This window comes from Glycomyces sp. MUSA5-2 (genome assembly GCF_037034145.1).
Classification (GTDB): domain Bacteria; phylum Actinomycetota; class Actinomycetes; order Mycobacteriales; family Micromonosporaceae; genus Glycomyces; species Glycomyces artemisiae.
Genome location: NZ_JBAGKG010000001.1, coordinates 1,026,759 through 1,083,713, shown reverse-complemented (window position 1 = coordinate 1,083,713; position 56,955 = coordinate 1,026,759). Strand labels below are relative to the sequence as shown.

The following is a 56,955-nucleotide window of genomic DNA, read 5'->3' as shown; positions in this document are numbered from 1 at the left end:
GAGTTGTTCACGGGCGCGAGCGACGGGATGGCGGATGCGATGCAGGAGCTACTTGACTCAGGTGTTGTGTCGCGGAAGACAGAATATGTGTATTTCATTGGCAATCAAGACTAGAACCCACTCTCACTAAGGAAACTCGAAATGGGCGCAGTGCCGAACGGGCGAAGCAAGGGACGTCGAACCCAGTCCGAACGTCGGGAATTGGCCCTCAGAGCCCTTGAGATGCGTCGCGACGGACAGCCCTATGACGTGATCGCCAAGGAGCTTGGCTGTACGGTGAAGTACGCGAGTCGCCACGTGAACAACTTGCTCAATGAACGCGCGGTTGAGGGTGTGGACCAGTACCGGGCGACAGTCGAGGAGCGATACGACGATCTTGTCCGCAAGCTCCGCGAGATCCTAAAGCAACCGGACGCTTCGATTAGCCAGAGGCTCGAAGCTATTGGCAAGTTGGCCGCGATCGAGGAGAAGCGCGTCAGGCTCCTCGGCCTCGCGATCCCGGTCAAGCAGGTCATCGAACTTCAGAATCCCCGTGATGATGGTGAGGACTACGATGCCGTTTAGCGTTGAGGCGACGCTCCGCGAGGCCAAGCGCAAAGCCGCGCAACAGAACCGGAGGTGTGTGGTCCACCTCGAGGAGGGCCGCATGATCCCGCTCATTGCCGATGCGATGGCCGCGCTTGGACTTACCCCATCGCTCAGGCCGTACCCGCACGCCCGGACTGCCGCGTGCCGCGTTGAGACCATCGCCCAGCAAAAGGCCCGACGCTCGCGGGTCAGTGCCGCCCTCGACCACGCGCGCCAGATCATGACCGCGCACGAGGCCACTCTAGGGGTGACCCCAACCGACGACACCGACCGCGCACCCCACTCCCTCTAGATCAATCTCAGCGGCTCCCAGGCAGACCCCCATCACGGGGTTGGACGATGACGACGATGACCCGGACGCATGGATGGACCTCTAGCCAGGGCCGAATCATCGTTCAGGGGAAGGGTTGTTCCCACAACTAGGGGATGTCCCGCCGTCCTCATCGGTGGGAGACTCGGGCGATGACCGTACCCTTCCTGAGCGCCAAAGACGCCGCCCTTAATGATCAGGCCATCCGAGCCGCAGCGGTTCAAGCCGCCGCGAGCTTCGCCTCGGGTTCAAGCCAGAGGATGAGCAAGTTCTTCGACAATGTTGAAGTCTTCGAGGCGTACATCCGAAACGGCACCAAACCCGAGGATAAGAAGTACGAGTCAGTCTCTGGCTAACTCGTCGGTAACCTTCCGGTTCCCCAGCGCGGGAACGCCTTCGGGCGGATCATGAGGGGATGAGCAATGGTTTTCAGAGTCCGGGCGAAGCCCTTGACACCGACATCCGTATTCGGGCCGCAGCAGTCCAGGCCGCCGCGAACATCATCGAACAACGTCCGGATGAGCTTTACGCATTCTTTAATTGCGTTGAAGTTCTGGAAAAGTACATTCGATCAGGCACTAAACCGGATGATGAAAGAATGACAAAGGGTTTTTAATCTCAGTATCCGAATCGCTCGTTTCGCGCTCAGTTGCGGTCTTTTGAACGGGCCGCGTATGTTGTCGACACGACTACTTGCAGTCGTGAGCGATAGGCCGTGATGGCTTTAGAGCGATCGTGTCGGGTGTGGATGTCCGGACGCGGACAGAAGCACCCAGCCGGGTATGCAGAACGTTGGCTCGCGTTCCGCATCGAGCCTCCGGCAACAGCGACGAATAGCTCCGCGTCTCACCCGTTCTGGTGGTCGTATTGGCGGAGGTGTGGAGAACTAACGCACTAGGGACCACACCCCGCCGCCTCCATCGACACGACTCTGAGAGCGGCTACGCATGACTACCAACGACTATCCCCATATCCGCAAGCACTTCGACCTGGAATGGCGGCTCAAGTCCCGCCGCCTCCTCCCCGAGCGAGACGACATCGCGGCAGCCAAGCGCGAGCATGACGCACGCCTCGAAGCCGCGCTCACCAAGGCGCGCAACGAAGACGCAGCCCTCCGTGAACGCACCGGGGGAAGTGTGGTCGACCGGCTCACGCGCGCATCCGCCGAGCGAGACGCGCGCCGTGATCGTCGGCAAGGCTTCGCAGGCGAGGACGCGATCACGCATGACCTCCTCGACCGTGTAGATGCAGACCTCGCCGATGTCGGACAGGTCAAGTCCGAGACTGTTGCCGAACTCGCACGCAGGCTAAACGCGCAATTCCCGTCAGGCGAAGGGCCCTACAACGCGCAGACCGGATCGCTCCGCGCCGTGCTCATGCTCCAAGCGAAGCGGCGAGGCAAGGCAGGTGCGCGATGACTCGGCTTCAGAATGCCTCCGAGGTCGAGACGACGCTCGATAAGCTCGTGCCGCGCCGTTCGGCCGGAACCTCGTTGTGCCGCAACGAACTCGACCGGTACAACTACACGTGCAGTCGTGGCGACCTCAAGACTGCTGTTCAGCATCGCAGAATGCAGGCCGGCTTCTCTGACTCGGCAGAACTCACTGACCTCTCTACCTGGGCTCGATGAGCGAATCGGCCGGAGCGATGCGGATCTACTCAAGGACGTATCCGAGATCCAGTCGGTCATGTCGAATCTCGGCTTCCATGCCGACACGGACGAACTCAAGACCGCCGTCTACGAGCGCCGCGCCCGGTACGTCGATGGCGAGTAGTTAGACCTCCACGGCTCCGGGGCTTCCTCTTTCTTCCCGGGGGTGTGGACTCCCCGAGGGGCCTCACTTCTGTTTCAGCCAATGGCCGGTGAGGTCCCTCGCTCCCTACTCAGCGCCCCCGCCTCGTCATTCCCCCGGGCGGGGGTGCTGTTCAGTTCTCAGGAATCGCCCGATTGCCGCTCACCGCGAAGAATCACGCCTCGGATGGTGGACGAGCGCCACATCTTCCCGCCGTGAGCAGTGGGAACACCCTCATGGTTGAGCGCATCGGCAATGGCCCGGTAGGTGCTCCCAGATCGACGCAGGCCGAGTATCCGGGCCGTGGTGTGGTCGCTTATGGAGCGGGGCCTACCAAGCGTCTTACCGGCCTCTCGGGCCGCTTCCAGCCCATCCTTCGTCCGTTCGGCGATGATGTCGCGTTCCCACTCGGCTATCTGCACGATGATCCCGGCTACCAGCTTGCCGTTGGGTGTGGACGTGTCGACACCGAGGTCGAGGAGCGCGATGGACCAGCCCTCATCGCGGGAGCGCTTGACGATCGTGCCGAAGTCCGCCACCGACCGAGACAGCCGGTCGAGCTTGGCGACCACCAGACCGTCAGCGCGACCCGCCTTCAGTTCGGCGAGCGCCCATGCGATCCCGGGGCGGTTGACGTTGGCACCGGTCCGGCCGTCGTCTACGGGAGCCCAGATCAATCTCCAGCCCCGATATCGCGCCTCCCGGAGGATTGCCGCACGTTGGGCCTCGATGCCGTGTGCGGTGATCTCAGGGTGCTTCTTGTTGACCTTGCTCCGGCGCAGGTATCCGATCATGGTCACGGTCTTCATATGAACCTCTCAAAGATGTTGGGGGACATGGAAAGACCCCCCGTCGCCAGCCAGGACGGGGGGTCTTCGCGCCACTCCACCATGCGGCGCGGGAGGAAGTCAGCTAATCGCGGACCACGCGGTAGAGGCCATTTCCGTGAGCCGTGACCACAGGGCCGCGAGCCGATCGGGCATGACGAGGAGCATGAGCGCCGCGCACCCGAAGTACGCGAGGCAGACGATCACCACCAGCGCCCGGGGCGAGTTGGCGGCCTTGCGCACCAGGTGTGCGGAGGTCACGGCGACGATCGCGGCGAGGACGGCGGTTGCGGTGAGGGCGCGGTTGAGCATGGGCGTTTCCTTCACGAGCGAGGTTGACGATGACGACGAGGCCGAAGAGGATCGGGATCAGGAGCGCGAGAGCGGGGTTCACTTGGCCTTCACCGCCTCGCGGATCGTCGTGAGCTGCGTCGTGGTCAGGTCCGACAGGTCGTACTTCTTGCCTCGGCCGACGTTCAGCCCGAGCGACCGGAGCGCCTGACGGATTTGGAACGCGGAGACACCGAAGATCACGGCGAGTTGGGCGGGGGTCGACACGGCGCCGGGGAGCGCCGGGGCCTCAGCGGTCAGCTCGGAGGCGTCGTCGGGCACGGTCATGTCTTCGTCCATGTCTCCACGGTCGGGGTTCCCGTCCTCGGACTCAACGTCCGCGTTGAGGACGTCTTCCGTGAAGAACGCGGCCACCTCGGACTCGTAGTCGCGCTCGGTCCGGGTGTCCTCGACTTCTTCGCCGTTGTCGGCCGCTTCGCTCAGGACGTGGATGTCGGCAACGCGGGACCACACGCGGGAAGTCTCGTTCGTCTTGCCCTCGGGCACGATCCGCACGCCCTTCGCGTTCGCGCCCTTGAAGGTGCCGGTCACGGTGTCACCCGTGGTCAGCACGATACGGACCGTCTCGCCCTTGAGGTTCGCGATCGTGTCGGGGTTGTTGAAGTCCATCGGGGTTCTCCTTCGGTGTCATGCTCCCTTGTGGAGCGATAGACAACCGTAAAAGGGCCGATGACCTCGTCTAATAGCTTGATAGGCCGGTCCTTAGCGCCGTTCGGTTGAATAGGGCCTATGCACCGAGCCGTCATGCGGGGATGTCGACCAGGGCGAGCAAGCCGGAATCGCCCGTCGCCTCCGCAGCACCCGCGAACATGGTCCGAAGCAGGTCCACAGCCTCCCCTAGATCCATCGTGGTCGCCTCGATCGTGTTGCCGCGCATGAGAATCCGGCCCGTAATAGAACGCTCCGCGATACGTGCGATATCCACAGCCCGCCGGGGTCTGTTGCCTTCTTCCATTTGGGCCGCAAGGTCATCGGGCCATGCCCACCGAGTCGACCCGTCCGCCGACACGTCGATCTTGAGGCCGGTTGTTCGCAAGAGGTCACCACGTGTTCGCTCATCCGCGCTCGTGGCCCAGGCGTCGCCGTAGGTCCGGCCGGTCGACACGTACTCATACCGAGCCGTCTCGGTGGGCAGCGATTCTAGGTGCGAGAGCCGGGCCTCCAGGCTCGCAATCTGCTCATCCCAGATGGCACGAGCGCGACCCGTCTTTCCGGCCGACCGTTCGATGGTGTCTCGAAGGGCTTCCTCAGCCTCCTCTATGTCGGCGGTGTGGTCCACGCCCGGGATGAACACGCGCTCCGTCTCGGGGATTCTCCAGAGCGCGAGCATGGCTCCGTAGCTCCCCAATGCGTTGAGGTGGTCAGCGCGGAATGAGACCGACGTGCATTCGGGAGACATGCAGCGGTAGTAGCCAGGGTGCTCAGGCCGGTCGCTCCGGCGCTTGATGTACAGCTTCTTCCCGCATTTCGCGCAGTGGGCGATGTCGGTCAAGAGGCCGGGCTTGCCTCGCCGTGACCAGGACTTGGACTTAGCGCGCTTGTCCAAGGCGACTTGAAGCCGCTTCCAATCGTCCTTCTCTACGAGTGCAGGGCCGTATTGAAGGGGGAGCCCATCCGCACCCCGCTTGACTTCGGGCGTGCGGTTCTCTCCTTTCTTCCCCCGCGTGGTGCCTTGGCCCAGGAGACGGCGGGATCGCAGGAACTCGTGGAGCGTCTGCGTTTGCCACAGCCGCCCGCGCGGCGACTTGATACCTCTCTTATTGAGGTCGACGCAGATCGAGTTCATCGACTCGCCATCGATCGCACGCTTGATGATCTCCCGAGCTACCGGAGCCGTGTCCGGGTGGAGTTCGAGTACGTGCCCCTCGCCATCAGGATTCTTGACCGGACGGTAGCCGAACGGCGGGGTGCCTCCGGTCCATCGCCCGAGTTTCCGGAGCTTGGCGTGTGAATCGGTGGTCCGCTCCTTGATCGCCTCCAACTCACCCTCAGCAATGACGCTCAAGATCGTGACCATCATCCGGCCCATCGCGGAGTTGAGGTCGAAGCCGTTTTCCACGCACAGGATGTCTTTGCCGTGGTCAAGGGCCCACTTCATCAGATCCGTGGTGTGGAACAGGCGACGTGAGAGGCGGTCCAACTTGTAGGCAGCCAGCCCGTCATAGGTGGTCATCTTCAGGGGGTCAGTCAGCCAGGGGCCGAGCTTCTCGCGTTTGAAAGGCGAGACCGATGCCGACACGCCGACGTCTTCGGCCCAGCCAACGATCGTGTGCCCGTACGCGGCGGCCCATCGTTCGATGTGCTCGCGCTGGCGCTCGGGGGACGTGGACTCATCAGAATCCCTGCTCAGGCGTATCACGCCAAGAACTCGCTTGCTCATAAGCGATTGTATGTCATCTTTATATCGTGGCCGACGTCGCCGAGCTCTAGAGCAGGGTTCACGAGGGGCGCCCGCGGTTCGCGGGCGCCCCTCGTGTCGTTCCGCGTCCTCGAACGGGGCGTTCGGATACCGGGCCGGGCCCTGATCGGGCGTCGCTAGGCTTACGCCCGTGACGGGCATCAGGCAGCGCATCGGTCGTATCGCCCCAGGCGACTGGGAGCCGTTCGTCGTGCGGCGACCGGCCTCGTGGTGGCCCGAGGTCCTCCTGGCGATCGCGTTCACGGCGTGCACGGTGCTGGCGTCGTTCCACAGCCCGCTGATCGACCTCGACATCTGGATCCGCGACTTCTCCGACGCGCACCGGCCCCCGTGGTTCGACTGGTTCCTGGTGCAGACGAACAAGCTCGGCCAGGGCGGGTTCCTCTCCGGGCTCGCGCTCGGCATCGCCGCGATCATCGGCTACTTCAAGCAGACCGTGCGGCCCGTGGTCGCGTTCTTCGGCGCGTACGTGCTCACCGCGCTGGTGCTGGTCCTCAAGCTCGCGTTCCCGCGGATCTACCCGCACTGGCCGCGCCCCGAGCCGGGCCCGTTCGCGAACGCGGCGCAGTCGCTCCTGTACTGGCCCGACCGGTCCGAGCTCGGCGAGATCGGCGACACCGCGGTCGGCGCGTACCCGTCGGGGCACGTGGTGAACACGCTCATCTGGTACGGGCTGCTCGTCATGCTCACCGGCGCGGTCCTCAAGACCTGGCAGCGGCGGCTCCTGCTCTCCGCGCCCGTCGCCATCGTGTTCTTCTCCACGACCTACCTCGGGTTCCACTGGCTCACCGACTCGATCGCGGGGCTGTTCATGGGGATGGTGCTCATCCGGGTCATGCAGCGCGTCCACTGGACGACGATCCCGCTGCCGCTCTGGCTCGAACCCGAACGGCGATATCGCCGCCCCTGACCGGTAACCGGTGCGCGGTATCGTCTCGGCATGCCCACTCCGCCGCGAGCGCAGCCGCCCCTCCAGCGCCGTCTCGGCCTCCCTTCAGCGATCGCGATCGGCCTCGCCTCGATGCTCGGCGCCGGCGTCTTCACCGTCTGGGCGCCTGCCGCCCGGGCCGCCGGGTCCGGCCCCGGACTCCTTGCGGCCCTGGCCATCGCCGCGTTCATCGCCTACTGCAACGCCCGCTCCTCGGCCCGCCTCGCCGCTTTGCACCCGCAGTCCGGCGGGGCGTACGTGTACGGGACGGTGCGCCTCCACCCGGCCGCCGGGTTCGCCGCGGGCTGGGGGTTCCTGGTCGGCAAGACCGCCTCCGGCGCCGCGATGGCGCTGACGCTCGGCGCGTACCTGCTCCCCGGCCATCCGCGGGCGCTCGCGGCGGCCGCGGTCGTCGCGTTCTGCGCCGTGAACCTGCTGGGCGTCAAGCGGACCGCGCTCGCGTCGGCGGTGTTCGCGGGCATCACCGTCGCGGTCCTCGCGATCGTCGTGGCCGCCGGGCTCACCGGGCCCGTCGCGGCCCGGCCGCTGGGGGACACGCACCCGTGGGGCGTGCTCACCGCCGCGGGGTTCGTGTTCTTCGCGTTCGCCGGGTACGCGCGCATCGCGACCCTCGGCGAGGAGGTGTCGAGGCCCGAGAAGACCATCCCGCGGGCCGTCGCGATCACCTTGGGCGCCACCGTGCTCGTGTACGCGGCCGTCGCCGTCACCGCGCTGAGCGTGCTCGGCGCCGGGACGCTCGCCGAGTCGACCGCGCCGCTCGCCGATCTGGCGGCCGCCGCCGCGCCCGCCGTGAAGCCGCTCGTGGCCGTCGGCGCGGGGATCGCGACCGCGGGCGTGCTCCTGAGCCTCCTGGCGGGGATCGGGCGGACGGCGCTGGCGATGGCCCGCGACGGGCGCCTGCCGGGGCCGCTGACGGCGGTCTCGGAGCGGTTCGGGGTGCCGTGGGCGGCCGAGGTCGCCGCGAGCGCGGTCGTCCTCGTCATGGTGTCCACGATGGACCTTGCGGGGGCGATCGGGTTCTCGGGGTTCTGCGTGCTGATCTACTACGCGGTCGCGAACGCTGCTGCGGTCACGCTGGACGCCCGGGCCCCGCTGCCGTGGCTGGGGCTCGCCGGGTGCCTGCTCGTGGCCGCGAGCCTGCCCATGGCCGCGGTGCTCGGGGGCCTCGCGGTGTTCGCTGCGGGGGCCGTCTGGTTCTGGATCACGGAGAAACGAAGCGCTGCTTAGCGGGCCGCGCGCCTCGCGTCCCGGGCCGCCCGCAGCCGCCTGACGACCGCTGGCTGCTCGGCGGCGGCCTCCGGGTGGTCGATGAGGCGCGCGAGCTGCTGGTAGTACCGCTCGGGGGTGAGCTCCAGCTCGTCGGCGATGGCCTGCGTCTTCGCGCCCGAGGCGCGCCACCAGCGCGCCTCGAACTCCAGGATGCGGGTCTCGGTGCCGGAGAGCTTCGACTCGGCCTCGAAGCGCTGCGGGGCCGCCTGCCGCGGCGGCTCCTGGGCCCTCGCCTCCCGGGCCGGGGCGTCGCGCAGGGTCCGCTGGGGCGCGGGCCCCCCGTCGTCCTCCTGGCGGGCGCGGGTGCTTCTGGCGGTGGGGCGTTGACCGGGAGGCATGGGGCGGCTCCTTGCTCGGTTTACTCGATCCAGTCGATGAGGTCGGCGACCGAATCCTTGACGTGGTTGGGCCGGAACGGGTAGCGCTCGACCTCTTCCATAGTGTCAGTGACCCCCGACAGAACGAGGACCGTTTCGAGGCCCGCTTCGAGGCCCGACAGCACGTCGGTGTCCATGCGGTCGCCGATCATCACGGTCGACTCCGAGTGGGCCCCGATGCGGCGCAAGGCGTTGCGCATCATCAGAGGGTTCGGCTTCCCCACGAAGTACGGCTCCGAACCCGTCGCCGCAGTGATCATCGCCGCAACCGCGCCGCACGCCGGGAGGATGCCCTCCAGCGACGGGCCCGTCGTGTCCGGGTTGGTGCAGATGAACCGCGACCCGCCCTTGATGAGCCGCGCGGCCGTCGTGATCGCCCCGAAGTCGTACCGGCGGGTCTCGCCCAGGACCACGTAGTCCGGGCGGTAGTCGGTGAGCACGAACCCGATCTCGTGCAGCGCCGTCGTCAGGCCCGCCTCGCCGATGACGTACGCCGAGCCCTTCGGGCGCTGCGAGTGCAGGAAGTCCGCCGTCGCCATCGCCGAGGTGTAGATGTTCTCCGCCGGGACCGACAGCCCCGAGTTCTTCAGGCGCGCATGGAGGTCGCGCGGCGTGTAGATCGAGTTGTTGGTGAGGACGAGGAACGCCTTCCCCGCCTCCTGAAGCTTCTCGATGAGCTTGTTCGCTCCGGGAACGGGCACCCCCTCGTGGACGAGCACGCCGTCCATGTCCGAGAGCCAGCTGTCGAAGGGTCCAGGTGTAGTCATGGTCAACATCTTGCCATCGCATCGGCCGAACGGCGAGGTGCGGACGTAAAGTGGTGGCCGTGGAGACGGCATTGACAGCCGCGCTCGTCATCGCCGCAGGCGCCATGGCGGGTGCACTCGGCTACTGGACCATCCGAACCGCGAGGAACAAATGAGCGAGCGCGAAGTACCGGCGGAGTTCGCCTCGACCTTCGAGAAGGTCGAGCCCTACCCGTTCGAGGAGACCGACGACCTCCGGCAGGGACCGAGCCTGCACGACGACCTGCTGCCGCTCCTCCCGCTCGTCGGCCGCTGGCGCGGCCGCGGCCAGGGCGGCTACCCCGGGACCGAGGACTTCCTGTACGCCCAGGAGGTCGCGTTCCTCCACGACGGCCGCCCGTTCCTGCGCTACCACTCCCGCTCCTGGATCGTCGACCCCGACGGCAAGCCCGTCCGGCCCGCCGCCCAGGAGACCGGCTGGTGGCGCGTCGTCAAGGGCGAGGACCCGAAGAAGCCCGAGGTCGAAGTGCTCCTCGCGCACCCGACCGGCGTCCTCGACCTCTACTACGGGCACGTCGACGGCACCCGCATCGAGATCGCCACCGACGCCGTCGTCCGCAGCCCGCAGGCCAAGGAGGTCACCGCGGGCAAGCGCCTCTACGGCATCGTCGAAGGCGCCCTCATGTACGCCCAGGAGATGGCCGCCGAAGGCCACCCCATGAGCCCCCACCTGAGCGCCAGCCTCAACCGCGTCGCCGGGTAGGACGGCTAGAAGTCGCCGGGCCAGAGGTCGTCCTCCGGTTCGGCCGGCTTGCCGGCGAAGGACTTCGCGGTGACCGGGCCGTCGGCGGCCTTGAGGACCCTGCCGAGGAGCGTGAGTGCCCCGGGCTTGCTCAGGGGCTCGTTGCCGTTGCCGCACTTGGGGGACTGGATGCAGGAGGGGCAGCCGGAGGTGCACTCGCACCCGGCGATGGCCTCGCGGGTGGCGCCGAGCCAGTCGGTCCACTTGCGGAACGCCTGCTCGGCGAAGCCCGCGCCGCCCGGGTGGCCGTCGTAGACGAACACCGTGGGCAGCTCGGTGTCCATGTGCGCGGGCGTCGACAGGCCCCCGATGTCCCACCGGTCGCACGTCGCGATCAAGGGCAGCAGCCCGATCGACGCGTGCTCGGCGGCGTGGAGCGAGCCCGCGAGGTCCTTCAGACCGTCGAGGGACTCCGGGTCCACCGTCCACCACACCGCGACCGTGCGCAGCGTCTGCGGCGGCAGGTCGAGCTGCTGCGTGTCGATCACTTCGCCGGAAGGGAGGCGGCGGCGCTGGTAGGAGATGACGCACGACGTCACCTCCACCTCGCCGAGGCTCAGCGTCACGTCGCCCATCTCCAGGCGCTCGCGCTCCGCGAGGATCTCCAGGTGCGTGATCTCCTGCGCGCTCGTCGTCCATGGCGGCTTCGCCGCGTGCACCAGCGCCAGGCCCTCCTCCAGGTCGAGGTCGTCCACGAGGTACGACTCGCCCTGGTGGAGATAGAGGGCCCCGCGGTGCACGAGCCGGTGCGAGGCGGCCGCGTCGATCGTGCCGATGAGCCGGCCCGTGCTCGTCTCCGCGATGTCGACGCCCATCGGCCCCGACCCGCGCAGCGTCACCTCCGGGCGCTCCGAGCCGATCCAGTAGTACCGGCCCCCGGCGCGCCTGCGCAGCAGCTTCCGCTCGCACAGCTCCTCGGCCACGGCCTTGCTCCCGGGGATCGACGCGAGGTCGGACTCCTTGAGCGGCAGCTCCTCCGCGGCCAGGCACAGGTGCCCGGCGAGCACGTACGGGTTCGACGGGTCGCACACCGACGCCTCCACCGGCCGGTCGAAGATCGCCTCCGGATGGTGCACCAGGAACGTGTCGAGCGGGTCGTCCTTCGCGAGCATCACCGCGAGCGCCTCCGTGTCGCCGCGGCCCGCGCGTCCGATCTGCTGCCAGAACGACGCGAGCCGCCCGGGGTACCCGCACAGGAGCACCGCGTCGAGGCCCGTCACGTCGATGCCCAGCTCCAGGGCGTTCGTCGTCGCCACCCCGAGCAGGCGCCCTTCCCGCAGGTCCGCCTCCAGGTCCCGGCGGTGCTCGCGCAGGTACCCGGCCCGGTACGCCGCGATGCGGCCCGCCGCCGGGTCGGCGCCGAGCCGCGACTTCGCTTCGGCCGCAACGATCTCCGCGCCCCGTCGGGACGGCACGAACGCGAGCGTGCGCACCCCGCGCCGCACCAGCTGCGCGAGCATCCGCGCGGTCTCCGACAGCGTCGACGCCTGCTGCGGCTCGCCCTCGACCTCGTACGTCACCGGCTCCCACAGGGCCACCGTCGCCCCCGGCGACGGCGAGGAGTCGACGGTGACGGCCGTGGCGGGCCGTCCGGTGAGGACCGACAGCGACGCCGCCGGGTCGGCGGCGGTCGCGCTGGCGGCGATGACGACCGGGCTCGCGCCGTAGTGCTCGGCGAGGCGCAGGAGCCGCCGCAGCGTCAGCGCCACGTGCGCGCCGAAGACGCCGCGGTAGACGTGGCACTCGTCGACGACGACGTACTTGAGGTCCTTGAGGAGCGAGCGCCACATGCGGTGGCGGGGGAGCAGCGAGTGGTGGAGCAGGTCGGGGTTGGACAGGACCAGGTTCGCGAACCGCTGCGCCCACTGGCGGTGCTCGAACGGCGTGTCGCCGTCGACGACCGCGGGGATGAGCCCGGGGACGTCGAACTCGGCGACGGCCCGCGCCTGGTCGGCCGCGAGGGCCTTCGTCGGGGCGAGGTAGAGGGTGCGGCCGGGCCCGTCGGCGGCGGCCTCGGTGAGCAGCGGCAGCAGGTACGCGAGGGACTTCCCGGAGGCCGTGCCCGTGGCGATGACGGTGTCGCGGCCCTCGAACGCGTGCGTGGCGGCCTCGGCCTGGTGCGGCCACGGCAGCGTGATCCCGGTGTCCTCCAACGCTTTGCGGACGGTGTCGGGCACCCACTCGGGCCACTGGGCGCGCACCGACGCCCGAGCGGGGAGCTTCCGGAGGTGCACGACGCCGCCGTCCTCGGAGTCGAGGGCGGCGATGAGCTGGTCGGCGGACATCCTGCAATGATGCCGCAACCGGCCGACACCGCACCCCGGGCGACAGTGCCCGCCCGCATATCGGTCATACGCTCCCGGCTCATGTCCACTCGGAACGCAGTACGCTTATGGGCCAAGACACACTCCAGCCAGCTAGGAGAGACGGCGTGAGGGGAACTTCAGGCGACGGGGCGCCCGAGCCCGAACTGGGGCTGAGCCTTTCGACCGTCGGCGACTACGCGGTCATCAGCGTCACCGGCGAGATCGACATGTACACCGCGCCGCAGCTGCGCGAGGCCGTCCGCCAGCTCTCCTCCGAGGGGCGCATGCGGGTCGCCATCGACCTGACCCCCACCGAGTTCTGCGACTCCACCGGCCTGGGCGTCCTCATCGGCGCCCGCCGCCGCCTCTCCGACGCCGGGGGCAGCCTCGTCGTCGTGTGCGCCAACCCCCGCATCCGCAAGCTCCTCGACCTCACCGGCCTGGACAAGGTCCTCGACGTGAGGGAAGCGGTGCCCGGCGAGTGAACGGCTCCAGGCACGACCGCACCGGTGGAAGGCGGCCGGAGCCCGCGACGGTCAGGTTCGCCTTCACCCCCGCCGCCGCCTACGTGCGCGCCGCGAGGCTCGTCGCGGCCGACGTCGCCGCCCGCTCCGGTGTCGCCACCGGGCTCCTCGACGAGGTCCGCCAGGCCGTCGGCGAGGCGTGCACGCGCGCGGTCCTGCGGCACCGCGACCGCGGACTGCGCGACCTCGTGCGCGTAGAGTTTTCGATCGGTGATCGTTTTGTAGCGAAAATCACCGACAACGCGCAGGATCTGCGCGCACGCTCCGGGGACCGGGTCGGTGCGGGCACCGTCGGCGGCGATGCGCGAGCGAACGATCACGACGCGCTCGAAGAGGACACCCTCTCCGAGGAGATCACCCTCATCGTCCTCGGCGGACTGGTCGAAGACCTGGTGGTGACCGGTCCCGACGCCGACGGGGGCACCACCGTCAGCATGTCCTGGCCCCTCCCCGGGTCCGCTTCGGCGACCGACCACTGAGGCCCCGCACACCCTCCCGGGGCGGCGTGACCGAACCCACTCCGAAAGCCCTCATCTCGTTACACTCCGCACGTTAAGTCAGCCGCGTCACGCGGCGCCGGCCGCCCGCTTCCCCGGAGCGGCCCCCTACGTGTCTGCGAAGGGGCGCGCCTCGCCTGCGCCGCTCCTTTGTTCTATGGAGGAACTACATGCATACGTTGCTCGCCAACGGCGACGAGAGCGTAGGCGCGCTGGAAGGCGCGAACCTGAGCCTCGTCGTGCTCGCGGCCGTGCTGGCGCTCATCGCGCTCGGCGGCGCCGCGGCGCTCGTCAAGAGCATCCTGAGCGCCGGGACCGGCACCGACAAGATGCGCGAGATCTCCGGGGCCGTCCAGGAGGGCGCCTCCGCCTACCTCAACCGCCAGTTCAAGGCGCTGGGCATCTTCGTCGTCATCGCCGTGGTCCTGCTGTTCCTGCTCCCGGCCGAAGGCGGCACGGACGTCCGCATCGGACGGAGCGTGTTCTTCATCGTCGGCGCCGTGTTCAGCTCGTTCATCGGCTGGGCGGGCATGAGCATGGCGACCCGCGCGAACGTGCGCGTCGCCGCCGCCGCCCGCGACGGCAAGCCCACCACCGCGATGCACCTGGCCTTCCGCACCGGCGGCGTGGTCGGGTTCATGACCGTGGGCCTGGGCCTGCTCGGCGCCTCGGTCGTGGTCTTCATCTACAACTCCGACGCGCCCGTGGTCCTGGAGGGCTTCGGCTTCGGCGCCGCGCTCCTGGCCATGTTCATGCGCGTCGGCGGCGGCATCTTCACCAAGGCCGCCGACGTCGGCGCCGACCTCGTCGGCAAGGTCGAGCAGGGCATCCCCGAGGACGACCCGCGCAACCCGGCGACCATCGCCGACAACGTGGGCGACAACGTCGGCGACTGCGCCGGCATGGCCGCGGACCTCTTCGAGTCCTACGCCGTCGTGCTCGTCGCCAGCCTCATCCTCGGCCGCGCCGCGTTCGGCGAGACCGGCCTGGTGCTGCCGCTGCTGGTGGCCTCCGTCGGCATCGTCTGCGCGATCCTCGGCGTCATCATCACCCGCATGCGGGCCTCCGACGCCTCGGGCCTGACCGCGATCAACCGCGCGTTCTACATCTCCGCGGTCGTGGCCGCGGCGCTCACCGCGGCGGCCGTGTTCTGGTACGTCCCCTCGGACTGGTCCGAGCTCGGCACCAGCGCCGACTTCGTCGACGTCCCGGTCAGCCCGCAGATCCTCGCCGCCGGCTCGGTCGTCATCGGCATCGCCCTGGCCGCGGCCATCATGGCGCTGACCGGCTACTACACCGACACCCGCTACAAGCCCACGAAGACCGTCTCGGCCTCGACCCGCACCGGCGCGGCCACGAACATCCTCTCCGGGTTCTCGCTCGGCCTGGAGTCCGCGGTCTACACGGCGCTCACCATCGCCGCGGCCGTCCTCGGCGCGTACCTCCTCGGCGGCGGCGAGATCCTCATCAGCCTGTTCGCGGTGGCGCTCGCGGGCTGCGGCCTGCTCACCACCGTCGGCGTCATCGTCGCCATGGACACCTTCGGGCCCATCAGCGACAACGCGCAGGGCGTCGCGGAGATGTCCGGCGACGTCGAAGGCGACGCCGCGCAGACCCTCACCGACCTGGACGCGGTGGGCAACACCACCAAGGCCATCACCAAGGGCATCGCGATCGCGACCGCGGTCCTGGCCGCGACCGCCCTGTTCGGCTCCTACACCGACGCGGTGGCCTCCGAGGGCCTCGCGGGCGGCGCGCTGTTCGAGGTGCTGAACATCGCCGACCCGGTCAACATCGTCGGCTTCATCATCGGCGCGAGCGTCGTGTTCCTGTTCTCCGGCCTCGCCGTCAACGCCGTCGCCCGCTCCGCGGGCGCGGTCGTCAACGAGGTCCGCGACCAGTTCGCGCGCTTCCCCGGGATCATGGAGGGCACCCAGCGGCCCGAGTACGGCCGCGTCGTCGACATCTGCACCCGCGACGCCCAGCGCGAGCTGGTCACCCCGGGCCTGCTCGCGATCACCGCGCCCATCGCCGTCGGCTTCGGCCTCGGCGTCGGCCCGCTCGCCGCGTACCTCGCGGGCGCGATCGCGTGCGGCGTCCTCATGGCCGTCATGCTCGCGAACTCGGGCGGCGCCTGGGACAACGCGAAGAAGGACGTCGAGGACGGCAACCACGGCGGCAAGGGCTCCGAGGCCCACGCCGCCGCCGTCATCGGCGACACCGTCGGCGACCCGTTCAAGGACACCGCCGGCCCCGCCATCAACCCGCTCCTGAAGGTCATGAACCTCGTGAGCCTCATCATCGCCCCGGCCGTCGTGGTCTACACGGTCGACGGCGTCGGCGGCGAGGCCTCCAGCCCCGTCCGCTGGATCATCGCCGGCCTCGCGGTCGCCGCGCTCGTCACGGCGATCGTCGTCTCCAAGCGCCGCTCCTCGGTGGTGGAGGCGGGGGAAGCCCGCACCCCGGAGCAGCGTGAGTCGGTCGAGGTCGGCTAGCTTTCCGGGTCGTTGATTCGGCGTGTGCCCCGTTCCCTCGGAACGGGGCACACCCATACTCAGGGGACGCAATGCGGAAGCGTGAGCTACCGTAACGATTCGAGTGCATTTTCCGAGTGGAACGGTGGGAGCAGTGCCGGACATCAAACGCCTGGTCATCGTCGAGTCCCCGGCGAAGGCCAAGACGATCGCCTCGTACCTCGGGGCCGGCTACATCGTCGACTCCTCCCTCGGGCACATCCGCGACCTCCCGCGCAGCGCGAAGGAGATCCCGGCGAAGTACAAGGACAAGGCCTGGTCGCGGCTCGGCGTGGACGTCGACAACGACTTCGCGCCGCTGTACATCGTGAACCCGGACCGGTCCGCGCACGTCAAGAAGCTGAAGGGCTACCTCGCCGAGGTCGACGAGCTCTTCCTCGCCACCGATGAGGACCGCGAGGGGGAGGCCATCGCGTGGCACCTCCTGGAGACGCTGAAGCCGAAGATCCCGGTGAAGCGCATGGTGTTCCACGAGATCACGCCGCAGGCGATCGCCGAGGCGGCCGCGAACCCGCGGGAGCTGAACCAGGACCTGGTGGACGCGCAGGAGGCGCGGCGCATCCTCGACCGGCTGTACGGGTACGAGGTGAGCCCGGTCCTGTGGAAGAAGGTCATGCCGCGGCTGTCGGCCGGGCGCGTCCAGTCCGTGGCGACGCGGCTCATCGTCGAGCGCGAGCGGGCCCGCATGGCGTTCCGCTCCGCGGACTACTGGGACGTCACCGCGAACCTGTCGACCGCGGACGACCAGCGGTTCAAGGCCACCTTGATCGCCGTGGACGGCGACCGGGTCGCCACCGGCAAGGACTTCGACGCGGCCACCGGCACCGCCCGCGGCAACGTGGTGCACCTCGACGAGGCGGGCGCCCGCGGCCTCGCCGGGCGCCTCGAAGGACGCGACTTCACCGTCCTCAAGGTCGACAAGAAGCCGTACCGGCGCCGCCCGTACCCGCCGTTCATCACCTCGACGCTCCAGCAGGAGGCCGGGCGCAAGCTGCGGCTCTCCAGCGCGCAGGTCATGCGGGTCGCCCAGCGGCTCTACGAGAACGGCCACATCACCTATATGCGGACCGACTCGACGAACCTGTCGGCGACGGCGATCAACGCCGCCCGCGCGCAGGCCGCCGAGCTGTACGGCGCGCAGTACGTGCCCGCCGAGCCGCGCCACTACGCGCGGAAGGTGAAGAACGCGCAGGAGGCGCACGAGGCGATCCGGCCCGCCGGAGACGTCTTCAAGACCCCGAACCAGTTGAAGAACCAGCTCTCGGCCGAGGAGTACCGGGTCTACGAGCTCATCTGGCGGCGCACGCTCGCGTCGCAGATGGTCGACGCCACCGGGAACTCCACGTCGGTGCGCGCCCGCGCCGTCACCACCTCGGGGGAGGAGGCCGACTTCGGGGCCTCCGGCAAGACGATCACCAACCCGGGCTTCCTGCTCGCGTACGTCGAGTCCATCGAGGAGGGCGACGCGGACGACGCGGAGAAGCGCCTCCCCGAGCTCGCCGAGCGCCAGCAGCTCGCCGAGAAGGGCCTCGAAGCGGCCGGGCACACCACCCAGCCGCCCGCCCGGTACACCGAGGCGAGCCTCGTGAAGGCCCTGGAGGAGCGCGGGATCGGGCGGCCCTCGACGTACGCGTCGATCATGCAGACCATCCAGGACCGCGAGTACGTCTTCAAGAAGGGCCAGGCGCTCGTGCCCGCGTTCCGGGCGTTCGCGGTCGTCGGCCTCCTGGAGCGCCACTTCCCGCGCCTGGTCGACTACGACTTCACCGCCGGGATGGAGGACGAGCTCGACGGCGTCGCCGCCGGGCAGGAGTCCCGCGAGGAGTTCCTGCGGAAGTTCTACTTCGGCGGCAAGGACAAGGAGGGGACCGTCGCCGCCTCCGGGGGCCTCCGGCACATGGTCGAGGAGGAGCTGGCGAAGATCGATGCGCGCCAGGTCAACTCGATCCCCCTGTACACCGACGACCAGCAGCGGCAGGTCGTCGCCCGGGTCGGCCGGTACGGGCCGTACCTGGAGCGGACCACGCCCGCGCAGGCCGAGGCCGGGGAGCCCGGCGAGCGCGTCTCCGTCCCCGAGTCCGTCGCGCCCGACGAGCTGACCGAGGCGAAAGTGGAGGAGCTGTACGAGCTCGGGTCCGCCGAAGGCGAACTGGGCACGCACCCCGAGACCGGGGAGCCCGTGTTCGCCAAGAGCGGCCGGTACGGGCCGTACGTCACCTCCGGCGAGAAGTCCTCGTCGCTGCTGACGGGCCAGAAGCTCTCGGAACTGACCCTCGACGACGCCGTGCAGCTGCTGACGCTGCCGCGCCTGGTCGGCAAGGACGCGGAGGGCGAGGAGATCCGCACGGGCCTGGGCCCGCACGGGCCGTACGTGAAGAAGGGCCGCGACTACCGGTCGCTCGACCGGGAGGAGCAGCTGTTCTCCCTCACGCTCGAAGAGGCCGAGAAGCTCCTCGCGCAGCCGAAGACCCGCGGGCGCCAGCAGCGCGCGCAGACGCTCCTCAAGGAGCTGGGGCCCGACCCGGTCACCGGCAAGGAGGTCTCGCTCAAGGACGGGCGCTTCGGCCCGTACGTGACCGACGGCGAGACGAACGCGTCGATCCGCAAGACCGACTCCGTCGAGGACCTGACGATCGACCGCGCGGCCGAACTGCTCGCCGAGCGGCGCGAGAAGGTCGCCTCCGGCGCGGTCCCGGCGAAGAAGACCGCGAAGAAGGCGGCCAAGAAGACCGCCGCGAAGAAGACCACCGCCAAGAAGACGGCGGCGAAGAAGACGACGGCCGCGAAGGCGGTCAAGAAGGCCGCGAAGAAGCCCGCGCCGGGCGAGTAGCGGCCGGAGCTCACGGCCCGGTCCTTTCACCACGGGACCGGGCCGTCGCATTTCCCGGGGTTGTGGCATGTCTGACATCCGGATGTCATCGGACACGCCTAGCCTCGGTGCGTCCTCCTGCGGTTCAACCGGCCGTAAACTAATTTCCGCTCGGATGCAACCTCGGGCGGTCACCGGCGCGTCAAGGGTCTGTGGGCATCGGCTCGACGGCGAGTGCGATGTGTCCTATGTGGCTGACGGCACCATTGTTTCGAAAGCGGGTTTCGAGTACATGAGAATCACTTTTCTGGTCCGCAACCTCTGGGGCATCGGAGGGACGATCAAGACAACCATCAACACGGCGGACGCCCTGGTGGCGCTGGGTCACGACGTCACCATCTGCTCCTTTGTGCGCTCCAGGAAGAAGCCCGCCTTCGCGCTCGACCCGCGGATCAAAGTGGTGCATCTGTGGGACGTCCGCAAACCCGCCAACGGTGGGGACAAGCTGTCCTTTCTCGACCGCTGGCGCGCCAAGCGGCCTTCATTCCTCGACGCCGACCAGGTGAACAACCAGGGCGAGTCCTCGGAACTGCTGGACCTGAAGGTCAAGAAGTACCTCAATCGGCTCGACACCGACGTCGCCGTCGGCACGCAGGTGTCGGTGAACCTGTACATGACGAAGTACGGGCGCCCCGAGAAGTACGCGATGGTCGGCCAGGAGCACATGTTCTTGGACAACTACCGGGCGAACATCCGCAAGCACATGGACGCCGAATACGGCAAGCTCGACGCGATCGTCACCATCACCAAGGCCGACACCGAGGCGTACAGGGCGGCCTACCCCGAGCTGGTGGAGAAGATCGATTACGTCCCCAACTCGATCCCGGCCAACCCCGAGCCGCCCTCGGATCTCACCGAGCCGCTTATCATGACCGCGGGCCGCGTCACCGGGATGAAGGGCTTCGACATCCTCATCAGGGCCTTCGCGGAGCTCGCCGACGAGTTCCCCGAGTGGAAGGTGCGGATCTTCGGCCGCGGCCGCGACCGCGACCGCCTCATCGGCATGGTGACCGAGCTCGGCCTCGACGGCCGGATCGAGCTGCCCGGGCCCAAGACTCCGCTCGACGCCGAGTGGGGGAAGGCCTCGATCGCCGCGATCCCCTCCCGCTTCGAGCCGTTCGGCCTCGTCATCGTCGAGGCCATGGCCGCCGGGCTCCCGGTGGTGTGCAGCGCGGTCAAGCACGGCCCGATCGAACTCATCCGGTCAGGCGAGAACGGCCTCCTCGTCGAGCCGCAGAAGCCGGAGGAGCTGGCGAAGGCGCTGCGCAGCCTCATGTCCGATCCGTCGCTGCGCCGCAAGCTCGCCGATGCGGGCCTGGAGACGGCCAGGCGCTTCGAGCCCGCGAACGTCGTCAGCGGCCACGTCGCCGTCTTCGAGAAGGTGCTCGCCGCGCGCGCGGGCGAATAGCGCCCGACTCGGCGGGTCCGGCGTCGGCGCGGTGCGCCGGGCCGTAGATTGGTCCGGCAGACCGCCGCCGAGACCGGGAGAACCGACGTGCCGACCGACCAGCCGACGATCGCGGCCGTGCTCGCCGGAGGGACCGGCGCCCGCATGGGCGCCGGCGTTCCCAAGCAGCTGCTCGAGGTCGCCGGGAAGCCGGTGCTGCGGCACACCTTGGAGGCCTTCGAGGCGAGCGGGGCGGTCGACCGGATCGTCCTCGTGATGGCCGAGGGGCACCATGAGGCGGCGTGGACCATAGCCAAAACCGCAAATGTGACAAAACTCTCGGCGGTGATCGCCGGCGGGGCGACGCGGGTCGATTCGTCGGTCGCCGCCATCCGGTGGGCGCAGGCCCAGCCGTGGTCCACTCCGGAGACGCGGCTGCTGATCCACGATGCCGCCCGGATGCTCGTCAGCGCCCGCATCATCGCCGCCGTCGTAGATGAACTCGAAGTAAACCCCGTCGTTACAGCCGCGATACCTTCCTCCGATACCGTCGTCGAAGTCGAGGGCGGGCGCATCACCGCAGTGCCCGACCGCTCGCGGCTCGCCCGCGTGCAGACGCCGCAGGGCTTCCGGCTGGGACTCATCGCGGCCGCCCACGAGGCTGCCGCGGCGGACCCTGACTTCGCCCCGACCGACGACTGCTCGATCGTCCTCCGGTACCGGCCCGACGTCCCCGTCCGCATCGTCGCGGGCAGCGAGCGCAACCTCAAAGTGACCGAACCCTCCGACCTCGCGGTGGCGGAAGCCCTGCTCAGGCGGTGATCGTGACGTCCCCGACGGGCCAGGCCGGCGGCGGATCCGCCTGTGATCCGGTCCCGGACCCGGTGTCGGGCACGGCTTCATCGTCTGTTCAGCTAGGTAAACTGCACCGATCCAGCACCTAAACCGAACGAGGTGGCACTCGACATGTCCACGAACATCGTGATCCTGGCGGCCGGCGTCGGCTCCCGGCTCGGCAAGCCGCACCCGAAGTCCCTCACTCCGCTGAACACCGGGGAGACCATCCTCGGGCGGTCGCTGCGGCTGCTCACCTCGCGGTTCAACCGCCACTCCATCCACCTCGTCGTCGGGTACAAGAAGGAGATGATCATGGAGGAGGTGCCCGACGTCGGCTTCATCTACAACCAGGCGTACGGCGACACCAACACCTCCAAGAGCCTCCTCAAGGCGCTCAACATCCTCGGACCCGGCGGCGTGCTCTGGCTCAACGGCGACGTCGTGTTCGACCCGCAGGTCCTCGACGTGCTCCTGCCCCACATCGCGATGGACCACTCCTTCATCGCCGTCAACACCGCGAAGGTCTCCGAGGAGGAGGTCAAGTACACCCTCGGGGCGGACGGCTACATCAACAAGCTCTCCAAGCGCGTCTCCGAAGGCGCCCTCGGCGAGGCCGTGGGCATCAACTACGTGTCCGCCGACGACCGCGCGCTCGTGGCCAAGCGCCTCGCCGAGGTCGACGACCAGGACTACTTCGAGGGCGGCATCGAGCTCGCCATCGAGAAGGACGGCCTGAAGTTCGAGGCCGTCGACATCTCCCAGCACAACGTCATCGAGGTCGACTTCGCCGAAGACCTCAACAGCGTCAACCAGCACTTCAAGTAGGACCGGTCCCGCAGGAGTGACCGACTCGTCAGCCACCGCGCGGCACCGGGCCCGGCCCGGCGCCGCGCGCACGACCCAAGCCGAAGGCGCGGAGCGTTGAAGACACTGATCAAGTCCCTGCAGATCCAGCTGAACCTGATCGCGGTCGCGGCGGTCGCCGCCGCGGTCGTCCTGGGGTCCCGGCCCTGGATCGCACTCCTCCTGTCCCTCGCCGTCTTCGGCATGGTCGCCTGGCGGTCGCCGAGCACCCTGACGGCCAACCGCATCTCGCGCACGCTGGGCGGGCTCGCGGTGCTCATCACGGTCTGGGGCACCGCCGGCTTCGACCGCTGGCCGCTGCTGGTCGCCGGGGGCGCGTTCACCGTCTTCGTCGCGTACGCCGACCTCGCCGCCAAGGCGCTCAACGTCGGCTACCTGGAGACCGCGAACCTCGACATCGAGCGCTCCGTGCGCGAGCAGTGGATCACGCCGCCGAAGGTCGCGGTGCTGGTGAGCGTCCTCGGCGTCGCCTTCGGGGCGGCCGCGTTGGCCACCGGCGCGGCCGCGGTCGCGGTGGACGCGGTCTTCGCCGTCGCCACCCTGGCGGTGTTCGCCTGGACCGCCGCCGGTGTCGCCGAGGGCTACTTCCACCGCAAGCGCGAGTCCCACCCCGTCGACGGCCGGGTCATGACCGCCGTGACGCGCCTCCAGCCGAAGTTCGTGGTCCACTTCGCCGGCGCGCGCCAGTCGGACTACCAGCTCGCGATGTGGCTGCCGTACTTCGAGGAGGTCGGCGAGCCCTACCTGATCCTCGTGCGCGACCGGTACCTCTACGACGGGGTCGTCGCCCGCACCAGTGCGCCCGTGGTCCTCGTGCCGGCGCAGAGCGTCCTCGACACGATCCTTCCGACGAGCGTCCGCGCGTGCTACTACGTCAACCACGCCGTCAAGAACGCACAGCTCGTCAAGCTCGACCAGTACCTCCACGTGCAGCTCATGCACGGGGACTCCGACAAGGCGATCAGCCGCAGCCCCGTCTCGCTCATGTACGACCGGGTCTTCGTCGCCGGGCAGGCCGGCGTCGACCGCTACCACCGCCACGGCGTCGACATCCCCAACTACAAGTTCCGGCGCATCGGCCGCCCGCAGCTGCACGACATCCGCGTCGGCGAGCGTGAGAAGGTCGAGGACGCCCGGCCGGTGGTCCTCTACACGCCCACCTGGACCGGCCTGACCGCCGACGTCAACTACTCGTCCCTGCGGGAGGCCCGCCGGATCGTCGAGGCGATCCTCGACCGCGATGTGACACTGCTGTTCCGCACCCACCCCTACACGCGCACCAACGCCGCCTACCAGGCGCTCGCCGACGAGGTCAAGGCCCTCATCGCCGCCGACGCCGCCCGCACCGGCCGACCGCACCTGTGGGGGGCCCAGGCCGAGTCCGAAGTGTCGCTCACCGAGTGCGTCAACGCCGCCGACGTGGCGATCTCAGACATCTCCGGCACCGCCTCGGACTGGCTCTACAGCGGCCGCCCGTTCGCGATGACCGACCCCAAGGGGTACCGGGACCGGTACCTGGAGGAGTTCCCGCTCGCGAAGGCCGCCTACCTCCTCGAACCCGACGCCGGGAACATCGAGAAAGTCCTCGACGAGCTGCTGGACACCGACTCCAAGGCCGTCCTGCGCCGCGAGGTCCGCGAGTACTACCTCGGCGACCACGCCCCGGAGGAGCTCGTTCCGCTGTTCGTCGACGAGGTCCGCGTGACCTGCAACGAGGCGCCGAGCAAGGTCGCGACCGGCGAGTCCGCGCTCGTCAGAGCCTGACCGATCTGCAAGGGCCCCTTGCCGAAAGGGGTGGAAACGGTTTGCGGGGAACCTGCAACTTTCCCATGACGGACTTCGTGTTTACTTCATATCGAGTTAACTGCTCATTAACTCTGATGACATTGGAGTCGACATGTCCCGTTTGTGGAGACAGCGGTACGAGGTGCTCGCGATCGCGGCCGTCGCCGTCTCGGCCGTGCAGGAACTGCATCTGGTCACGTACGCCCTCGCGTTCATCGTCCTGGCGCTCGCCACGTGGACGTACCGCGCCGACCTGGTGGGAGGGCGGACCGCGTCGCTGCTCGCCGTCGCCGCCGTCCTCGTGGCCGCCGAGTCCTCGGAACGCTGGTACCTCACCGCCGGGTGCCTCGCGGCGGCCGGGTTCTTCGCCGTCGCCGGCTTCGCCCAGGCCGCGCTCGAGACGTCCTTCCTGGAGACCGCGAACCTCGACGTGCCGCGCAGCGGCCGCGGCCGCGCCGCCTCCCCGGCGGTGGTGTCGGTCGTCGTCGGCGCGACGACCGCGGCGCTCCCGCTGGCGGGGGCGGTTCCCGAGGTGTCGGCCGCCGACACCTCCGCACTCGCGCTCGTCGTGGCCGGCCTGGCCTGGGCCGGGGCGGCGGTCGTCGCGAACCTGGTGCGCCGCAGCCGCGAGTCGCACCCGATCGACCGGGCCGTCGTCGCCGCGGTCGAGAAGCTCCAGCCCAAGTACGTGGTCCACTTCGGCGGCGCGCGCCTCTCCGAGTACCAGATCGAGATGTGGCTGCCGTATTTCGACAAGATCGGGGACCCGTACCTGGTGCTCGTCCGCGACGCGCACCTCATGCCCGGCACCGTGGCGTGCACCAGCGCGCCGGTCGTGCTCGCCCCCGGCCAGTCGGTCCTCGACAAGCTCCTGCCCGAGAGCGTCCGCGCCTGCTTCTACTCCAACCACGCGCAGAAGAACACCGCGCTCATCCGCCACGGCGAACTGCTGCACATCCAGCTCATGCACGGCGACTCCGACAAGGCGATCTCGCGCTCGGCGCTGTCGCTCATGTACGACCGGGTGTTCGTGGCCGGGCAGGCCGGCGTCGACCGCTACCACCGCCACGGCGTCGACATCCCCGACCGGAAGTTCCGCCTCGTCGGCCGCCCGCAGCTGCACGGCATCAACGTCGGCCCGCGCGAGAAGGGCCCCGACGAGCCGTCCGTGCTCCTCTACGCGCCCACGTGGACCGGCTTCACCGAGGACGTCAACTACTCGTCGCTGAACGAGGGTAAGGCGATCGTCGAGGCGGCGCTGGCGCACGGCGTCGCCGTCCACTTCCGCACCCATCCGTACACGAGCACGAACGCCGCGTACCAGGCGCACGCCGAGGAGATCCGCGCGATCCTCGCCGCCGACGCCGGCCGCCTGCCCCACCGCTGGGGACCCGCGGCCGAATCGGTCTCCCTCGCCGACTGCGTGAACGCCGCGGACGCGGCCGTGTGCGACATCAGTGGCGCGGCCTCCGACTGGCTCTACAGCGGCAAGCCGTTCGCGATGACCGACCCGCGCGGGCTGCGCGGCGGCTACTTGGAGGAGTTCCCGGTCGCCGAGGGCGCCTACCTCCTCGAGCCTGGCGCCGGCAACGCCGAGGCGGTCATGGCCGAGCTGTTCGACACCGACTCCAAGGCCGCCCAGCGGGCCGCGACCCGCGTGTACTACCTCGGCGACCATGAGCCCGGGGAGTTGTTCGAGGTGTTCGCCTCGGCAGTGCGGGAGACGTACGCGACCCCGGTGGTCAAGACCGTCGCCGCGGTCGAGGCCGCGGCCTGAGCCGCTCCCGCGCGCCCGGTTCAGATCCGCCGGGGCGCGGGCAGGCGCTCCGGTGAGGGGGTGCTCGCCGGGTGCGGGGCGACCAGGCCGCGGCGCTCGCGCTCGGCGCACAGGTCGGCGAGCTTCTCGTAGGCGGCCGCGCCGAGCAGCTCGGTCAGCTCCACGGCGTACGACAGGTACACCGGCTCCGAGGCGGTGTGGGCCAGCGGCGAGCCGGTGCACCACCAGTCGAAGTCGTGGCCGCCGGGACCCCAGGAGGCCCGGTCGAACTCGGTGATGAGGGTGACCGACACGTCGGTGCCGTCGGCGCGGTGCTCGGTCTTGAAGTCGCGCTTCACCGGGAGCTGCCAGCACACCTCGGGCTTGTACTCCATGGGGTGGACGCCGTCGCGCATCGCCTGCTGGTGCAGGGCGCACCCGGCGCCGGTCGGGAAGCCCTCGCGGTTGTGGAAGACGCAGGCGCCGTCGACGACCGCGGTCTTCTTCGCGGGCTCCTCCTCGCCCTCGTCGTTCTCCAGCGTGTCGTCGACGATGGTGTGCTTCCACTTGCGGTGGAGCTGCCACGTCTCGGGCGTGAGCTTCTTGACGATCTCCCTGGTGCGGCGGATGTCGGCCTCGTCGGTGTAGAACGCGCCGTGCAGGCAGCACCCGTCCGCGGGCCGGCTCTTCTCGATCCCGGGACAGCCGCCCTGGTCGGGGTGCCTGCCGAAGATGCACCCCCAGCGGGACAGGAGCCAGGTCAGGTCGGCGCGGACCATCGTGTCGGAGTCAGCGGGATCGAAGAACTCGACCCACTCGCGGTCGAAGTCCGCGGGCACCTCGTCGGTCATCCGTCAACGGTACCTGCACCGCACGTTCAGGACCGGTTCACGCCGCGCTGACCACGAAGCCGACGGCCGGTTTCGGACACGGCGTACCCTGGTGGGCGTGACCCAGTCCGTCCCGGTTCTGCTGTCGACCACGTCCGTGTACCCCGAGCCCACCGCGGTGGGGTTCGAGCTCGCCGCCGAGCTCGGCTACGACGGGGTCGAGCTGATGGTCTTCACCGACCGGGTCTCCCAAGACCCGTCGGCGGCGGCCAGCCTCGCGAAGCACTACGGCGTCAAGATCGGCGCCGTCCACGCCCCGTGCCTCCTCGTCACCCAGCGGGTGTGGAGCGCCGACCCGTGGACGCGGCTGCGCAGGTCCGTGCAGGCCGCCGAATACCTCGACTCCCCGACGGTGGTCATCCACCCGCCGTTCTCGTGGCAGCGGGACTACGCGGCGAAGTTCTCGACGGTCCTCGACGGGCTCAGGGCCCGGTACCCGGGGGTGACGATCGCGGTCGAGAACATGTTCCCGCTCAAGGTCGGGAAGCGGAACCTGGTGCCGTACCGGCCGCACTGGGACCCGACCCGGCACGGGTACGACTCGTACACGCTCGACCTGTCGCACTGCGCGGCCTCCGGGGCCGACGCGCTCGCGATGGCCGAGCGGATGGGCAAGGGGCTCAGGCACATCCACCTGTGCGACGGGACCGCGCCGGGCGCGGACCAGCACCTGGTGCCCGGCCGCGGGACGCAGCCGTGCGGGGAGCTGCTCGGGGCGCTGGGGAAGGCCGGCTGGGACGGGTCGATCACCGTGGAGGTGTCGACCCGCAAGAGCGGCAACCGGACCCGCCGGGCCGACGACCTGCACGAGTCGCTGAAGTTCGCGCGGGACGCGCTCACCGCCTGACCTCGTCGCCCGACCTCCCCTCAACGCGTTGTTCGCACGGCGTTAACTCGGTGTTGCGCCTGTATTATCGGGGTGCCATCCGATGGACCACACAGGAGGACCGATGCCGGACCAGCAGCGGAGCACCCGGGGGATCGTGCGGCGCGTCGCCGGTCGCCTCCTTCCGACCCGGCTCCGCCGCAAGCGGACCGCCGCGCGCGGCCGCGCAGCCCTCCTCGCCGACCCGGCCCTTCGGTCCTTCGAGCGCGACGGGCGCGTTTACGTGGGCCGCACCGTCACGTCCTTCACCGCCGCCGAAGCCGCCGACGCGAACCTGCGGCTGGTCGCCGACGCGTGCGAGGCCGCAGGTGTCGAGTACTTCCTCGTCCCCGGCATCGAACCGTCGCGCCATGTCGTCGGCGTGCGCCACGCCGACAAGAAGGCGTTCCTGGAGGCCGTCCGGGACCGGCACGGCGACACCGAGCTGTACGTGGCCCGCACCGGCCGCGGGGACGACCTCAAGACCGAGCCGGCGCTCTACGCAGAAGGTGTCCTCCCCGACGACGTCAAGCGCGGCCAATCCCTGCGATTCGGGCGCTTCCTCCTCGGCCCCGCCGGGCAGGTCCTCGGCGGCCTGGAATACGGGTGCGACGTCGAGTTCTGGCGCGATGGCGAGGTCTTCGCCGCCGACCCGGCCTTCGAGGAGAAGCTCCACCGCGTCAAGGTCCGCATCCCCGCGTCCATGTTCCCCGGCACATGGGTCGCGCCCCGGCCCAACCGGGTCGCCGACGTCCTCCCGGCCGAGGCCCGCGTCCCCGTCGAGCGCGCCGTGGCCGACCGCAAGCTTCCCGCGTTCGAGCCGTTCACCCGCAAGCTCGTCGACGACGTCGACTTCCCCGTCGACGCCGTCTACATGTGGGTCGACGGCGCCGACCCCGAATGGGAGGCGCAGCGGCTGCGCCACCTCCATGGCGAGACCGGCGACCACGCCCACCTCTCGGGCCTCTCGCGCTACACCGACCGCGACGAGCTCAAGTACTCCCTGCGGTCCCTGCACACGTTCGCGCCGTTCCTCCGCAACGTGTACCTCGTCACCGCCGGGCAGACCCCCGACTGGCTCGACACGAGCGCCCCCGGCCTGCACCTGGTCGACCACGCGGAGATCTTCGAGGACCCCTCGGTCCTCCCCGTGTTCAACTCCCATGCGATCACCACGCAGCTGCATCGCATCCCCGGCCTCGCCGACCACTACCTGGTCCTCAACGACGACGTCTGCTTCGGCGGTCCCAGCCGCCCCGAGCAGTTCTTCCACGCCAACGGGATCGCGCGGGCGCCGTTCTCCTCCATGCAGATCGGCCTCGGCGAGGCCCGGCCCGAGGACTCCGCCCCCAATTTCGCGGGCCGCAACGTCCGGGCGCTCTTGGAGCGCGACTTCGGCCGCTTCACCGTCAACAAGTTCAAGCACATCCCGCTGCCGCAACTGCGCCAGGTCGCCTTCGAGCTCGCCGACCGCTACCGCGACGCCGTCGCCGCCACCGCCCGCTCGCGCTTCCGCGACCCCGCGGACATCGAGTTCTCGGGGATGCTCCACCACTACTCGCTGCTGACCGGCCGTGCGGTCCCCGGCGTCTCGAAACTGCTGTACATCGACGTCGCCGAGGCCGGCGCCGCCGAACGCCTCGACGAGCTCGCCGCCAACCGCGACGTCGAGTTCTTCTGCGTCAACGACGTCGACACCCCCGCCGACCGGGCCGAGGAGATCGACGCCATGGTCCGCGGCTTCCTCGACCGCTACTTCCCGTTCCCCTCGCCGTACGAGCGCCGCTGAGCAGCCATTACACCCTTAATGTTCGGTTCCGGTTTCCCCCCGGTTCTGAATTCGTTTACCGGAATTTGCCTCTGTAGTATCGACGGCGCACCGCCCACCAGGGACCGGAGCGCCCGCCACCGCGGGCGCGGCGCCCGCAAGGCGGCAAGTCCGCATTGACTCTCACTCCCAGGGGAACCCATGCCAGACCCGAACGGGGCGTTCATCCCCCCCGCCAAGCCGCACATCGGCGAGGAAGAGATCGAGGCCGCCGTCGCCGTACTGCGCAGCGGCATGGTTGTGCAGGGCCCCGAAGTGGCCGCGTTCGAAGACGAGTTCACGGCCGTCTCCGGGACAGCGCACTGCGTCGCGGTGAACTCCGGCACCTCCGCCCTCCAGCTCTCGCTCATGGCGATGGGCGTGGGCCCCGGTGACGAGGTCATCGTCCCGTCGTTCTCCTTCGCGGCCTCCGCGAACGCGGTCCGCCTCGTCGGCGCCGACCCCGTGTTCGCCGACATCGAGCCCGGCTCGTTCTGCATCGACCCCGCGCAGGTCGAGGCCCTCATCGGCCCCAAGACCGTCGCGATCATGCCCGTGCACCTGTACGGGCACCCCGCGGACATGACCCGCCTCGTCGAGATCGCCGAGCGGCACGGCCTCGCGATCCTCGAAGACGCCTGCCAGGCGCACGGCGCGGCAGTCGACGGCAAGCCCGTCGGGTCCTTCGGGATCGCCGGGACCTTCAGCTTCTACCCGACGAAGAACATGCACTCGCTCGAAGGCGGCATGGTCTCCACCGACGACGCGCAGTTCGCGCGCACGCTCCGCCTCCTGCGCAACCAGGGCATGGAGCAGCGGTACGCGAACGAGATCGTCGGCGCGAACATGCGCATGACCGACGTCGCCGCCGCCATCGGCCGCGTCCAGCTCCGGCAGCTCGACGGCTGGACCGAGCAGCGCCGCGCCAACGCCGCGCGCTTCGACGCCGCCATCAAGACCGTGACGACCCCGCCGGTCGCCGCGGGCGCGCGCCACATCTACCACCAGTACACCGTCCGTGTCGAAGGCGACCGCGACGGCGCCCTGGAGCGGCTCAAGGCCGCGGGCGTCGGCTCGGCCGTCTACTACCCGACGCCGATCCACAAGCTCATCCCGTACGCGCACATGAACGTCGAGCTCCCCGTGACCGACAAGGCCGCGGCCGAGGTCCTCTCCATCCCCGTCCACCCCTCGCTCAGCGAGAGCGACCTCGACCGCGTGATCGACGCGGTGAACGCGCTGGAGGCGTAAGTGACCGACAAGCAGCTGCGCGCCGGCCTCATCGGCCTCGGGGCCATGGGCCGCAACCACGCCCGCGTCCTCGGCACCCTCGACGGCGTCGAACTGGTCGCCGTCGCCGACCCGATCGCGGACAAGTCCTCGGCCCCGCTCGGCGCGGCCCTGGTCGACTCCGTCGACGAACTCGTCGCCCTCGGCATCGACTACGCCGTCGTCGCCTGCCCCACCGCGTTCCACGAATCCGTGGGCCTGGCGCTGGCCGAGGCCGGCGTGCACGCGCTCATCGAGAAGCCGCTCGCACACACCGCCGAAGCCGCGAAGAAGCTCGCCGAGGCGTTCCGCTCCCGCGGCCTCGTCGCCGGCGTCGGCCACATCGAGCGGTTCAACCCGGCCGTGGTGTCCATGCGCGACCGCCTCGAAGCCGGCGAACTCGGCGAGATCCTCCAGGTCTCGACCCGCCGCCAGGGGCCCTTCCCCGGACGCATCGCCGACGTCGGCGTCGTCAAGGACCTCGCCACCCACGACATCGATCTGACCAGCTTCGTGACCGGCCAGTCGTACCTGTCGGTCAGCGCCCGCACCGTCTCGCGCTCCGGCCGCGAGCACGAGGACATGGTGGCCGCGGTCGGCCACCTTGAGAAGGGCGCCATCGCGAACCACTCGGTGAACTGGCTGAGCCCCTTCAAGGAGCGCACCACCGTCGTCACCGGGGACAAGGGCTGCTTCGTCGCCGACACGCTCACCGCCGACCTCACGTTCTACGCCAACGGCGTGGTCGACACCGAATGGGAGGCGATCAGCAACTTCCGCGGCGTCTCCGAGGGCGACATGGTCCGGTACGCCATCCGCAAGCGCGAACCGCTCCTGGTCGAGCACGAGCACTTCCGCGACGCGGTCCTCGGCCGCCCCAGTGACATCGTCGACCTCGACCGCGGCGCCGCGACGGTGGCGGTCTCGGAGATGATGCTGCACTCGGCGGCCACCGGGAGGACCGTGGACCTGGGCGGCGAGGGCCGCTGATGCCGACCGCCGTCCCGCCGGGCACCGGCCAGGCCGATCGCCTGGCGGCGGCCGCGCGCCTGGCCGCGGAGGCGGACGGCGAGGCGGTCTACCGGGCGTTCGCCGACGAGCTCGCCGCCGTGCTCGCCCCGCAGGCGCTGGCGCTCGCCCCCGGCGAGCGCGCCGCCTGCTGGGCCGCCGCGGCCGAGCTCGCCGACGCGCACCTCACCGAGGAGCTGCGGCGCCGCCTGCCCACCGAGAAGCGGGTCCGGATCTCCTTGGCCCAGCGGCGAGAGCACTCGCTGCTGGAGGCCGCGATCGGCGAGCCCGCCCCCCGGTTCCTGGTCGAGGACGGGCGGCTGTTCGCCCGCTACGCGGGCTTCCGGGACCCGTCCCGGGACCTGCCCGACGAGTGGTTCGAGGCGGCGACCGAACGCGTCACCGTCCGGTTCGCCCGCGGACTGCGCGAACGCTACCTGGTGTGGACCGGGGTGCGCCGCGAGGACTACGCGGTCGAGCACTCGTTCTTCCTGCCCGTGGAGGGCCTCGACGCCGGAGCGGTCCGCGTCGGGGCGGTCCGCCTGCCGGAGGGCGCGGCCCAGGCGCCGCGCGCGGCCGTCCCCGCCGGAGACGGCGCGGGCCCCGAGATCGAGGCCGAGGTCGAGGTCCGCCCCGAGGGCGCGCTCACCGCGGTGACGGCCCGGCTGCCCACCGAGCGCCTGACCGCCCTGGGGGTCGGGCGCTGGGAGCTGCGCGCCTATGCGACGCTCAGGGAATTCACGTACGACCTGCCCTTGAACGCCCCTCGCGGCTTCTTCCAGAAGGGCGGCTTCCCGCGCGGGCTCACCGCCGAGCCCGGACCCCGCCGGGCCCTGTCGATCAGGGTCGACGAGCGGGCCCTGCTGCGGGGCCTCTCCCGAATCAAACTGTTGGACTTCAGAAAGTGAACCGAGCAATGCGGATCTGTGTGGTCGCCCTGGGCAAGATCGGACTGCCGTTGGCCGTCCAGTTCGCCTCCAAAGGTCACCGAGTCATCGGCGCCGACGTCAACCCGCGGGTGGTCGAGGCCGTCAACGGCGGCGTCGAGCCCTTCCCGGGCGAGCACCGCCTCGACGAGCTCCTCAAGACCGTCGTCGCCGACGGCTCCCTGACCGCGACGACCGACACGGCCGCGGCGGTGGCCGAGGCCGACGCCGTCGTCATCGTCGTCCCGCTGTTCGTCGACTCCCAGGGCGTCCCGGACTTCGGCTGGATGGACGCCGCGACCCAGGCCGTCGCGAAGGGCCTCAAGCCCGGCACCCTCGTCTCCTACGAGACCACCCTCCCGGTCGGCACCACCCGCGAGCGCTGGGCGCCGATGCTCGAAGCGGGTTCCGGGCTCACCGCGGGCGAGGACTTCCACCTCGTGTTCAGCCCCGAGCGCGTGCTCACCGGCCGCGTCTTCGCGGACCTGCGCCGCTACCCGAAGCTCGTCGGCGGCATCGACGCGGCCTCGGCCGCTGCGGGCGTCGCCTTCTACGAGGCCGTCCTCGACTTCGACGAGCGCGACGACCTGCCGCAGCCCAACGGCGTGTGGGACCTCGGCTCCTCCGAGGCCTCCGAGATGGCCAAGCTCGCGGAGACCACGTACCGGGACGTCAACATCGGCCTCGCGAACCAGTTCGCGCGCTTCGCCGACAAGCAGGGCCTGGACGTCCTGAAGGTCATCGAGGCGTGCAACTCGCAGCCGTACAGCCACATCCACCGCCCCGGCATCGCCGTCGGCGGCCACTGCATCCCGATCTACCCGCAGATGTACCTGTGGAACGATCCCGAGGCGACCGTGGTCCGCGCCGCCCGCGAGGCGAACGCGGCCATGCCGTCCTACGCGGCCGACGTCCTCCAGGCCGCCTACGGCGACCTGGCCGGCGCGAACGTCCTCGTCCTCGGCGCGGCCTACCGCGGCGGCGTCAAGGAGACCGCGTTCTCCGGCGTCTACCCGCTCGTGGAGTCCCTGAAGGCCAAGGGCGCCAACGCGTTCGTGTCCGACCCCATGTACACCGAGGCCGAGATCGAGGAGGAGGGCCTGACCCCGCACCGCGGCGAGACCGTGACCGCGGCCGTCGTCCAGGCCGACCACGACGAGTACCGGTCCCTCTCGCCCGCCGACCTCCCCGAGGTGCGGGTCCTCCTCGACGGCCGCCGCATCACCGATCCCGCCGCGTGGGACGGGCGCCGCCACATCGTCCTCGGCGGAGCCGCCTGATGAGCTGGCTGGTCACCGGGGGCGCCGGTTTCATCGGCGCCCACGTGGTCCGCGAGCTCGCCGCCGCGGGCGAGCGGGTCGTCGTCCTCGACGACCTCAGCTCCGGCGACCCGGGCCGCCTCCCCGCCGGGGTGGCGGTCGAGCGCGGCAGCGTCCTCGACCGGGAGGCCCTCGACCGCGCCCTGCGCGCGCACGGGCTCGACGGCGTCGTCCACATCGCCGCCAAGAAGCAGGTGGGCGAGTCGGTCGAGCGGCCCCTGGAGTACTACCGCGAGAACGTCGAAGGGCTCCGCACGGTCCTGGAGGCGTCGGTCGCCGCCGGGGTGCGGCGGTTCCTGTTCTCGTCCTCCGCCGCGGTCTACGGCATGCCGGACGTCGACCTCGTCACCGAGGACACGCCCTGCGCGCCCATGAGCCCCTACGGCGAGACGAAGCTCGCCGGCGAGTGGCTGGTGCAGGCCGCGGGCCGCGCCCACGGGATGGCCACCGCCTGCCTGCGCTACTTCAACGTCGCGGGCGCCGCGACCCCCGAGCTCGCCGACACCGGCGTGTTCAACCTGGTCCCGATGGTCTTCGACCGAATCACCCGGGGCGAGGCCCCCGTCGTCTTCGGCGACGACTACCCGACCGCCGACGGCACCTGCGAACGCGACTACGTCCACGTCGTCGACGTCGCCTCCGCCCACGTCGCCGCCGCCGGCCGCCTCGCAGCGGACCCGCAGGCGCGGCTGGTCCTCAACATCGGCCGCGGCGAGGGCGCCTCGGTCGCGGCCATGGTGGCGGTCATCCTGGAGACCGCCGGGCGCGAGGGCCTGCGGCCCGAGATCGCCCCGCGCCGCGCGGGCGACCCGGCGCGCGTCATCGCCTCCGCCGACCTGGCCCGCAAGGAACTCGACTGGTCGGCCCGGTACGGCGTGCGCGAGATGATCGAGTCCGCCTGGGAGGGATGGTGCCTGCGCCATCCGGAGGCGCGGGCCTGAGTACGAGCGACGAGGGCGCCTCCCCGGCCGGGGAGGCGCCCTCGTCGCCGTGCCGCTCAGCGGTCGCCGAGGAACAGCCGGTCGAAGTCGGCGCTGACCACAGACCAGTCCCAAGTGGACAATGCGTGCTCGGAGGCGAGCTTCGCGTCGTCCTGCCAGGACTCCTCGGTGGCGTTGGACTCGAGAACGCGCTGCGCCGCCGCCTCGGGCGAGTCCACGACCCAGCCCTCCGGGTACAGGGTGCGGGCGCTGTGCGCCTTGCCCGCGTAGAACGGCCAGTCCCGCACCACCGGGACCGCACCGCTGGCGGCGCCTTCCATGAGGCCGTTGTGGCTGCCCTCGCGCACTGACGAGCTGAGGATGAACCCGATGTCGGCGAGCTTGCCCTCGACGTCGTCGGTCGGCCCGAGCCGCAGCACCGCGCCGGACTCGGTCAGCGGAGCGAGCACCCGCTCCATGCGGTCCCGGTACTTCTTGGTGGCGCGGCTCGTCCCGCTGTTCATGTCGCCGCCGACCAGGATCAGCCGGTAGCGCTCGTCCTGTGCGCGGAGCAGCTCCAGCACCTCGACCGCCCACAGAGGGTCCTTGGCGACCTGGCTGACGCCGACGAGGCCGAGGTTGAAGCGCGCGTCCGGCGTCTTCTCGCGGGCGAACCCGCTGAGCTGCATGGCGTTGTGGAGGACGTGCATCTCGGGGGCGTGCGGGCCGCGCAGCTGCGGCGTCTGCGCGACGACCATGTCCCGCACGTGGTCCGCGACGAACACGAGGTCGTCCACGCGGGAGAAGTCCATCATCTGCGGCCAGCGCGTGAACGCCTCGTACGAGTGCAGCCGGACCACGATCCGGGTGTCCCCGGGGTCGATCGCGTTGAGCATCGCGACCGGGCCCACGCACCAGTCGACGAACACCGTGTCGGCCCAGTCGAGGTAGGGGCGCATCAGACCCTCGACGGCCTCGGCGTACGCCTTGTCGCCGCCCATGCGCTCCTGGACGACCCGCCAGTCCGAGCCGGTGACCCGCTTGAGCGACTGCTGCGCGGCCATGTCCAGGTAGCGGACCTCGACGTCGGGGTGGGCGCGGTACCGGTCGAGGATGTGGCCCAGGAAGTTGTCGTTCGCGCTGGTCGTCACCAGCAGCCGCAGCGGCCGGTCGGTCGGGGCCGCGGCGGGCGGGCGCAGGCGCCCGCGCGGGGTCATGACGGCCTGGAGCGCGGTGGAGCGGTGGAACGGCTTCACGAACTTCGCGGGGTCCTCGGCCAGCGCCGAACTCAGCTGGTCGATGTGGGTGACCCGGTGGAAGCCGACCACGAGGGCCCGGTTGAGGCTGACGGCGGCCTCCTCGTACCTGCCGGTCGCATACCGCTCGTCCGCGAGGGCGAGCAGGGCCTCGACCGCCTGGTCGGTCTGCTCCGGGGGGACGCCGCGGCGGAACTCCTTCTTCACCGCCTCGTCGAGCAGATTCGCCTTGAGCTCGGTGTCGCCGATCTTCGCGGCGGCCAGGCCGAGCGCGTACGCGCCGCCGCTGGGCCGGCCGGCCCAGTACATGGACTCGGCGACCCGGCGCCCGAGCCGGGCCCGGAGCGCGTCCGGAAGGCCGGGGAGGCGCAGCACGGTCCGCCACAGCTTCGGGCCGATCGACCGGCGCATGACCGGACGGGGGGTGAGGACGCGCTCGACGGACGCGGGGAGCTCCCGCACGGCCCGGCCGATGCCGCGGAGGACGAGCCGTGCCGGGGGGGCGAACACGCCGTGGCGCGGCGCCCCGCCGGCGCGGTTCAGCGCACGGACGGCGTTGAGCGCGGGTGCGAACCCGTAGACGGCCTTCGCGGTGCGGTTGCGCTGGGCGAGCTGCCAGACGGTGTACACCGCGGCGTCGTCGAGCGCGACGAGCACATCGGCCCGGCGGGCCCGGGACCGCAGCCACCGGTCGGAGCGGCTGCGCCGCCACACCTGCTCGCCGGCCGGGAGCTGGACCGCGGGCCGCTTGTTGGCGCGCGGCAGGTGGTGGGTCTCCGCGAATCCCGCGTTCGCGACGACCTCGTCCATCCACTTGTCGGAGACGGACCCGGCGTAGACGGCGCGGGCGCCCTCGTCGCCGAGGCGGCGCACGGTGTCGGCGACGGCGCTGATCGGGAAGGTCTTGCTGCTGATGAACAGAACGTCGATCACTGGGTGCGGCCTTTCCCAACCTGCAACTGGTCGACCATACGCTGCACGGCCTCGGACATGATGATCTCGCGCGTGAACCGGTCGGCGTGCGCCATCGCGGCCGCGTGCTGCTCGTCGGTGGACTCGACTGCGAGGCGCGCGGCCCTCGCGAACGCGTCGGCCATCGCCTCGCGGTCGATGCCGCGCGAGCCGGTCCACATCGGGTGCCCTTCGAGCACGTTCGAGGCGTCGTGGTCGATGTCGTGCGCCGACACGATCGGCAGGCCGGTCGCCATGTACTCGTACACCTTCCCGGAGGTGACGTACCGGCCGCCGATGAGGATGAGCGCCAGCGCGTCCCAGCCCGCGTATACGGACGCGACCTCCGCCTTCGCGACCGGGCCGCCGTAGCTGACCCCGTCCTCGGCGGCGGCGTGCATCAGCTCGACGTGGGCGTTGGCGCCGCGGCGGGCGCCGTTGCCGATGTGGCCGCGGAACTCCAGCCGCGCGTTCGCCAGCAGCGGCTCGCGCTTGCGCGCGGCGCTCCACGCGCCGAGGACGAGCTTGAGGTGGTCGACGGAGAAGTTGACCGTGCCCAGGTATCCGAAGACGAGGCCCGCTTCGGGGTCGGCGCCGTGGGTGCGGCCGGGGGCCGAGTCGGCGTCGTACCCGTTGCGCACGACGTGCACGCGGTGGGCGAACTCGGGGTAGCGGGCGCGGTAGTGGTCGGCGATCGGGTCGTTGACGACCCACAGGCTCTCGGCGTGCTCCAGGATCTTGGACTCCCAGCGGCCCTCTTCGGAGTCGAAGCCGAAGGCCTCCCGGCCCTCGATGACATCGATCGACCAGCCGTCGCGGAAGTCGATGGCGTACGGGACGCGGGACTCCTCCCACAGGCGCCAGACCGCGGTCAGGTTCACGTACGGCACACAGCTGGCGAGCAGCAGGTCGGCGGGGCGCTCCTTGTGGAGGGCGACCACGGCGTCTTCGAGTGCGCCGCGCCAGTCGCCGAAGCTCCCCTCGGGGAACACGTCGCGCTGGCGCTGGTGCAGGGCCTTGATCCAGTGCGCCGGCGCGAGGGCGCGCTCCTCGCCGAATCGGCGGATGTCCGTCTCCAGGTCGTCGCGCTGGAGGGGGAGCTTGACGACCTCCACGCGCGGGTCGACCTGCTCGGAGAGCGTGTGGTCGACGCCCGAGTCGAGTTCCCAGGACTCGTCCGCGACGGTGACGACGGTGACGTCCCAGCCCCGGGCGGCGAACTGGTTGGCGGTCTCGCGCATGCGGTACGCGCAGCTCTTCGCGGCCGGGGGGAACCCCACCGCGAGGTAGATCAGGTGGGGGCGCCGGTCGTCGCGCCCGGTTCCGGGTGCTCGTTCGGTCCGAGCGGCCCCTGTGGAGAACGCTGACATAGTAGTGGACGTTAGCATGGAACGGAAGGGCCCTGAGCTGGCCGGATCACGATTGTGCCGGTTCTCGCGCCCGGTGCGCGCAACCTTCCTCCCAGGCCCGATGTAGAGTGCCGCCACACCCTCTCCCAAGCAGCCGACGGAAGCGACGCCGATGAACCCGACAACGACCGATGCGCGCCCCGAGCCGGGTGCGGCCCGAGTGGTCATGGTGGTGCCCAACCGCATCGAAGGCGACTCGCGAGTGCAGAAGGCCGCGGCGTCGATGGCGGAGGCCGGGTGGGACGTGCACCTGGTGGGCGTCTCGGTGACCGGCGAGGAGCAGCACTACGGCCAGGACGGGTACAGCGTCCACAAGGTCCCGCTGCCGAAGCTCGCGCCGCCGCCCTCGCTGCGCCGCCGCGTCGCGTTCTTCCGGTACCCGTTCGCGTACGGGACCCCCGACCGGGCCCGGCAGCGGCGCCACCGGATCAAGATCGAGCGGATCGAGCTGGAGGCGCGGAGGCAGGAGCGGGCCGGGACCGGCGGCCGCGACGGACTCCTGCGCCCGCCGCTGCCGCTCAGCCGCATCGGCCGCCGGGTGCAGCGGGCCTGGATCGGTCGGCGCCTGGCCCAGTCCAAGGCCCGCGACCGGTTCGTCAAGCGCGAGGGCCGCCTGGAGCGCTGGGAGATCCGCTGGTGGACCATGCTGCTCGGGGACCGCGCCTGGCGGCGACTCGACATCGCCTTCCACCGTTTCGAGCTCGCGTTCCGGCCTGAGATCCTGCGGCTGGAGCCGGACCTGATCCACGTCCACGACGCGTTCCCGCTCGGCATCGCCGCCCGCGTCTCGGACCGCATGCGCGCGGAGGGGAAGCGGGTCCGCATCCTCTACGACGCGCACGAGTACGTGCCGGGCCACTCCGACGGGATCCCCCTGCCCCGGCAGGTCGCGCTGACCCGGTACGAGCGGCGGTACCTGCCGTACGCCGACGCGGTCGTCACCGTCTCCGGTCCGCTCGCGAAGCTGCTCCAGGCCGACCACGGCCTGGACCGCGAGCCGTCCGTGGTCCTCAACGCGCCGCTCGGCGCCGGCCCGGCCCGGCCCGACCCCGGCGACGTCCGCAGCGACTGCAAGCTCGACGAGGACACGCCGCTCGCGGTCTACTCCGGGTGGGCCGCGCCCGAGCGCCAGATCGACGTCATGATCGAGGCCGCCCGGCTCGTCCCCGGGCTGCACCTGGCGTTCCTCATCTCCAAGGTGCGCATGGAGAGCCCGTACGGGAAGTCGCTCGTCGCCCTCGGCGAGGAGCTCGGGGTCGCCGACCGGCTCCACTTCCGCGACTACGTGCACTACGCGGACCTGCCGCGGTTCCTGTCCACCGCCGACATGGGCATCCACCCGATGCGGACCGGGTCGGTCAACCACGAGATCGCGCTGCCGAACAAGTTCTTCGAGTACTCCCACGCCCGGCTGCCGCTCGTCGTCTCGAACGTGAAGACCATGGCCGCCGAGGTCCGCCGTCTCGGCAACGGCGAGGTCTTCACCTCCGGCGACCCCGCGAGCATGGCCGAGGCGATCCGGAGGATCCTCGCCGACAAGCAGTCCTACCGGCGCGCGTACGAGGACCCGGCCCTGTTGGAGGAGTACAGCTGGGAGCGGCAGGCCCGCAAGTACACCGAACTGTACGAGGAGCTCATCGGCCCTGCACCGAAGCACTAGGGCCTGTCCCAGGCGACGCGAACGGGCCCCCACCGCGATGGCGGGGGCCCGTTCGCGTCGACTACTTCGGCAGGTGCGCTTCGAGGGTCCGCACGACCGTGAGGCCCGCGGTCCCGTCCCCGTACGGGTCGTCGAGCCGGACCTGGGGCGCCGGGCGCGTCGCGGTCCGCCGCCACTCCTCGGCCGGGAGCCGGTCGGGGCGCGGCACGAGGACGTTCCAGCCTTCCTGAAGGGTCTCGACCCACTCGGTCTCGGTGCGCAGCGTCGTGCACGGGCGCCCGAGGAGGTACGCCTCCTTCTGGAGGCCGCCGGAGTCGGTGACCACGCCCGAGGACGCGAGCACCGCGGCCACCAGCTGGCGGTACGGCAGCGGCTTCGCGGCGACGACCGAGCCCTGCGTGAGCTTGAGCCCGTACTGGTCGGCTTTGGCCTGGAGCCGCGGGTGCGCGAGCAGCGCGACCGGGACCGGCAGGCCCGCGAGGGACTCGACGAGCGCGGCGAGGAGCTCGGGGTCGTCGGTGTTCTCGGCGCGGTGCAGGGTCGACACCAGGAACGGCGCACCGGGGTCGATCCCGGCGGGCAGCTCGGGGCGCTCCCCGGCGGCGAGCACGGCGTCGCGGGTGTGGAAGCACACGTCGACCATGACGTCGCCGACGTTCACGGCCCGCTCGCCCAGGCCCTCGTTCGCCAGGTGCCGCACGGCCTCCTCGGTCGGGGCCAGCAGCAGGTCGGCGCAGTGGTCGGTGAGGACCCGGTTGTGCTCCTCGGGCATGCGCCGGTTGAACGAGCGCAGGCCCGCCTCCAGGTGCGCGACCGGCAGGTGCTGCTTGACCGCCGAGAGCGCCCCTGCGATCGTGGAGTTCGTGTCGCCGTAGACGAGGACCCAGTCCGGCCGCTCGGCGTCGAGGATCGGGTCGATCGCGGCGAGCATCGCACCGGTCTGGGCGCCGTGGCTGCCCGAGCCGATGCCGAGGTGGAAGTCCGGTTCCGGAATGCCGAACTCGGTGAAGAACACGTCCGAGAGCTCGGGGTCGTAGTGCTGCCCGGTGTGGACCACCACGTGCCGGTGCTCCGTGCCCGCGAACGCCTTCGCGATCGCGCCGAGCTTCACCAGTTGCGGGCGCGCGCCCACGATGCTGACGACCTTCACGTCAGGACTCCTTCTCGATCTCGATGAGCGTGCCGTCCTTCTCCTCGAACCGGTCCCCGGTGTCGGGGCAGGTCCATCCGCCGTCGCCGTCCGCTTCGAGGCGGCGGCCGGTGCGGCCGATCCACCCCGCCCGCTTCGCGGGCACGCCCATGACGAGCGCGTAGTCCGGGACGTCCCTGGTGACCACGGCCCCGGCCGCGACCATCGCCCAGCGGCCGATCCGCACCGGCGCGACGCACACGGCGCGCGCCCCGATGGAGGCGCCCTCGGCGACGTCGACGCCGACGGCCTCCCAGTCGTGGGCCCGCTTCACCGTGCCGTCGGCGGCCACCGCGCGCGGATTGTGGTCGTTCGTGAACACCGCGGCCGGGCCGACGAACACGCCGTCGGCGAGCGTCGCGGGCTCGTACACCAGCGCGTAGTTCTGGATCTTGACGTTGTCGCCGATGCGCACCCCGGTGCCGATGTAGGCGCCGCGGCCGACGACGCAGTTGCGGCCGAGGCGGGCGTGCTCGCGGATCTGCGCGAGCTCCCACACCGAGGAGTCGTCGCCGACCTCCGCGCTCTCATGCACCTGGGCGGTTTCCTGGACCCTGTAACGCATTCGCTGCTTTCTCCGGGTTCGACGGCGAGGCCGCCTCGGGATCGGACCGACTGAGTATACGAGGAGCCGTTCACTGTCGTCCGGGGCGAAGCCGGGGGCGGGCGGTCGCGCTGCCGTGGGCGAACAGTGCGCCAACGCGAGGCCGCGGCCGCTCCAACTTCAGGGAAACGCCAGGTGAAGACCGGCGTTTCGTACGATGTGCAGGCCGGACCCCGATCGACCGGCGGGCGTAGGTTGAATACGGAGGAACGATGGCGGAGCACCCCCGGCGGATCGTGATGCTGGTGCAGAACGGCGTCACCGGCGATTCGCGCGTGCAGAAGGAGGCCGAGTCCGCCGCCGCGGTGGGGTACGAGGTCGTCCTGCTCGGCGCGTCGCCGTCGGGGAAGGCCGAGGAGTGGGCGCTCGGCGGGGCCACGGTGCGCCTCGTGCCCGTCAACCGGGTGTTCGACCGCCGCCGCCACGAGATGCGCCGCGGCTGGCTGCGCTCGCCGCTCGCGTACCCGCCGGGGCCGCTCGCGGCCTACCGGCAGCGGCAGGCGCGCGCGTGGCGCGCCGACCTCGACACCGAGCGGGCCCGCGGGACGTCGGCGCTCGCGCTGGCGCCGCGCGAGGCCGCGTACCGGGTGTTCTGGGGCTGGACCGGGTTGCGCCGCAAGGCGACCCGGAAGCTCGAAGCGGACCGCGCCGCCGCGAAGGGCCGTGTCGACCGGCTCGCCGCGCGGTTCTGGAAGGCGACGATGGGCGACCGGGCGTGGCGGCGCCTGGACCCGGCGCTGTGGGACCTGGAGCTGTCGTTCGGCCCCGTCGTGGACGAGCTGCGCCCGGACCTGATCCACGCCAACGACTTCCAGATGCTCGGCATCGGCGCTCGCGCGAAGCTGCGCGCGAAGGCCGCGGGCCGGGACGTGAAGCTGGTGTGGGACGCGCACGAGTACCTGCCCGGCATGAAGTCGTGGAAGAGCCACCCGTGGTGGAAGGACGCGCAGATCGGCCACGAGCGCGAGTTCGCGCCGTACGCCGACGCCGTGGTCACCGTCTCGGAGCTGCTCGCGGAGATGCTCCGCGACCGGCACGGCCTCAAGGAGCTCCCCGAGGTCGTCATGAACGTGCCCGACACGTCGGGCGCGGTCGAGCAGCCCGTGCCGGGCCTGCGCGAGCGCTGCGGGATCGGCCCCGGCACGCCGCTCATGGTCTACTCGGGCGCGCCGCTGGAGCAGCGCGGCCTGCACATCCTCGTCGAGGCCCTCCCGGACCTGCCGGGCGTCCACGCCGCGCTCATCGTGTCGTACCCGCAGTGGCGGTACATCAAGCGCACGCAGGAGCGGGCCGCCGAGCTCGGGGTCGCAGGCCGCGTCCACGTCCTCGAATACGTGCCGCACCGCCAGGTCGTGCCGTTCCTGGCGGAGGCGGACCTGGGCGTGATCCCCATCCACCACTGGGGCAACCACGAGATCTCCCTCATCACGAAGTTCTTCGAGTACTCGCACGCGCGCATCCCCGTGGTCGTCTCGGACGTGAAGACCATGTCGGCGCTGGTGCGCAAGACCGGCCAGGGGGAGGTCTTCACCGCCGAGGACACCGCCGACTTCACGCGCGCCGTCAGGCGCATGCTCGACGATCCCGCGGTGTACCGCAAGGCGTACGCTGAGCGGGTTCCGCTCGGTGAATGGACCTGGGACAGCCAGGCGAAGCGGCTCACCACCCTGTACGCACGCCTCCTCGGCACCTGAACAGACAAGGACCGGACGCAGTGAACGCAGCACGGCACGTCGCGGTGGTCACCCCCTGGTATCCGGAGACACAGCTCACCTACCAGGGCTCCTTCGTCAAGGCGCAGGTCGAGGCCGTCGCCCCGGGCTGCTCGCGTCTCGACGTCTACCACCTGCGCGGCTGGCCGGTCGGCGAGGCCCGCGCGACGCTCGACGCCGTCCCGGCGACGGTGGACCTCCACACGCGCCTGCTCGCCCGCTCCGGCACGCGGTTCACCACCGCGGGAGGCGCCGTCCTGCACCGGATCCCGACGCTCACACCGCGCAACACCGCGTGGGTCGTGCATGCCGACGCGACCGCCCACTGGCTGCGCGCCTACCTCGGCGGGAAGCCCCTCGACGCCCCGATCGTCCACGCGCACGTCCCCATCACCGCCGGCTGGGCCGCCCTGGAGAACGCCGCGCCCGGCGCCCGCGTGTACCTCACCGAGCACGCCTCCTTCCTCGACAAGATCCTCGCGCAGCCGGCCGCCCGCGACCGCTACGAGGAGATCCTCGCCCGCGCCGACGGGTTCTTCGTCGTCGGCGCCCCGCTCCACGACCGCATCACCGCCGAGTTCCCGCAGCACGCCGGGAAGGTCGAGTACATCGCCAACCCGATCGACTTCGGGTCCCCGCGGACCGAGCCCCCGACGACGCTGCGCCGCTGGCTGTCGGTCGCCGCCATGAACGAGCGCAAGCGCATCGACTACCTGCTGGAGGGCTTCCGCCGCTGCCGCGAGCGCCACCCGGACCTGGAGCTCACCATCGCCGGCGAAGGGGTCGGCCTGGTGCGGATGAAGGCGCTCGCCGAGGACCTCGGGCTCGGCGACGCGGTCGACTTCGTCGGCGCGGTCGAACCCGCGCAGGTCCCGGCCCTCATGGCCGCCCACGACCTGTTCGTCCACACCAGCCGGCACGAGACCTTCGGTGTCGTCGTCGTCGAGGCCCTCGCCTCCGGTATGCCGGTTCTGGTGAGCCGCTCCGGCGGCTCGGACCAGGTCCTGGAGGGCATCGAGTCCGAAGCCGGGCAGATGTTCGAGGTGGACCCCGACCCGGACGTCCTCGTCGACGCCTACCTGGAGCTGCGCGACCGCCACCCGGAGAAGACCGACATCGCCGCGGCGCGGGAGCGCCTGCGTGCCAAGTACTCCTACGAAGCGGTGGCCGAATGCCACTACGCGGTGTGGGACCGAGAGGGGAGCCGATGAGCACCATCGTCTTCGTCGCGCCGATCAGCCTGTGGCGCCGGGCGCTGGCGACCGAGACGCGCGCCGCGGCCGACGCCGGGCACCGTGTCCGCCTCATCGCGGAGGAGCACCCGGACTGGCACCTGACCCCGCTCGACGAGCGCGTGGAGGTGGTGTGGACCAACGCGACCTCGGTCTACGCGAAGGAGTCGCCGCTCGCCGAGCTCCTGTACGTCCGCCTCCCGCTCGGGCTGCTGCGCCGCGCGGCCCGCGGCCCGCTGCGCCGCCGGGCGCGGAAGGCCGCCAGGCGGTGGCGACGCAAGGTGGTGGAGCCGCGGGCGCGCCTGCGCGGCCCCCGAGGCAAGGCGCTCCGCGAGGCGTACCGCGTCCGGTTCCTCAAGGCCGCGCTCGCCGATGCCGACTATGACTGGATCGTCTTCCACGAGCCGCAAGCGGTGGAGCTGACCGCCGAGTGGCTGCCCGCGTTCCTGGAGGCCCGGCCCCGCATCGCCACCTCCTTCTCCTTCGAACCCCAGGCGGAGGAGGCCGGGAGTGACGCCTGAGCGCCCCCGCCTGCTCTACCTGGCCTACTACTTCCCGCCCTCGCGCGCAAGCGGCGTCTACCGTGCCCGTGCGACCGCGAACCACTTCGCCGCGGCCGGATGGGACGTGACCGTCCTGCGCGCCCCGGACCGGTTCTTCACCGACGCCGTCGGATCCCTCGACGAGAGCCTGATCGACACCGTCGATCCGCGCATCGCGCAGGTCCAGGCGGACCTCGACTTCTTCGCGTGGGAGACCGACGTCCGCCGCTTCGGCCGCTTCCGCGGGAACTTCCCGTTCCTTGCCAAGCGCGTCCACCGGTGGAGGCAGCGGTTCGCGTTCCCCGACGGCTACCACTCCTGGGGCGACTCGGCCGTCGAGGAGGGCCTGCGGCTCCACCGCGAACGCCCCTTCGACCTGGTGCTCGCCACCGGGAACCCGTTCGCGGCCTTCGCCGCCGCCTACCGGCTCGGGAAGCGCACCGGACTGCCGTACGTCGTGGACTACCGCGACTCCTGGACGCTCGACCTGTTCGCGAACGCGGACGCGTTCCCGCCGGGGCACCGCGCCTGGCGCTGGGAGCGCCGCATCCTCGACGGCGCCGCCGGGGCGCTGTTCGTGAACGAGGCCCTCCGCTCCTGGCACGCCGAGCGGTACCCGCGGGCCGCCGACCGGATGCACGTCGTCCTCAACGGCTGGGACCCCGACGTCCTCGACGACCGGGAGGCGGCGCCCCCCGGGGACGGCCCGCTGTCCTACGCCTACGTCGGCACCATCACGAAGGTGCAGCCGGTGCAGCCCCTGCTGGAGGGCTTCCGGCGCATGGCCGCCGCCGGGTCCCACCCGGGGGCCCGTCTCGACCTGTACGGCCACCTCGGGTTCTTCGCCGGCAGCCGGGGCGCGCTGCTGCGCGAGCTCGGCCTCGACGGGGCCGAACCGGAGGGGTTCGGCTACCGCGGACCGGTCGCCAAGACCGACATCGGCCGCGTGTATGCCGGCAGCGACGTCCTCGTGTTCCTCGCGGGCGGTTCGAAGTACGTGACCTCCGGGAAGATCTTCGAATACATGGCCACCGGCAAGCCGATCGTCTCGGTCCACGAACCCGGCTGCGCCGCCGAGGAGCTCCTCAGCGGCTACCCCCTGTGGTTCGCGCCCGGCGGCCTCGACCCCGACGCCATCGCGCGGGCGATGGCCGAGGCCGGCGACGCCGCCCGCAAGGCCGACCCGGCGGCCTCCGCCGAGGCCCGCGCCTACGCCGCGTCGTTCACGCGCGACCGGGCCCTGGAGCCGTTCGAAGCGCTGTGCCGCGGGATCGCGCGCGAAGGCGGCCGCCGATGACCGCGACCGCGAAAGCGCCCCGGGTACTCCTGCTGCTCTTCAAGAACGGCTCGGTGAAGCGCGCGAACCGGTACGCCGCGTACGCCGCCGAGCGCGGCGTCCGGGTCGAGGCGATCGTCGCCGACGGCCAGCGCTGGGGCAGCGCGCTCGAACTCCACCCCTCGGTCACCGTGTACTCGCTCGCGGCGGCCGAGAACCGGCTGCCGCAGGTCTGGCTGTACGAGACCCTGGTGGAGCGCGTCCTCGGCGGGGTCCTGCGCCGCCTCGACGGGCGCGTCCCGGGATCGGCCGCCGCGGCCCGCTTGCACCGCAAGGCCGCGGGCTGGCTGCGCCGCAACGTGTTCTGGCGTCTCTACGGGCCGGTGCGCCACCACGCGGTCCGTCCGCTCGCGGTGCGGCGCCTCGCCCGGCTCGACCTCGCCGGCACCGACCGGGTCGTGTGCGTGGAGGAGTCGACGGTGCCGCTGGGCTGGTCGATCGCGAAGCGCTACCCGGACCTGACCGTGACGCGGGCGGTCGACCCCCAGGTGTTCGCGGACCTGCCGGTCACGGCCCCCCTGGAGCCGTGGGACCCGGCCGACCCCGACCGGCGCAGGCGCGACCCGTACCGGCCGCTGTGACCGCAGGGCAGTGAGAAACGAGGATCGATACCCGGACAGGCCTTGGAAGACGGGTGCCATGGTCATGTTCGGTCTTGGTTTCCAATGCTGAGGCCCTCGTGTTATCGCGCCGTGACCTGATCCCGGCTGCTGGGAGGCTACGCTGCACTCATGCTGCGTTCTGTCATCCTCGCCGCCGCCAGGTCATCGAAGATCGAGCGCCTCGTCGGCACCGCGCCCGTGTCCCGGTCGCTCGTGCGCCGCTACGTCGCGGGCGAGACGACGGCCGAGGCGGTCGCCACCACCCGCGCGCTCGCCGCCGACGGGCTCCTCGCCACCCTCGACTACCTCGGCGAGGACACCGTCGTCGTCGAGCAGGCCGACGCCACCCGCGACGAGTACCTCGGCCTCCTCGCCGCCCTCAAGGGCGAGGGCCTCTCCAAGGCCGCCGAGGTCAGCGTCAAGCTCTCCGCGCTCGGCCAGCGCCTCGACCCCGAGCTCGCCTACGACCGCGCCCGCGAGATCTGCGAGGCCGCCGCCGACGCCGGGACCACCGTCACCGTCGACATGGAGGACCACACGGTCACCGACTCCACCCTGGAGATCGTGCAGCGCCTCCGCGAGGAGTTCACGCTCACCGGCGCCGTCCTCCAGGCGTACCTGCGCCGCACCGAGGACGACTGCAAGGCCCACGCCGTCGCCGACTCCCGCATCCGCCTGTGCAAGGGCGCCTACAAGGAGCCCGAGTCCGTCGCCTACCAGCGCAGCCTCGACGTCGACCGCTCCTACGTGCGGTGCATCAACGCCCTCATGGCCGGGGACGGCTACCCGATGCTCGCCACCCACGACCCGCGGCTCATCGAGATCGGCGTCGACCGCGCCCGCTGGTACGACCGCGACAAGGACTCCTTCGAGTTCCAGATGCTCTACGGCATCCGCACCTCCGAGCAGCTGCGCCTCGCCTCCGAGGGCTACCGGATGCGCGTCTACGTCCCCTACGGCGACCAGTGGTACGGCTACCTCATGCGCCGCATGGCCGAGCGCCCCGCGAACCTCGCCGTGTTCCTCCGCTCACTGTGGACCAAGTCTTAGCGAATTCACATCCCGGCCGGGACGGCGGAGGCCGCCCCGGCCCGGGTGAGCTGCGCCGCGACCGGTGGACGCCCGGTGCACGGCGCGCATTCGCGGCTCGCGCGACTAGCGAACGGCGACTACAGTTGCGAACGTGACTCAAGCCCCCGAGGACTTCCCCCCGGCATCCCCCGAGCAGCCCGCCGCCGAGCCGCAGGCGGCGAACCCGCCCGGCCCCGCCGCGCCGCTCGTGCCCGGACAGCGCGGCGCCTCCGACGCGCCCCGCGCCGCCGCGCCCGGGCCCGTCCTCCCGCAGGCCGAGAACGCCGAGACCGCGCTCCCGCAGCCCGCCCCCATGCCGCCGATGATCGAGCCCACGCAGCCGCCGTCGGCGCTCCCGGTCGACATGGCGCCCCCCGGCATGATGCCGCCCGGCGCCCCCCAGGGCGCCCCTGGCATGGCTCCGCCGGGAGCCGTCCCGCCCGGCTACGGCCATCCTGGGCAGATGCCTCCCGGACAACTCCCCCCCGGCGTCGGGCCCGGCCCGATCCCCGTCTCCGCCATGCCCCCCTGGCCCGGCGGCCCCGCGGGCTACTACGCGCCCCGCCCCGAGCCCAAGCGCAACCGCCTCGCCACCGTCCTCATCGTCGTCGCCCTCGTGGCCTCCTCGGTCTTCGCCGGCGCCCTCGTCAACGGCTGGCGCCCCGGCTTCGCCGACAACCCCACCGGCACCATCGACGGCCTCGCCGTCGAGCCCGGCGAGGGCACCGTCCCCAGCCCCGACGCCGACGCCCCCGCCTCCGAGATCCTCGCCTACCTGCGCGAGCAGGCCCAGCTCGTCCTCGACGCCCAGTCCGAGTCGCTCCTCAACGGCAGCCTCGACGGCTGGCTCGCCGCCTACGACCCGACCCTGCACACGCAGATGACCGGCCGGTACGACTCGCTCACCTCCATGCAGGTGTCCCGCTTCGACTACCAGATCGCCTCCGGCCCCATCGAGGACGCCTCCGGCGCCGTCCCCCTCTACGACATCTCGATCGCGCTCTCCTACTGCTTCGTCGAGCCCGCCGAGACCTGCAAGGCCGCCGACATCGTCTTCGACACGCGCTGGCGGGCCGACGACGACGGCATGCGCATGATCGAGGTCCAGAACTCCGAGTTCGGCGAGGGCCCCCACCCGTGGGAGGTCACCGACCTGGTCGCCGCCGTCGGCGAGCGCACCGTCACCGCCGTCCCGGTGTCCATGGAGGCCCGCCTCGACGAGGCGCTCGCGGTCTCCGAGGCCGCCGCCGAGAACGCCGACCAGTGGGCGTACTGGGAGAAGCCCGACCGGTACGTCATCTACATCGCCTCCGACGAGGAGTTCGACACCTGGTTCGGCGGCATGTGGGACTCCGAGGACGTCCTCGGCTTCGCCCTGCCGCTCAACGGGACCGTCGACGGCGAGCGCCAGCCGTCCACGTACGCCACCGTCATGGGCGTCGACCGCACCGGCTGGGGCGAGGGCCTCACCTCCGTCATCCGCCACGAGCTCGGCCACGCCGTGACCCTGTGGGCCGCGCCGTCCGAGCGGTACGCCGACGACACCTGGTGGATGGTCGAGGGCGTCGCCGAGTACATCGACCACGGCGACCGGGCCCTGGAGGACTACGACCGCATGTGGGACGTGCGCGACTACGTCGCCCAGGGCGGCTGCGCGGCCGACATCCTCCCGCCCGACGAGGACGACGACACCCTCGCGGGCTCCGGCAAGTACGGCTGCGGGTTCCTCGGCGTCCACTACATGATCGAGACCTACGGGGTCGACGCGTTCGCCGAGTTCTTCGGGCTGACCGCGCGCGAGGGCACCCCCGCGGTCGACGCCGCGCAGACCGTCTACGGAAAGGACTACGCGGCGATCATGGAGGAGATTACGGCGTTCATTGCCCAGACCGTGTGAGATCGGGTGTTGCCGGGTGGCGCGGACTGCCGTAACATGAGCAACATCCCAATCGAAAGACATCAACGTCACGCTTCGTGACGACCGACTTGTTTCGGTTCATAGGGCATTCGCGTCCACCGCACCTCTAACACATCACACAACCCCACGTCCTTGCACAGGCAATAGTGCTCGCAACAGCCCTCGACAGAACGGTGAGACACATGAGCGAACCCGGGGACCTCCTCGACGAGGTCAAGTTCTTGACGGTGACGGAAGTGGCCGAGTTGATGCGCGTCTCGAAGATGACGGTGTACCGGCTCGTCCACAACGGTGAGATCGCGGCGGTGCGGGTGGGGCGCTCCTTCCGCGTCCCCGAGAGCGCCGTGAAGACCTACCTCTCCGAGGCCCTCCAGACGGACGAGTGACCCCGCTCGGCCAGTCCCGGCCCCGCCACGCGCGAGCTGTGACGGGGCCTTCGCACGGACTCGCCCGGCGAGGGGGCCGCCGGGGGGACGGGCTAGGCTGGTCGGGCTCTAACTATCGTCTAGTCAACACCTGTGAGGAAGCTCTATGGGCTCGGTCATCAAGAAGCGGCGCAAGCGCATGGCGAAGAAGAAGCACCGCAAGCTGCTCCGCAAGACCCGCGTTCAGCGTCGCAAGCTCGGCAAGTAACCGAGGCGACCGGCTTCCGAGCACCTGCGGGTAGGCTGGGCTGCATGCCAGAGTTCGATGCCGTGTTCGCCTTCGATGTCCGGGGCGTGATCTCGCAGATCATCGGGTACGGAGCAGCGCTCCTGTCCTTGATCGCCGTCATCCACTGCGCAGTGCAGAAGCCCGAGGCGTTCAACGCCGTCGGCACCCTCTCGAAGGGCACCTGGCTCGGGCTCCTCGTCGTGAGCCTCGTGCTGGCGCTCCTCTTCGGCGGCTACGGCCGGCTCAACCTGTTCGCACTCGTCGCCATCGCGGCGGCACTGGTGTACCTCCTGGACGTCCGCACGGGCATCAAAGACATCGGCGGCAGCACCTACTGAGGTGCGCTCTCGCGCCGGAGCGATCCGACTTGCGGAAAGCCGCGCCAGCGGATGCTGGCGCGGCTTTCGGTGTGCTCGCCGCCGGTTCGAGTACCTGACGGCGCCCGGTTCTAGTACCTGACGACGCCGCGGGCCATCTCCCGCAGGCGCGCGACCCGCTGCGCCGTCGGCGGGTGCGTCGAGAACAGGCTCGCGAGCCCGCCCCCGCGCAGCGGCGACTCGATCATCAGGTGCGACTGCTCCGCGATCCGGCTGTCCGCCCGCGCGGGCATCCGGTCGACCCCCGCGGAGATCTTCTCCAGCGCGCTCGCGAGCGAGAGCGGGTCACCGGTGAGGCGCGCGCCGTCGGCGTCCGCCTCGTACTCGCGCGAGCGCGAGACGGCCATCTGGATCAGCCCGGCCGCAACCGGCCCGAGGATCATCGTCAGCAGCAGCACGAGCGGGTTCGGCCGGTCCTCGTCGTCGGAGGCGAAGAACGGCAGGAACATCGCGAGGTTCGCGAGCATCGTGATGATCCCCGCGAGCGCGCCCGCGACCGACGAGATGAGGATGTCGCGGTTGTACACGTGCGACAGCTCGTGCCCGATGACGGCCCGCAGCTCGGCGGGCGTCAGCAGGCGCACGATCCCCTCGGTGACCGCGACCGCCGCGTGCTGCGGGTCGCGGCCCGTCGCGAACGCGTTCGGCTGCATCGTCGGGGAGACGTACAGCCGCGGCATCGGCTGCCCCGCGCGCTGCGCGAGCTCGCGCACCGTCGCGTACAGCTGCGGCGCCTCCGCTTCGGACACGGGCCGGGCCCGCATCGCGCGCAGGGCGATCTTGTCGGAGTTGAAGTAGGCGTAGGCGTTCATGCCGACCGCGATCACCGCGGCGATGAGGACGCCCGTGGAGCCGCCGAAGGCGTAGCCGATGGCGATCACGATCGCCGACATCGCGCCGAGCAGCACCGCCGTCTTGAGGCCGTTGTGGTGCTTCATGGTGGTTGGGTTTCCCTCCTTGTGGGAAAAGCAACGTCCTGGTTACGGCCAGTATTTCTGGACGAACTGGGAATTCACCGAGAAACGGACGTGAAGTCCAACACCAGCTGCGGCGCCAGCGACACGGCAACGAGGGCCAGGGCGGCGATGGTCAGCGCGACCGCGTACCGCCGCGGAACGGCCCCTGACCTGCCCGTGAGCACCGCCCGCGCCAGCGGCAGGTAGTACGCGAGGCCGACGACCGCCCCCGCCGCGACCACCACCGCCAGCCACACCGCCGACGACGCGAGCACTTCGAGCACCGCGACCTTCGCCACCGTCCCGGCGAGCGCGGGCGGCAGCCCCGCCAGCCCGACCACCGCGAACAGGAACACCGACGCCGGCAGCGGCGCGGCCTTCCACAGCCCGGCCAGGTCGGCGACCGCGCCGCCGTCCCCGGTGCGCACGGCCGTCAGCGCCGCGAACACCCCGGCCTCCAGGAGCACGAAGAACACCGCGTACGCGAACGCCGCCGAAGCGGCCGCGTCCACGTGCTCGCGGCCCGCGGCGGTCGCTATCACGGCGAGCGGCGCGAGCGCGTATCCGGCGTGCGCGATCCCCGACCAGGCCAGGAGCGGCACGGTGCGGCGCTGCACGAGCGCCCCGAGGTTCCCGACCGCGATCGAGGCGACCGCGAGGACGGCGACGACGATCCCGGCGCTCGCGGTGCCCCGCAGGCCGAAGGCGACGACCCAGACGATCGCGACGGCGCCGCCGAGTTTGGAGGCGCTCGCGAGGTAGGTGGCGATGGGAAGCGGGGCGCGTTCGAGGACGAGCGGCGCCCAGGCGTGCAGGGGCGCGGCGGCGAGTTTGAAGGCGAGCCCGGCGAGGAGGAGCGCGGTCCCGGCGGCGGCGAGGCCCGCGTGGGCGTCGCCGAGTGCGGCGGCGAGCCCTTCGAGGTGGACGGTTCCGGTGGCGGCGTAGAGGAGCGCGGCGCCCATGAGGGCGGTCGCGGAGGAGGTCACGGAGGCGATGAGGAAGGTGGTCCCGGCTTCGGCGCCGTCGCGGCCGGGGCGGGTGACGAGGACGTACAGCGGGAGCGTGAGGGTCTCGACGGCGACGACGAGGGTGATGAGGTCGCGGGCGCCGGCGAGCGCGATCCCGCCTGCGGCGGAGGCGGTCAGGAGGAACCAGTACTCGCCGGGCCGCCTGCCGCTGACGGCGGCGACGAGGAGGGCGAGGGCGGCGAAGAGGGAGGCGGCGCCCATGGCGGCGTCGTCGGCCACGTAGGAGTGCCACTCGCCGACGGCGAAGGCGGCGCGGTCGGGCCCGAGTCCGATCCAGACGGCCGCCGCGGAGGCGGCTCCGAGCCCGATCATGGTGGCGGCCTTGGCGAACCGGCCGGTGAACAGGGCGGCTACGGCGGTGGCCGCGGCGAGGTAGAGCGGCAGCATCGCGGCGTGGTCGATCGCTTGGGCGCGCATCAGAGGTGGCCTTCCGCGAACAGGGCCAGGAGCGGGCCGGGGACGAGGCCGAGGAGGAGGGTCCCGGCGACGAGCGGGGACCAGACGGCGGCTTCGGCGGCGGAGACGTCCCCGATGCCGAAGGCCGCGGGCGCCACGGGCCCGTGACTGACGTGCTTGAGCATCCGCAGCAGGTAGGCGGCGGCGAGGAACGCGCCGAACGCGGCGGCCGCGGCGAGGAGGAGCCAGGCGCCGCCGCGTTCGGCCGCGGCGTACACGGTGAACGCCTCGCCCCAGAACCCGGCGAGGCCGGGCAGGCCGAGGGAGGCGAGCGCGGCGAACCCGAGGAGCCCGGCGAGCGCGGGCGCGGCGAGGCGCAGGCCGCCGAGGGCGGTGAGGCTGCCGGTGTGGGTGCGGGCCTTGAGGGCTCCGGCGAGGAAGAACAGGAGCGGGGTGACGAGGCCGTGCGCGAGGTTCCCGAAGAGCGCGGCGCGCAGGCCCGCTTCGGTGCCGGCGGCGAACGCGAGGACCACGAATCCCATGTGGCCCACCGAGGAGTACGCGATGAGGCGCTTGAGCTCGGGCAGGCGCAGGCACACGAGCCCGGCGACGACGATCCCGAGCGCGGCGAGCACGGCGAGGACGGGCGCGGCGTCGGCCGCGCCTCCGGGCGCGAGGCCGCCCGCGACGCGGATGAGGCCGTACGTGCCGAGCTTGAGGAGGACTCCCGCGAGGAGGACCGAGCCGACGGTGGGCGCGGCGGTATGCGCGTCGGGGAGCCAGGAGTGCAGCGGCCACAGCGGGGCCTTGACGGCGAACCCGATCGCCAAGAGGGAGAACACGAGCAGCGACACGCCACTGCCGACACCCCCTGCGGCGATGATGGCGCCGAGGTCGGCGGTCCCGGTGTCCGCGATCGCGACGAACAGCCCGGTCGCCATGAGCAGCGACCCGGCGATGGTGAACAGCGCGAACTTCGCGGCGGCCCGCCGCCGGGTCCGCGGGTCCCCGAACCGGTGCACGATCGCCCACATCGGCAGCAGGACCGCTTCGAACGCGATGAAGAACAGCACGAGGTTGTCGGCGAGGAACACGAGCGTCGACGCCGCCTGCACCGCCAGCAGCAGCGCGGTCAGCACGGGCGACTGCCACCCGTCCCGCTCCTCCCCGCCCGCTCCGGAGGGCACCCCGTGCACCGGCGCCGCCGCCAGGGGAGGCCCCCCGATTTCAACGCTACCCGCACCATCCTGAAGGGAACCTGAAGCGCCCGTGGCAACCTGAAGGTGACCTGAAGTCGCCGGACCGGCGGCGTGCACACCAGACACCGGGTCCCCGCCGCCGGGGGACCCCCCGTTTTCAACGCTACCTGCGGGTTGCTGAAGGGGAGCTGAAGCGGGCTGAAGGGAAGCTGAAGCGCTCGCCTGGTCGGCGCCGTAGAGGTCGGCGGCCCGCTGTTCGGCGCCGACGGCGTTGTGGAGGCAGCAGAGGACCCCGAGGAGCGCGGTGAGGAGGGCGAGGGTCCAGGAGACGCCGTCGACTGCGAGCGCGAAGTCGAGGTGGAGCGAAGGCGCCCAGGGGATCGCGAGGCGGTGCCACCAGGTCGCGCCGTCCCCGGCGATGAGCGCGCCGGTGTCGCGCCCGACCGGCAGCAGCGCCACCGCGGCGAACGCCAGCCCCGCCGCCCCGGCCCCGATCCAGTGCGCGTAGGGCTTGCGCCGCAGCCCCCACACCGCGAGCGCCCCGACCGCAGGCAGCGCCGCCGCCAGCACCAGCATCAGTTCCACAGGCCCACTCCGATCGCGACCGCGGCGACCACGAGGGTTCCGGCGGCGCTCAGGCGGAGGTAGCGGACCAGGCCGCCGCGGTGGCCCTCCGCCGTGTGCTCGGCCGCGGCGAGGGTCGCCCGTGCGGACCCTTCGACGGCGCCGCCGTCGACCAGGCGCACGTCGAGGGTCGTTGCGGCAGCGCTCAGAGCGGCCGCGGCGCCGCGGGTCGCCTTGGCCGCGAGGCGTTCCGCGTACAGGCCCTCGGCGAGCGCGCCTCGGGCGCGGCCGAGAATTCGGGCCGGGTCGCGGTCGGGGACCGGTTCGCGGGCGCGGCCGTCGCGCCACCAGGAGTCCGCGACGATGGCGATGCCGCCGAGCGTGGCGAGCAGCAGCAGCGCCATCAGGTCCCCGTGGAGCTCGGGCACCTCGAAGGGCCCAGCGTAGTAGAGGGCACCGACAAGCACCGTCGCCGCCGTCAGCGCCCACAGGCTGAACGACTCCGCGCGCGGCACCGCGGGCAGCGCCGCGGGCCCCGGGCCGCGCCAGAACAGCAGCAGCCACAGCCGCGTCGCGTACGCCGCGGTGAGGATGCTCGCGCCGACCCCCGCCCAGAACACGACCACCCCGGCCGGGGTCCCGGCCTCGTAGGCCGCGCCGAGCACGGTCTCCTTCGAGTAGAACCCGCCGAGCGGCGGCAGGCCCGCCATCGCCGCGAGGCCGATCGTCATGGCCCAGAACGCGAGCCGCGAATCGCCCGGCCGCAGCCGCGTCGCCCGCAGCGACCCGTCCGTGCCCGCCAGGGCGATCACCACGCCCGCGGTGAGGAACAGCAGCCCCTTGAACGCCGCGTGCGCCACGAGGTGGAACAGCGCCGCGTCCCCGGCGGCGACCGCCACGGCCGCGAACATGAAGCCGACCTGCGACACCGTCGACCACGCGAGAACGCCCTTGACGTCCCGCGCCGCCAGCGCGCACAGGCCCGCGCCGACCATCGTCACCGCCGCCACGACCGCGACCGCGAGCAGCAGGTCCGCGGGCCACGCGGGGAGGAGCCGCGTGAGCACGTACGCGCCCGCCGCGACCATCGTCGCCGCGTGGATCAGGGCGCTCACCGGCGTGGGCCCGGCCATCGCCGGGGGCAGCCAGATCTGGAGGGGGAACTGCGCGGATTTCCCGATGCAGCCGAACAGGATCAGGAGCATCGCGAGCGCGGGCGCGTCGTGGATCTCGCCGATGCGGAAGGTGCCCGCGGCGACGCCGGTGATCATGACGCCGAGGACGAACGCGACGTCCCCGAACCGGGTCACCAGGAACGCCTTCGCGGCCGCGCCCGGCGCCTGCGGGAGCTTCGCGTAGTGGGCGATGAGGAGGTACGAGCAGGCGCCCATGACCTCCCAGCCGATGAGGAGGAGCACGAGGTCGTCGGCGGCGACGACGAGGAGCATCGCGGCGCAGAACAGGTTCACCTGGGCGGCGAACGGCGCGTAGCGCGGGTCGTCGCG

At 71.0% G+C, this 56,955-nt stretch carries 52 protein-coding genes (1 of these 52 cut by a window edge); 36 read left to right on the top strand and 16 right to left on the bottom strand.

Translation table 11 applies throughout. The features are described from left to right. Window positions 1–141: 141 nt before the first annotated feature. The 6 genes from WA640_RS05095 (at window position 142) to WA640_RS05070 (ending at window position 2,673) form a co-directional block, all read left to right on the top strand. On the top strand, window positions 142–564 hold the full coding sequence (locus tag WA640_RS05095) for a hypothetical protein (protein ID WP_335986410.1): 423 nt from the start codon (window positions 142–144) through the stop codon (window positions 562–564). Then, a complete protein-coding gene (locus tag WA640_RS05090) occupies window positions 536–880 on the top strand; it encodes a hypothetical protein (RefSeq protein ID WP_335986408.1) in 345 nt (114 codons plus the stop codon). Before WA640_RS05095 ends, WA640_RS05090 begins: the two co-directional genes overlap by 29 nt. Before the next feature lie 170 nt (window positions 881–1,050). Continuing rightward, window positions 1,051–1,254, top strand: coding sequence for a hypothetical protein (locus tag WA640_RS05085; RefSeq protein WP_335986407.1), 204 nt, complete (start codon window positions 1,051–1,053; stop codon window positions 1,252–1,254). A 59-nt stretch (window positions 1,255–1,313) separates the two neighbouring features. Next, the gene (locus WA640_RS05080) at window positions 1,314–1,514 is read left to right on the top strand and encodes a hypothetical protein (RefSeq protein ID WP_335986405.1); all 201 of its coding nucleotides are present in this window, start codon (window positions 1,314–1,316) and stop codon (window positions 1,512–1,514) included. Window positions 1,515–1,845: 331 nt separating this feature from the next. Beyond that, window positions 1,846–2,316 (top strand): hypothetical protein, encoded by a 471-nt coding sequence (locus WA640_RS05075; protein WP_335986404.1) that lies wholly within the window; start codon window positions 1,846–1,848, stop codon window positions 2,314–2,316. 117 nt (window positions 2,317–2,433) lie between these two features. Further along, window positions 2,434–2,673 carry a hypothetical protein gene (locus WA640_RS05070; protein ID WP_335986403.1) on the top strand — a complete coding sequence of 80 codons (240 nt, stop codon included), beginning with the start codon at window positions 2,434–2,436 and terminating at the stop codon, window positions 2,671–2,673. A gap of 158 nt (window positions 2,674–2,831) precedes the next feature. Here the strand turns inward: WA640_RS05070 and WA640_RS05065 are convergent, their stop codons facing one another. From WA640_RS05065 to WA640_RS05050, 4 genes are all read right to left on the bottom strand, one after another. Then, window positions 2,832–3,500, bottom strand: coding sequence for a recombinase family protein (locus WA640_RS05065; RefSeq protein WP_335986402.1), 669 nt, complete (start codon window positions 3,498–3,500; stop codon window positions 2,832–2,834). 99 nt (window positions 3,501–3,599) lie between these two features. Beyond that, window positions 3,600–3,830 carry a hypothetical protein gene (locus tag WA640_RS05060; protein ID WP_335986400.1) on the bottom strand — a complete coding sequence of 77 codons (231 nt, stop codon included), beginning with the start codon at window positions 3,828–3,830 and terminating at the stop codon, window positions 3,600–3,602. Between the two features lie 78 nt (window positions 3,831–3,908). Further along, the gene (locus WA640_RS05055) at window positions 3,909–4,478 is read right to left on the bottom strand and encodes a hypothetical protein (protein ID WP_335986399.1); all 570 of its coding nucleotides are present in this window, start codon (window positions 4,476–4,478) and stop codon (window positions 3,909–3,911) included. 133 nt (window positions 4,479–4,611) lie between these two features. Further along, window positions 4,612–6,249, bottom strand: coding sequence for a recombinase family protein (locus WA640_RS05050; RefSeq protein ID WP_335986398.1), 1,638 nt, complete (start codon window positions 6,247–6,249; stop codon window positions 4,612–4,614). Between the two features lie 169 nt (window positions 6,250–6,418). On the opposite strand from WA640_RS05050, the gene WA640_RS05045 reads away from it, so the two are divergent. Together WA640_RS05045 and WA640_RS05040 are read left to right on the top strand one after the other, a co-directional pair. Continuing rightward, a complete protein-coding gene (locus tag WA640_RS05045) occupies window positions 6,419–7,198 on the top strand; it encodes a phosphatase PAP2 family protein (protein ID WP_106364044.1) in 780 nt (259 codons plus the stop codon). Between the two features lie 30 nt (window positions 7,199–7,228). Next, window positions 7,229–8,464: an APC family permease gene (locus WA640_RS05040; protein ID WP_335986396.1), complete on the top strand. Its 1,236-nt coding sequence runs from the start codon at window positions 7,229–7,231 to the stop codon at window positions 8,462–8,464. On the opposite strand, the gene WA640_RS05035 is transcribed toward WA640_RS05040, so the two are convergent. Together WA640_RS05035 and WA640_RS05030 are read right to left on the bottom strand one after the other, a co-directional pair. Beyond that, the gene (locus WA640_RS05035; protein WP_335986393.1) at window positions 8,461–8,844 is read right to left on the bottom strand and encodes a DUF3263 domain-containing protein; all 384 of its coding nucleotides are present in this window, start codon (window positions 8,842–8,844) and stop codon (window positions 8,461–8,463) included. The genes WA640_RS05040 and WA640_RS05035 overlap by 4 nt on opposite strands. Window positions 8,845–8,864: 20 nt before the next feature. Further along, on the bottom strand, window positions 8,865–9,650 hold the full coding sequence (locus WA640_RS05030) for an HAD-IIA family hydrolase (RefSeq protein ID WP_106364364.1): 786 nt from the start codon (window positions 9,648–9,650) through the stop codon (window positions 8,865–8,867). A gap of 151 nt (window positions 9,651–9,801) precedes the next feature. Between WA640_RS05030 and WA640_RS05025 the strand changes: the two genes are divergently transcribed. Then, a complete protein-coding gene (locus tag WA640_RS05025; RefSeq protein ID WP_335986391.1) occupies window positions 9,802–10,392 on the top strand; it encodes an FABP family protein in 591 nt (196 codons plus the stop codon). A 5-nt stretch (window positions 10,393–10,397) separates the two neighbouring features. On the opposite strand, the gene WA640_RS05020 is transcribed toward WA640_RS05025, so the two are convergent. After that, a complete protein-coding gene (locus WA640_RS05020) occupies window positions 10,398–12,716 on the bottom strand; it encodes a DEAD/DEAH box helicase (protein ID WP_335986390.1) in 2,319 nt (772 codons plus the stop codon). Window positions 12,717–12,862: 146 nt separating this feature from the next. On the opposite strand from WA640_RS05020, the gene WA640_RS05015 reads away from it, so the two are divergent. The 9 genes from WA640_RS05015 to WA640_RS04975 all read left to right on the top strand — a co-directional run bounded on the left by WA640_RS05015 (window position 12,863) and on the right by WA640_RS04975 (window position 25,811). Next, complete coding sequence (locus WA640_RS05015; RefSeq protein WP_245888952.1) at window positions 12,863–13,222, top strand: STAS domain-containing protein; 360 nt, start codon at window positions 12,863–12,865, stop codon at window positions 13,220–13,222. After that, window positions 13,219–13,740, top strand: coding sequence for an ATP-binding protein (locus WA640_RS05010; RefSeq protein WP_106364038.1), 522 nt, complete (start codon window positions 13,219–13,221; stop codon window positions 13,738–13,740). Before WA640_RS05015 ends, WA640_RS05010 begins: the two co-directional genes overlap by 4 nt. Window positions 13,741–13,928: 188 nt before the next feature. Then, the gene (locus WA640_RS05005) at window positions 13,929–16,253 is read left to right on the top strand and encodes a sodium-translocating pyrophosphatase (RefSeq protein ID WP_335986388.1); all 2,325 of its coding nucleotides are present in this window, start codon (window positions 13,929–13,931) and stop codon (window positions 16,251–16,253) included. Between the two features lie 133 nt (window positions 16,254–16,386). Beyond that, window positions 16,387–19,122 carry a type I DNA topoisomerase gene (gene topA / locus WA640_RS05000; RefSeq protein WP_335986387.1) on the top strand — a complete coding sequence of 912 codons (2,736 nt, stop codon included), beginning with the start codon at window positions 16,387–16,389 and terminating at the stop codon, window positions 19,120–19,122. 271 nt (window positions 19,123–19,393) lie between these two features. Then, window positions 19,394–20,569, top strand: coding sequence for a glycosyltransferase family 4 protein (locus WA640_RS04995; RefSeq protein WP_335986386.1), 1,176 nt, complete (start codon window positions 19,394–19,396; stop codon window positions 20,567–20,569). A gap of 87 nt (window positions 20,570–20,656) precedes the next feature. Continuing rightward, window positions 20,657–21,370, top strand: a complete 714-nt coding sequence (locus tag WA640_RS04990; RefSeq protein WP_335986385.1) for an IspD/TarI family cytidylyltransferase — start codon at window positions 20,657–20,659, stop codon at window positions 21,368–21,370. A 144-nt stretch (window positions 21,371–21,514) separates the two neighbouring features. After that, window positions 21,515–22,210 carry a phosphocholine cytidylyltransferase family protein gene (locus WA640_RS04985; protein WP_335986384.1) on the top strand — a complete coding sequence of 232 codons (696 nt, stop codon included), beginning with the start codon at window positions 21,515–21,517 and terminating at the stop codon, window positions 22,208–22,210. A 96-nt stretch (window positions 22,211–22,306) separates the two neighbouring features. Next, a complete protein-coding gene (locus WA640_RS04980; protein ID WP_335986383.1) occupies window positions 22,307–24,013 on the top strand; it encodes a CDP-glycerol glycerophosphotransferase family protein in 1,707 nt (568 codons plus the stop codon). A 133-nt stretch (window positions 24,014–24,146) separates the two neighbouring features. Beyond that, window positions 24,147–25,811: a CDP-glycerol glycerophosphotransferase family protein gene (locus WA640_RS04975; protein WP_335986382.1), complete on the top strand. Its 1,665-nt coding sequence runs from the start codon at window positions 24,147–24,149 to the stop codon at window positions 25,809–25,811. A 20-nt stretch (window positions 25,812–25,831) separates the two neighbouring features. Here WA640_RS04975 and WA640_RS04970 read toward each other — a convergent pair whose 3' ends face one another. Next, complete coding sequence (locus WA640_RS04970) at window positions 25,832–26,641, bottom strand: hypothetical protein (RefSeq protein ID WP_335986381.1); 810 nt, start codon at window positions 26,639–26,641, stop codon at window positions 25,832–25,834. A 97-nt stretch (window positions 26,642–26,738) separates the two neighbouring features. On the opposite strand from WA640_RS04970, the gene WA640_RS04965 reads away from it, so the two are divergent. From WA640_RS04965 to galE, 7 genes are all read left to right on the top strand, one after another. Beyond that, window positions 26,739–27,527: a sugar phosphate isomerase/epimerase family protein gene (locus WA640_RS04965; protein ID WP_335986379.1), complete on the top strand. Its 789-nt coding sequence runs from the start codon at window positions 26,739–26,741 to the stop codon at window positions 27,525–27,527. A 103-nt stretch (window positions 27,528–27,630) separates the two neighbouring features. Next, window positions 27,631–29,334: a stealth family protein gene (locus tag WA640_RS04960; protein WP_335986378.1), complete on the top strand. Its 1,704-nt coding sequence runs from the start codon at window positions 27,631–27,633 to the stop codon at window positions 29,332–29,334. A 180-nt stretch (window positions 29,335–29,514) separates the two neighbouring features. Next, complete coding sequence (locus WA640_RS04955; RefSeq protein ID WP_335986377.1) at window positions 29,515–30,603, top strand: DegT/DnrJ/EryC1/StrS family aminotransferase; 1,089 nt, start codon at window positions 29,515–29,517, stop codon at window positions 30,601–30,603. Beyond that, on the top strand, window positions 30,604–31,611 hold the full coding sequence (locus WA640_RS04950) for a Gfo/Idh/MocA family oxidoreductase (RefSeq protein ID WP_335986376.1): 1,008 nt from the start codon (window positions 30,604–30,606) through the stop codon (window positions 31,609–31,611). It abuts the gene before it with no gap. Further along, a complete protein-coding gene (locus WA640_RS04945) occupies window positions 31,611–32,537 on the top strand; it encodes a hypothetical protein (protein ID WP_335986375.1) in 927 nt (308 codons plus the stop codon). Before WA640_RS04950 ends, WA640_RS04945 begins: the two co-directional genes overlap by 1 nt. An 8-nt stretch (window positions 32,538–32,545) precedes the next feature. Continuing rightward, window positions 32,546–33,835, top strand: a complete 1,290-nt coding sequence (locus WA640_RS04940; protein ID WP_335986374.1) for a nucleotide sugar dehydrogenase — start codon at window positions 32,546–32,548, stop codon at window positions 33,833–33,835. Beyond that, a complete protein-coding gene (gene galE / locus WA640_RS04935; RefSeq protein ID WP_335986373.1) occupies window positions 33,835–34,815 on the top strand; it encodes a UDP-glucose 4-epimerase GalE in 981 nt (326 codons plus the stop codon). The genes WA640_RS04940 and galE overlap by 1 nt, the downstream gene beginning before the upstream one ends. 56 nt (window positions 34,816–34,871) lie before the next feature. Here the strand turns inward: galE and WA640_RS04930 are convergent, their stop codons facing one another. Then, window positions 34,872–36,983 carry a hypothetical protein gene (locus tag WA640_RS04930; RefSeq protein WP_335986372.1) on the bottom strand — a complete coding sequence of 704 codons (2,112 nt, stop codon included), beginning with the start codon at window positions 36,981–36,983 and terminating at the stop codon, window positions 34,872–34,874. Next, window positions 36,980–38,296, bottom strand: coding sequence for a glycosyltransferase (locus tag WA640_RS04925; protein WP_442904687.1), 1,317 nt, complete (start codon window positions 38,294–38,296; stop codon window positions 36,980–36,982). The genes WA640_RS04930 and WA640_RS04925 overlap by 4 nt, the downstream gene beginning before the upstream one ends. A gap of 226 nt (window positions 38,297–38,522) precedes the next feature. Between WA640_RS04925 and WA640_RS04920 the strand changes: the two genes are divergently transcribed. Then, complete coding sequence (locus WA640_RS04920; RefSeq protein ID WP_335986370.1) at window positions 38,523–40,070, top strand: glycosyltransferase family 4 protein; 1,548 nt, start codon at window positions 38,523–38,525, stop codon at window positions 40,068–40,070. Between the two features lie 61 nt (window positions 40,071–40,131). Here WA640_RS04920 and wecB read toward each other — a convergent pair whose 3' ends face one another. Further along, entirely contained in the window at window positions 40,132–41,220 is a 1,089-nt protein-coding gene (gene wecB, locus WA640_RS04915; protein WP_335986368.1) for a non-hydrolyzing UDP-N-acetylglucosamine 2-epimerase, read from the bottom strand. A gap of 1 nt (window position 41,221) precedes the next feature. Further along, window positions 41,222–41,824, bottom strand: a complete 603-nt coding sequence (locus tag WA640_RS04910) for an acyltransferase (protein WP_442904662.1) — start codon at window positions 41,822–41,824, stop codon at window positions 41,222–41,224. 251 nt (window positions 41,825–42,075) lie between these two features. Between WA640_RS04910 and WA640_RS04905 the strand changes: the two genes are divergently transcribed. From WA640_RS04905 to WA640_RS04860, 10 genes are all read left to right on the top strand, one after another. Beyond that, the gene (locus tag WA640_RS04905) at window positions 42,076–43,557 is read left to right on the top strand and encodes a glycosyltransferase (protein WP_335986366.1); all 1,482 of its coding nucleotides are present in this window, start codon (window positions 42,076–42,078) and stop codon (window positions 43,555–43,557) included. Between the two features lie 20 nt (window positions 43,558–43,577). Then, complete coding sequence (locus tag WA640_RS04900) at window positions 43,578–44,786, top strand: glycosyltransferase (protein WP_335986365.1); 1,209 nt, start codon at window positions 43,578–43,580, stop codon at window positions 44,784–44,786. Beyond that, window positions 44,783–45,328, top strand: coding sequence for a hypothetical protein (locus WA640_RS04895; protein ID WP_335986364.1), 546 nt, complete (start codon window positions 44,783–44,785; stop codon window positions 45,326–45,328). Before WA640_RS04900 ends, WA640_RS04895 begins: the two co-directional genes overlap by 4 nt. Next, window positions 45,318–46,646, top strand: coding sequence for a glycosyltransferase (locus tag WA640_RS04890; RefSeq protein WP_335986363.1), 1,329 nt, complete (start codon window positions 45,318–45,320; stop codon window positions 46,644–46,646). The genes WA640_RS04895 and WA640_RS04890 overlap by 11 nt, the downstream gene beginning before the upstream one ends. Next, window positions 46,643–47,266 carry a hypothetical protein gene (locus tag WA640_RS04885; RefSeq protein WP_335986362.1) on the top strand — a complete coding sequence of 208 codons (624 nt, stop codon included), beginning with the start codon at window positions 46,643–46,645 and terminating at the stop codon, window positions 47,264–47,266. The genes WA640_RS04890 and WA640_RS04885 overlap by 4 nt, the downstream gene beginning before the upstream one ends. A 150-nt stretch (window positions 47,267–47,416) precedes the next feature. Further along, window positions 47,417–48,337: a proline dehydrogenase family protein gene (locus WA640_RS04880; protein WP_335986361.1), complete on the top strand. Its 921-nt coding sequence runs from the start codon at window positions 47,417–47,419 to the stop codon at window positions 48,335–48,337. A 133-nt stretch (window positions 48,338–48,470) separates the two neighbouring features. After that, window positions 48,471–50,255 carry a hypothetical protein gene (locus tag WA640_RS04875; RefSeq protein ID WP_106364020.1) on the top strand — a complete coding sequence of 595 codons (1,785 nt, stop codon included), beginning with the start codon at window positions 48,471–48,473 and terminating at the stop codon, window positions 50,253–50,255. A gap of 203 nt (window positions 50,256–50,458) precedes the next feature. Continuing rightward, window positions 50,459–50,662 (top strand): helix-turn-helix domain-containing protein, encoded by a 204-nt coding sequence (locus WA640_RS04870; RefSeq protein ID WP_091031906.1) that lies wholly within the window; start codon window positions 50,459–50,461, stop codon window positions 50,660–50,662. Between the two features lie 145 nt (window positions 50,663–50,807). Continuing rightward, window positions 50,808–50,909: a 30S ribosomal protein bS22 gene (locus WA640_RS04865; RefSeq protein ID WP_081687713.1), complete on the top strand. Its 102-nt coding sequence runs from the start codon at window positions 50,808–50,810 to the stop codon at window positions 50,907–50,909. A gap of 44 nt (window positions 50,910–50,953) precedes the next feature. Further along, window positions 50,954–51,268 carry a DUF2516 family protein gene (locus WA640_RS04860; protein ID WP_106364019.1) on the top strand — a complete coding sequence of 105 codons (315 nt, stop codon included), beginning with the start codon at window positions 50,954–50,956 and terminating at the stop codon, window positions 51,266–51,268. A gap of 110 nt (window positions 51,269–51,378) precedes the next feature. Here the strand turns inward: WA640_RS04860 and htpX are convergent, their stop codons facing one another. From htpX to WA640_RS04840, 4 genes are all read right to left on the bottom strand, one after another. Continuing rightward, on the bottom strand, window positions 51,379–52,245 hold the full coding sequence (gene htpX / locus WA640_RS04855) for a zinc metalloprotease HtpX (RefSeq protein ID WP_335986360.1): 867 nt from the start codon (window positions 52,243–52,245) through the stop codon (window positions 51,379–51,381). Window positions 52,246–52,319: 74 nt separating this feature from the next. Then, window positions 52,320–53,711 (bottom strand): proton-conducting transporter transmembrane domain-containing protein, encoded by a 1,392-nt coding sequence (locus WA640_RS04850; protein ID WP_442904686.1) that lies wholly within the window; start codon window positions 53,709–53,711, stop codon window positions 52,320–52,322. Continuing rightward, entirely contained in the window at window positions 53,708–55,462 is a 1,755-nt protein-coding gene (locus WA640_RS04845) for a complex I subunit 4 family protein (RefSeq protein WP_335986537.1), read from the bottom strand. The genes WA640_RS04850 and WA640_RS04845 overlap by 4 nt, the downstream gene beginning before the upstream one ends. Further along, a protein-coding gene (locus WA640_RS04840) for an NADH-quinone oxidoreductase subunit 5 family protein (protein WP_335986358.1) crosses the window boundary here: on the bottom strand, window positions 55,462–56,955 show its 3' portion. It continues 291 nt past the right edge of the window; only the last 1,494 of its 1,785 coding nucleotides appear in the window; the start codon falls outside the window, past its right edge — the gene reads right to left on this strand; it ends in the stop codon at window positions 55,462–55,464. The genes WA640_RS04845 and WA640_RS04840 overlap by 1 nt, the downstream gene beginning before the upstream one ends.

Excerpts from the sequence above, each read along its gene's own strand:
- WA640_RS04975 (WP_335986382.1), top strand. The coding sequence starts at position 24,147 with ATGTCCCGTTTGTGGAGACAGCGGTACGAGGTGCTCGCGATCGCGGCC.
- WA640_RS04880 (WP_335986361.1), top strand. The coding sequence starts at position 47,417 with ATGCTGCGTTCTGTCATCCTCGCCGCCGCCAGGTCATCGAAGATCGAG.
- WA640_RS05080 (WP_335986405.1), top strand. The coding sequence starts at position 1,314 with ATGAGCAATGGTTTTCAGAGTCCGGGCGAAGCCCTTGACACCGACATC.
- htpX (WP_335986360.1), bottom strand. The coding sequence starts at position 52,245 with ATGAAGCACCACAACGGCCTCAAGACGGCGGTGCTGCTCGGCGCGATG.
- WA640_RS04895 (WP_335986364.1), top strand. The coding sequence starts at position 44,783 with ATGAGCACCATCGTCTTCGTCGCGCCGATCAGCCTGTGGCGCCGGGCG.
- WA640_RS04870 (WP_091031906.1), top strand. The coding sequence starts at position 50,459 with ATGAGCGAACCCGGGGACCTCCTCGACGAGGTCAAGTTCTTGACGGTG.
- WA640_RS05005 (WP_335986388.1), top strand. The coding sequence starts at position 13,929 with ATGCATACGTTGCTCGCCAACGGCGACGAGAGCGTAGGCGCGCTGGAA.
- WA640_RS04910 (WP_442904662.1), bottom strand. The coding sequence starts at position 41,824 with ATGCGTTACAGGGTCCAGGAAACCGCCCAGGTGCATGAGAGCGCGGAG.
- WA640_RS04955 (WP_335986377.1), top strand. The coding sequence starts at position 29,515 with ATGCCAGACCCGAACGGGGCGTTCATCCCCCCCGCCAAGCCGCACATC.
- WA640_RS04970 (WP_335986381.1), bottom strand. The coding sequence starts at position 26,641 with ATGACCGACGAGGTGCCCGCGGACTTCGACCGCGAGTGGGTCGAGTTC.
- WA640_RS05075 (WP_335986404.1), top strand. The coding sequence starts at position 1,846 with ATGACTACCAACGACTATCCCCATATCCGCAAGCACTTCGACCTGGAA.
- WA640_RS05035 (WP_335986393.1), bottom strand. The coding sequence starts at position 8,844 with ATGCCTCCCGGTCAACGCCCCACCGCCAGAAGCACCCGCGCCCGCCAG.
- WA640_RS05030 (WP_106364364.1), bottom strand. The coding sequence starts at position 9,650 with ATGACTACACCTGGACCCTTCGACAGCTGGCTCTCGGACATGGACGGC.
- WA640_RS04945 (WP_335986375.1), top strand. The coding sequence starts at position 31,611 with ATGCCGACCGCCGTCCCGCCGGGCACCGGCCAGGCCGATCGCCTGGCG.
- WA640_RS05020 (WP_335986390.1), bottom strand. The coding sequence starts at position 12,716 with ATGTCCGCCGACCAGCTCATCGCCGCCCTCGACTCCGAGGACGGCGGC.
- WA640_RS05050 (WP_335986398.1), bottom strand. The coding sequence starts at position 6,249 with ATGAGCAAGCGAGTTCTTGGCGTGATACGCCTGAGCAGGGATTCTGAT.
- WA640_RS05040 (WP_335986396.1), top strand. The coding sequence starts at position 7,229 with ATGCCCACTCCGCCGCGAGCGCAGCCGCCCCTCCAGCGCCGTCTCGGC.
- WA640_RS04860 (WP_106364019.1), top strand. The coding sequence starts at position 50,954 with ATGCCAGAGTTCGATGCCGTGTTCGCCTTCGATGTCCGGGGCGTGATC.
- WA640_RS04885 (WP_335986362.1), top strand. The coding sequence starts at position 46,643 with ATGACCGCGACCGCGAAAGCGCCCCGGGTACTCCTGCTGCTCTTCAAG.
- WA640_RS04995 (WP_335986386.1), top strand. The coding sequence starts at position 19,394 with ATGAGAATCACTTTTCTGGTCCGCAACCTCTGGGGCATCGGAGGGACG.
- galE (WP_335986373.1), top strand. The coding sequence starts at position 33,835 with ATGAGCTGGCTGGTCACCGGGGGCGCCGGTTTCATCGGCGCCCACGTG.
- WA640_RS05085 (WP_335986407.1), top strand. The coding sequence starts at position 1,051 with ATGACCGTACCCTTCCTGAGCGCCAAAGACGCCGCCCTTAATGATCAG.
- WA640_RS04940 (WP_335986374.1), top strand. The coding sequence starts at position 32,546 with ATGCGGATCTGTGTGGTCGCCCTGGGCAAGATCGGACTGCCGTTGGCC.
- WA640_RS04905 (WP_335986366.1), top strand. The coding sequence starts at position 42,076 with ATGGCGGAGCACCCCCGGCGGATCGTGATGCTGGTGCAGAACGGCGTC.
- WA640_RS05065 (WP_335986402.1), bottom strand. The coding sequence starts at position 3,500 with ATGAAGACCGTGACCATGATCGGATACCTGCGCCGGAGCAAGGTCAAC.
- WA640_RS05055 (WP_335986399.1), bottom strand. The coding sequence starts at position 4,478 with ATGGACTTCAACAACCCCGACACGATCGCGAACCTCAAGGGCGAGACG.
- WA640_RS04920 (WP_335986370.1), top strand. The coding sequence starts at position 38,523 with ATGAACCCGACAACGACCGATGCGCGCCCCGAGCCGGGTGCGGCCCGA.
- WA640_RS05095 (WP_335986410.1), top strand. The coding sequence starts at position 142 with ATGGGCGCAGTGCCGAACGGGCGAAGCAAGGGACGTCGAACCCAGTCC.
- WA640_RS04960 (WP_335986378.1), top strand. The coding sequence starts at position 27,631 with ATGCCGGACCAGCAGCGGAGCACCCGGGGGATCGTGCGGCGCGTCGCC.
- WA640_RS04985 (WP_335986384.1), top strand. The coding sequence starts at position 21,515 with ATGTCCACGAACATCGTGATCCTGGCGGCCGGCGTCGGCTCCCGGCTC.
- WA640_RS05060 (WP_335986400.1), bottom strand. The coding sequence starts at position 3,830 with ATGCTCAACCGCGCCCTCACCGCAACCGCCGTCCTCGCCGCGATCGTC.
- WA640_RS04865 (WP_081687713.1), top strand. The coding sequence starts at position 50,808 with ATGGGCTCGGTCATCAAGAAGCGGCGCAAGCGCATGGCGAAGAAGAAG.
- WA640_RS05025 (WP_335986391.1), top strand. The coding sequence starts at position 9,802 with ATGAGCGAGCGCGAAGTACCGGCGGAGTTCGCCTCGACCTTCGAGAAG.
- WA640_RS04845 (WP_335986537.1), bottom strand. The coding sequence starts at position 55,462 with ATGCTGGTGCTGGCGGCGGCGCTGCCTGCGGTCGGGGCGCTCGCGGTG.
- WA640_RS05090 (WP_335986408.1), top strand. The coding sequence starts at position 536 with ATGATGGTGAGGACTACGATGCCGTTTAGCGTTGAGGCGACGCTCCGC.